We start from the raw sequence: 57,671 nt of genomic DNA on the forward strand, positions 1-57,671 counted from the left end.
AAAATGTTTGTTATTTTTAAAGGCTTCTTTGTTATACCTATTTTTCTTAGAATTTATTTTTAAAAAATGACTTGACTTTAGTTAGCTGGTCTCTGTGCTCTTAATCTCCGTGCTCTTCAGCTCTTGATTTTGCTCTTGCTCTTGCTCTTGTGCTCTCAAAAGCTGGGGGGTGTTATTGCAAAAATAAGCACTAATGGCTTCTCTGATGGATTATACCATTTGTGATTAGTATGAGGTGGGATTCTTATACTATCCCCTGCCTCCATGATTATCTTAGAATCGTCCAAGACAAGTTCTGCCGTTCCTGATATTACAATAGCCACTTCTTCTCCTTCGTGCCCCATAGGGGTATCCGAGGTAGACATATAAGGTTCTAGGGTTAACTGGCAAAATTCAATGGTTCCCGCCAAATCAGGAGTTAAAAGCTCATAAATTACGCCATTAGAGTCCGGCAGATATACACGCCTTCTGTTTTCCGGAGTAACCACCTGGCTTCTAATATCGTCTTCTTCTTCCATGAAAAACTTAAAAAGCGGCACATCTAAAGCATTTGCAATAAGCTTCATCGTATTTATAGAAGGATTTGCAAGCCCTCTTTCTATTTGGCTTAACATAGATGATGTAATGTTTGCCTTTTCAGCAAGTTCCTTTATCGTCATCTTCTTTTCTTTTCTGAATTTTTTTATCCTGCTGTAAAAAGTATTTTCTTCATAGGGTTCTTTCTTCATTTCTGCCTTCCTTCCAGCTATTATTACAGTGTATATTCTAACATGAACATATATTATTTACAAAAAATTTTTGGGACAACAGATTGTTATTATAAAATCAATGCTAAATGAAAGGCTTTTTGTTAATTTTTTTAAATCCTGCTGCTCTACATTATCTTTTCCGAAACGGCTTTTGCCTGCATGAAATGCAGCAAGTAGTCTGCTCCTCCTGCTTTCGAATCGGTGCCTGACATGTTAAAGCCTCCGAAAGGATGACCTCCTACTAAGGCTCCCGTGCATTTGCGGTTAAAATAAAGGTTGCCCACGTTAAAATCCTCGCGTGCCTTGTTTAATTTTTCCCTATCGGCAGCATATACAGAGCCGCTCAAACCGTAGTCCGTATCATTTGCAATATTTAACGCATCATCAAAATCTTCGGCTTTCATTATCGCAAGCACAGGTCCGAATATCTCTTCTTTTGCAATGACCGCATCACTTTTAACGCCTTCAAATATTGTAGGTTCAATAAAATACCCGCCGCCTTCTAAGGCTTTTCCTCCGAGAATAAGTTTTCCCTCGCTTTTTCCGATTTCAATATAGCGGCAAATCTTATTTAGCGCCTTTTCATCTATTACAGGACCCATGTCTGACTCATAATCTTTTGCAGGTCCAACTTTTAGCTTTTCGGCTTTTGCCACAATACGCTCTACCATTTCATCATATACATCTTTATGAATTATCGCTCTGGAGCATGCCGAGCACTTCTGCCCTTGATATCCGAAGGCTGATGTTACAATACCCTCTGCCGCAGCATCCAGATTGGCAGATTTGTCTACTATAATGGCGTTCTTGCCGCCGAGCTCGGCAACAACTCTTTTTATCCGTTTTTGTCCCGGCACTATTTCTGCCGCCAATTTATTTATTCTAAGTCCTACATCCTTTGAACCGGTGAAATTTATAAAGCCTGTCTCGGGACTTGACGTCAGATAATCTCCTACTGAATCTCCCGGCCCCGGCAAAAAATTTATAACGCCATCAGGTAAACCTATCTCCTGCCAAATTTCTGCAAACTTTGCTGCAATTACCGGGGTATTGCTTGCGGGTTTTACGACTACGGTGTTGCCTGCCACAACCCCGCAAACTGTCGTGCCTGTTAAAATTGCAAGGGGAAAGTTCCAGGGGGAAATAACGGCGCCTACGCCTATTGGTATGTAAAAACATTCATTTTCTTCGCCCGGAACTTTGCTTACCGGCATCCCTTTTGCATAATAAAGCATTTGTTTTCCGTAAAACTCCAAAAAATCAATGGCTTCTGCCGTATCTGCATCTGCTTCTTTCCATGTTTTCCCGGCTTCCATGACTATCCATGCAGAAAACTCAAATCTTCTTTCTTTCATGACTTCTGCAGCTTTAAAAAGGTAATTCGCCCTTTCCTCAGGCGGCACACGCTTCCAGCTCTCAAAGGCGCCGGAAGCAGCATCTATCGCCTCTTGTGCCATTTTGCTGTCCGCTTTTGCACACGTTCCTATAACTTCGTCAATATTCGAGGGGTTAATTGAAACAATCCTTTCCGATGCATCCCGCTTTTTGCCCCCTATTATAGCCGGATAATGCCTGCCCATCTGTGCGTTGACTTGATTTAGCGCCTCTTGCATAGCTTTTCTGTTTTCTTGAAGGCTAAAATCAATCAACTTTTGATTTTCAAATTGTAAAAACAAAACATTACCCTCTTTCCTTTGAATTTATTGTATAAATTTTACGTTAGAGCTTAACATAAAGTCCTAACTGTTCAAACCTTTTCTTTATATACTCTAACTTTTCTTCAGAAGGTGCAGTTTGGACAGACATGTTGTATTTCATCCCAAGCCTTGTATATTTTTCGGTTATGTCATGAAAAGGCAGAAGATCGATTTCCTTTATGCCATCTAAAGTCGAAATAAATTCCGCAAGACCTTCTACATTTTCTTGCGTATCGGTTATGCCGGGAATCACCGGAAAACGCAGGATTATATCGCCGCCTCTTCCTGAATCCGCCAGCATCTTGAGATTTTTCTTAATTGGCTCATTGGAAACTCCGGTATAAATAATATGGCTAGGATTGTCTGCCAATTTTAAATCATAAAGAAAAATATCCACGTTTTCTGCGGCGCGCGCAAAAACATCTTCCGGTGCATATCCTGAGGTATCTAACGCAGTATGAATATCCAGTTTCCTGCATTCTTTTAATATATCTGTCAAAAACTCATACTGCACAAGTGGCTCTCCTCCCGAAAAAGTAACCCCGCCTTCTGAGTTGTCATAAAGAAGTACATCTTTTTGTATTTCCGTCATCAGTTCATCTACGGTAACCACTCTGCCGATACAAGTCAATGCGCCTGAGGGACAGCTTTCACAGCATATGCCGCAGCTGCTGCACTTTAAGCGGTCAATATGGTGCTTGCCGAAATCAAAGGAAATCGCATCAAGGGGGCATACATTCACGCATGTCCTGCATCCTATGCATTTATATTCAAAATACATAACTGACTCCGAAAAATACATGCCTTCCGGATTGTGGCACCACCAGCACCTAAGCGGGCATCCTTTAAAAAACACCGTTGTCCTTATACCTGGTCCGTCGTGAACCTCGAATCTTTTTATGTCAAAAATAAACCCGCTATTTGCCATAAAATTCCCTCCGCCGTTTTAACCTTGCTATCTTTTAATTTATCAAAGATTTTTATGTTCTGTCCTTGCAATTATTTCCTCCTGCAGTCCCTTGGGCAGATTTACAAAATAGTCGCTGTAGCCTGCAACTCTTACCATCAGATCCTGAAAGTCTTTCGGGTGCTCTTGGGCTGTTCGCAAAAGCTCTGAACTTACCACATTAAACTGAACATGGTGTCCTCCCATGTTGAAAAAGGTTTTAATAAGGCTTGCGATATTCTTTAAATTTTCCCGACCCTCTAAAAGATCCGGCGTAAGCTTCTGGTTAAGAAGTGCTCCACCGGTCTTATCCCAGTCGCACTTTGTAATAGACCTAAAAACTGCCGCAACGCCTTTTTTGTCTGTGCCCTGGACCGGTGAAATCCCTTCTGAAACAGGAAAACCTGCTTTTCTGCCGTCAGGTGTGGCGCCTGTAACTTTTCCGAAGTAGACATGGGCAGTTGTTGGCAGGAAATAAACTCTCTTTGAGGCTTTCCTAACAGGGGAAGGGGGATAGGACTCTACTATATCAACTACAGTATCCACTATCTCTTTTGCTATCACATCGCTGTAATCCTCATCTTCTCCGTATACCGGCGTCTTATTTAAGATGATTTGTCTCATTATCTCGTATTTTCCCTCAAAGTCTTGCTTTAAAGCATCAAGCATGTCGCTCATAGAGATGGTCTTTTTATCAAATACATGGAACTTAAGGGATGTCAAGCTGTAAGCAAGAGTTCCAAGACCTACTATCTGAAGGTACTGAGTATTGTAGCGGGTACCCCCTGCGTTGTAATCTTTCCCGCGCTTTACGCAGTCCTCTGTCCAAAGGGATAGAAAAGGCACCGGCATATACTTTGCAAAAAGCGCCTCTATAATATCGTTGCCTGCCATTTTTATTTCCATAAAATGCTTTACCTGCTCCAAAAACGCATTCCAAAGTTCTTCGTAGCTTTTAAACGATGAAGGATCGCCGGTCTGGATTCCCAGCATTCGGCCGGTCTTTGGATCTATTCCATTATTTAATGTTATTTCTAAAATCTTAGGAAGATTAAAATAGCCTGTCAGGATATAGGACTCTTTTCCAAAAGATCCTGTTTCTACACATCCGCTGACTCCTGCCGTTCTGGCATCTTCCAATTTCTTGCCTTGTCTTAGCATCTTCACAATGGCACCGTCGAAATTGAAAAACGGCGGCTCGCCAAAACCGGGTCCTACAACTTCGAGGGCCTTCAAGAGAAAATGCCTGGGGTTTTTGTCGCTTACAAGAACAGCGGTATTAGGCTGCAGTGTTCTAACTTCATTAAGGACCTCTAAAACCAGATATGACACATCATTTACACCGTCAGACCCATCTTCTTTTAAGCCGCCGATATTTATTTTTGTAAAATCATTGTATGTGAAGCTTTCCTCCGCAGTAACTCCTACCTTCGGCACTGCAGGTTGATTATTGACTTTTATCCAAAATGCCTCTAAAAGCTCTTTGGCTCTTTCTCTTGTAAGTCTTCCTTCTTCAACATCTTTTTTATAGAAGGGGAAAAGGTGCTGATCGAATCTGCCCGGATTGTAAGAATCCCACGGATTTGTTTCATATACTATGCCTACATGAATAAACCAGTAATGCTGCAGTGCCTCCCAAAAGGTTTCAGGGGCATGGGCTGGAACGCGGCTGCAGATTCTTGCCATTTCTAAAAGTTCCTTTTTTCTTTCAGGATTTTGCTCCTCCTCAACCATCTTTTCCAGTTTTTCTTTATAACGCCGCGCATAAATAAGCATTGCCTCAGCAGCTATGTCCATAGCCTTCAGCTCTTCTATCTTGTCATAATAGTATGGATCGCTGGGTTTTGCTTCTTCAATTTTCTTCTTTATCTCTTCCCTTATATCAAGGAGGCCTGTCTTAAATATCCTCTCGCCGCCGGCAGTGTGTCCCGGAGCTCTCTGCTCCATAAATTCCGTCCATATCCCGGCTTCATAGGCTTTTATCCATTCATCTGAAACACTGCCGAATATTAAGTCTCGCATTGTATTGCCTTGCCATTCTGGTATTATTTCTTCTTCGTACAGCTTGAAAGTCTCATCATCTACCAAATAAGGCATGTTTTCCCGGCTGCTAAGTATTTTAAGATCTTCTATACTGTGGGTGCATATCTCAGGATATGTGGGCACTTCCTGAGGGCCTGTCCCTCTTATGCCTACAATGAGCTGCCCTTCTTCCACCGGTAAACTTGCCCGCTCCATCAAGTATTTAAAAGCCATCGCCCTTTGATGCGGAATCGATTTGCCTTTTGCGGCACCGCTTTTATAAAAATCAGTTATGATTTTTACCCGTTCAGGGGATATTTTTACCTTGCTGTTTACGCTTTCTTCTCGAAGCTTTGCTATCCTCTCGTTTATCGGCTTTACTGCAGATCTTCTTTTTTGGATTTCCTTTTCCAGTGCCGGCCTTCCTAATGAACTATCACTCATAATTCACACCTTCTTTTAAATTTCTTATAGAATAAAAGTTTTCTAAGGTGCATATACTCTGATCCTTTAAAATTAAACCTTATATATCGTTTTACTAACTGTAAATCCGAAAGCTATACCAACTATGCTTTACCCGGAGCGAAAGACTTTTTGGTCTTGACTTTGGCGCAAAATCCTTCTTAACCCTGCAAGAAGGTAACTGACAGCAAATGCCTGAACACTCTTGTGCACTGAAGATTGAATTAAAACAACAAGTATTGCTTTATATAAAGGTTCGTCACATTCGCCAAAACAACTTTCTACATTAAAATCAGTCTTGCCTTCCTTCTAATACAGATAGCAGGATATAAAGTGGTTAGGACTTATCTCTTTAAGTGGCGGCTTTTCCTGCTCGCATACAGGTTTTGCAAACTTGCATCTTGATTTAAACAAACATCCCGGAGGCGGATTTATAGGATTTGAAACATCACCTTCTACTAGAATCCTCTGTCGGCTTCTTTCAAGTTTTGGGTCAGCAATAGGTATTGCAGAAATTAGAGCTTTAGTATACGGATGCAGGGGATTATCATAAAGCTCGCTGCTGTCTGCAAGTTCCACAATATTGCCAAGATACATAACTGCCACCCTGTCTGATAAATGTTTTACCATAATTAAGTTATGGGCTATAAAAAGGTAGGTGAGCCGAAGTTTGTGCTGTAGTGATATAAGCAGATTTACTATTTGTGCCTGAACCGAGGCATCAAGAGCCGAGATAGGCTCATCACATACTATAAAGGTAGGTTCCACTGCCAGTGCCCTGGCAATTCCTATACGCTGTCTTTGTCCCCCTGAAAATTCATGAGGATATCTGTCTGCATGTTCTTTGTTTAAACCTACAAGATTTAGTAATTCATATATTCTTTGAAGTTTTTCTTTGCCCTTATATAAGTTGTGTATATCAATGCCTTCGCCGATTATGTCTTTTACTGTCATTCTAGGATCAAGAGATGCATAAGGGTCTTGAAATATCATCTGAACCTTTTTGGAAAACTCTCTTGCTTCCTGTCCGTTTAATTTGTGGGCATTTTTCCCTTCAAATATAACCTTGCCCCCTGTTGGAGCATATAGTCTTGCAATAGTTTTTCCGGTAGTAGATTTTCCGCAGCCGGATTCGCCAACAAGCCCTAATGTCTCTCCTTCTTTTATGGAAAAACTTACATCATCTACCGCTTTTAATATTTGGTTTGCGCCAACCTTGAAATACTTTTTTAGATTTTTTACTTCAAGCAGGTAATCGTTATTTTCATGCAACTTGTTCACCTCACAGGTTAAAAGACTGCCGCACATTTTTGGCTTTCTCATGCAGCAGCCAGCAGGCACAGTGGTGACCTTCTCCTAAATCCACCGTTTCAGGATACATCTCTTTACAAATTTTCATAGCAAAGGCACACCTGGCTGCAAAGGCGCACCCTGTCGGCGGTGAAAATAAATCCGGCGGCGTGCCTTCAATTGAAGGCAGCTTTTCTTTATTTTTAAGCTCTAAAGTGGGTATTGAGCTTAAAAGCCCCCAAGTATAAGGATGTTGCGGCTTATAGAATACATCGTCTACCACCCCTGACTCTACTATCTTCCCGGCATAAACCACCATCACTCTATCTGCCATGTTTGCCACAACTCCCAAGTCATGGGTAATTAGCATCACTGAGGTATTCATGCTTTTTTGCAGTGATTTTATAAGTTCCAGGATTTGAGCCTGTATAGTAACATCTAAAGCTGTAGTGGGCTCATCTGCAATCAAGAGCTTTGGGGTGCACACAGTTGCTATTGCAATCATAACCCGCTGCCTCATGCCTCCTGAAAGCTCAAAGGGATATTGGCGCATTCTCCTTTTTGGATTTGCTATGCCTACAAAATTTAATATCTCTATAATTCTTTCAGTCATTTGCTTTTTAGTGTAATTTGTATGCTTTTTCAGCACCTCTTCAATTTGTTTTCCAACTGTCATCGTTGGATTAAGATATGTCATGGGGTCCTGGAATATCATTCCGATTTTTGCGCCCCTTATTTTCATCATACTTTTTCTATCAAGCTTTAAAAGGTCAGTGCCGTCAAATAGAATACTGCCGCCTGATATTTCGCCTGGAGGGCAAGGAATAAGACCCATTATGGCTTTTGCAGTAACACTTTTTCCGCATCCCGACTCTCCTACAATCGCAAGACATTCTCCTGTGTCTATGTCAAAGGACATGCCTCTTACAGCATTTATAGTGCCGCCGTAAGTTTTAAAATTTACTTCAAGATTTTTTACATCAAGTAGTTTGTCCATCTTTACCCCCTATTTCGCGGCTCCTAAACTTTTGCCGTCCCGCGCATTTTGGGATCTAAGGCATTCCTAAGCCCGTCGCCAAGTAAATTCAGAGACAGCATTGTTGTGCTGATGAAAAATGAAGGTAGGAATATCTCCCATGGATATGCCATAAATACCTGGGCACCTTCTCTTGCAAGCTGCCCCCAGCTTGTATCCGGCGGTTGAATACCGATACCTATATAGCTTAAAAATGCTTCTGAGAATATGGCTCCCGGAATAGCCATTGTAATATTCGTAATTAAAAGTCCCATCATATTTGGTATAAGGTGGCGCAAAATTATCCTCATGCTGCTTGCGCCAAGGACCTTTGCGGCAAGGACGAATTCCTGATTTTTTAATTGAAGCACCTGACCCCTTACAAATCGCGCGCTTCCAATCCATCCGGTTATTATCATGGCTATTATGAGACTTGCTATGCCGGACTCGCCTCTTACCAATATGACAAGTATTGCAACAATAAGGGACGGTATGCCGTAAAGCACATCTATTATCCTCATTATTATCATATCAAGTTTGCCGCCAAAGTAGCCGGATATGCCGCCTATAATGATGCCGATAAACTGATTGAGCAGTGTTACCGCAAAGCCGATAGTAAGAGACACCCTTGCCCCAAGCCAAACTCTAGCCCAAAGATCTCTGCCGAGAGAATCCGTTCCGAACCAATGTTCTTTGCTGGGCAGTTGATCCGCTATAGCTGAATTTGTCATCCTGTAGTCGGCAGAAGTCATATAAGGTCCTATTATCGCCATAATTATATAAAATATTATTATAGCAAGACCTAACATGGCCACCTTGTTTTTCTTCAGTCTTATCCATGCATCCTGCCAGTAAGAAAGGCTGGGTCTTGTTATTAAATTATAGTTTTCTATATCTTTTCCTACAACAGTGAACATTTCATCGGTTATAATATCCGAACTGTCCATAGTCTACATCACCTTATTTCTCGGATATTCTAATTCTGGGATCTACAAATCCGTATATTATATCAACTACAAAATTTGCCGCAACCAAGAATACACCGTAAAAAACCGTCATTCCTAAAATCATGCTATAGTCCCTGTCGTTTATGCCGGATACATAAAATCTTCCCATGCCCGGTATCGCATATATCTGCTCAATGACAAAGGTGCCGGTGAGTATGCCTGCGGTAATAGGTCCTAAAATGGTCACAATGGGAAGTATGGCATTTCTAATTTCATGCCTTGTGACTATCTCGCAGTCCGAAAGTCCCTTTGCCTTAGCTGTAAGTATATAATCCTCGTTTATTACTTCCAACATGCTAGAACGCATAGTCCTGGTTATAACTGCAAGGGTATTAAGGGACAAGGCGACTACAGGAAGCACTGTATGCCTGAAACTTTCCCATCTTGCTATGGGAAACATGTGCAATTTTAATCCGAAAACATACTGCAGAACCGAACCTGCCACAAAGTCCGGAACAGATACGCCTATTATCGCTATAATGACACAAAAGTAATCAAAAAATCTGCCATTGTTTAAAGCAGCCATTACCCCTAAGAAAAGTCCCAGAACCGTTGCAAGAACCACAGCTCTTATACCAAGGTCGGCAGAAATCGGGAAAGATTGAGCAAGTATTGTATTTACACTGCGGTTGCTGTATTTTAGTGAAAGTCCTAAGTCACCATGCAAAAGATTGTTTAAATACTTTAAGTATTGGACATACCAAGGCTTGTCAAAGCCATGATATTCCATCATGTTTTTTCGTATTTCAGGCGTCATTTTTTCGCTTATAAAAGGGTCTCCCGGCATAAGTCTTACAAGAATAAATACCACAGTTACCAAGACCCATATTGTAAGCAAGGATATAATCAATCTTTGAAGTATATATCTTTTCAAAAATCTGCCCCTCCCTTCTTAAAATTCATGATGTGGGGCATTTTGCAGCACAAGGAAGGCGTGCAATGCCCCACGGTTTAAAGGTTTACTCTTTATTCAAAGTTATTCAAAATATGCATATATAAAGTCTACATCCGAACCCACAAAATACCTTGATATACCTTTAAGGTTTTCTTTTTCAAGATATGCCACCTGTCTGCACTGCAGCGGAACAAAGGGGCATTCCTCTATAAGCAACTTTTCAGCATCCCAGAAATACTGCTGTCTTTTTACAGGATCGGTTTCCACCCTTGCAGCCTCAATCAACCTGTCATATTCAGGATTTTTCCATCCCGTGGAGTTTTGGGTATTGTTGCTTTCAAAAAGCTCGAGATATGTCATCGGGTCATCATAGTCAGGCATCCAGCCGTTGTAAACTGCCTCATATTGACCTGCCACATCGTCTGCAAGCTTTTGTTTGTATGTTACAGGGTTTACTGTTACTGTAATTCCCAGATTCCTTGTCAGCTGATCTTGCAGCACCTCAGCAAGGGGTTTGTCTCCTGCTGCATCGGAAAACTTAAGTTCGAGAGATATATCTTTCGGGTCCTTTATGTTAAGTGCAGCCATTGCTTTATCAAGATGCTCTTTTGCCTTTTCCATGTCTCCGGACAGCGGATAACCATCAATCGGACACTCCTCGGTATACTTGCCTCCTTTTGCTCCTGCTACAAGGGGCAGTACAAGGCGGGAATAGGGCAGATAAAGTCCTTTTGTAGCGGCATTTACATATTCTTCTCTATTCAGTGCATAATTCAATGCTTTTCTAAAGTCCAAATTCGCAAGCCAAGGCCTGTCTTCGGCATTGAGATTAAGTCTTAGCCAATCTACAGCGCCGTTCATCATAAGTTTTACGCTGGGATTATCCTTGTATTTGTCCCAAAGAGTATTTGGCACATACACCCAATCCAGTTCTCCGTTTTCATACATGCTTAAGGCAGTATTAGGATCGGTAATCTGAAGTATGGTCACTTTTTCCAATTTTACAGCATCTTTATTCCAGTAGTCCGGGTTCTTTTTCAGTGTTACATTAGACTCATGCTTCCATTCTTCCAAAATAAATGGACCGTTGTAGACATTGTTAGCAGCTTCAAGAGCAAAATCTTTTCCGTATTTTTCAACTATGTCTTGGCGGGTAGGCATAAAGCACGCAAGACTTAAATAGCCTAAGAAATATGGTGCAGGGTTTGCTATCTTTATTTCCAGTGTTTTTTCATCTATGGCTTTGACTCCTACTTGGCTTGCATCTGTGATTTTTCCTGTATTGTAGGCTTCGCCGTTTACTATCATATATCCGGCAAAAGCATAGGCTGCTCCTGTCTTAGGATCAAGAAGTCTTTTTATTCCGTACTCAAAATCATTTGCTGTAACCGGCTTTCCGTCGCTCCATTTTGCATCCCTTAAATGAAACGTATAGGTCTTTCCATCTTCGGAAATATCCCATGTCTCTGCCATGCCAGGCTGGACTTTACCGTCATGGAGCCTTACTAGGCCTTCAAAAATTGCGTTGGAAACCTCAGTTGACGGCATTGAATTGATAAGCTGCTGGTCAAGGCTGGGTATCTCTGATGACTGAGAAAAGGTTAGTTCTTGCTTTACAGTAGTTGCGTCTCCTGCATTTTCGGTTTTTTCGGTGGTACCGGAGCCGCCGCAGCCGGCAAGCACTGTGCATGCTAAAATGCATGCCGTCAGCAGGGCAAGGATTGATTTAAACTTTTTGCTCATTTTCATACCCCCAATTTAATTTTGTCAGCAAAACCATATTTATACGATAATAAGCTCTTTTGGTGATCGTGTCAAAATTTCACAACCGTCTTTAGTTACTGCTACCATATCTTCAATCCTAACACCTCCCCATCCAGGTATATATATACCAGGCTCCACGGTAATCACATTACCGGCCTCTAAGATATGGGTGCTGTTAGGCGACATGGCTGGGGCTTCATGGATTTCAAGGCCCACGCCGTGACCTATGCCGTACTCGAACATTCCTTCTACGCCTTCAGATATTATCACATCACGAGCAGCTTTATCAATCAGCTTGCATTCTACTCCGGCTCTTACAGCTTTTACTCCTTCTTCCTGAGATCTTTTAACAACATTGTAAATATATCTTTGCCTTTCATCTGCCATTTTCACCGCAACGGTCCTTGTCATATCAGATCTGTAGCCATTGTAGAGAGAACCAATATCCATTGTCACAAAATCCCCTGCCTCAATAGGCTTGTCAGAAGGGATTGCATGGGGTTTTGAGCCATTTTCCCCTGATGCTACTATAAATGAAAAGCCTACGTCGTCAGCTCCTTTTTTCTGCACCAGATATATAAGCTCTCTTTTTACGTCCTTTTCGGTAACTCCCGGCTTTATGTAATTTAGCACTTCATTGAAAGCCTCATCCGTAATCCTTGAGGCTTCTCTCATATAAGAAATCTCGTTTTCATCTTTTACCTGTCGGATTTTCTCCACAAGGCCTACTGTTCCTATTAGCTCTATGCCTTTTAAATTTTCTTTTAACTTATCGTAAAAATCCACTGTGAGTACGTCTTTTTCAAAGCCCAGCTTTTTTATTCCGTATTTTTCACATACCCCGCATGCCGCCTCTGGCAAAGTAGGATGAGGAGCCTTCCACTTTATTACATCAAAACCCTCGCATTCCTGTTCGGCTTGTTCTGTGTATCTTGAATCGGTTATAAGCGCCCGGGCATCCTTTGATACCAAAGCATAAGATTCTGAACCTGTAAATCCGCTGACATAACGGACATTAGCATCCTTTGCCAAAAATATCCCGTCTATATTTTCTTTTTTCATAAGATCAAACAGCTTTTCAAGTCTTTCCTTCATAAAACATTTCTCCCTTCTTGATTTTGATACTTATTATAATTATATTCTTCTCGCTTCTATTTTCAAAAGATCCTATTGCTCCCGTCGCACAAAACAGGATATTTTTATGATACAATAGACTTTAAGTATTCAATAAGAGTAAATCTTTATTTTTGTTGAAAAATCCGCGGTATGCTTACACACAGGACTTTTACCAATTTATTTGTATAGTTTACCCATTCGTGAGGGATAGTAGATGCCATATGAACACAATCTCCCGGATTTAATTGATACTCTTCATCATCAATTAAAATTGTCAGGATTCCCTCTAAAACATATGCAAATTCTTCTCCTTCATGAGTATATGTTGCCACCTTATTTTCCTTTTGATTGGGGAAAAGGGTTATTAACATAGATTCTAAGACTTTTCCGTTGACATCATTTGCAAGCCTGTTATACACCCTGGATTCCTCAACTGAAAAAATCTCTTGCTCATAACTTCGCATTATTAAGTTTTCATGTTTCTGTGGAAGAGTAAAAAAATAGGCAAGATCGGTTTCAAGGGCGCCTGCAATCTTTTCAAGAGCAGTTATAGACACCGCACTTGTTCCTCTTTCAACTTGAGACAAGAAGCTGATTGAAAGGTCCGTCTTCTCACCCAGTTCTTTTAAAGTCAACCCTTTGTTATTGCGCAGTTCTCTTATCTTATTGCCAATATCCTTTCTTTTAATTTTATTCACTCCCTACTTGGAAAATATATCTTAAAATTTTATCGTTTAATTAAAATTCGACATGAATGTAAAAATTCCTCTATTTTTACTATAATTTATTAATATATTTTGTTTTTCAGCTAAAATCATCATAGACTCTCAAATCGTTTCAGTTCAAGCTCTTTGGCAAGAACAGCCTTGACATTGTTTAATCAATTGTTAATTCATTTGCCTTTTGATATAATGAAATAAGACATTTTAGCGTAAGGTGAAGTTAATGAAAGAATACTTAAAATATCCCGGCGAGCACATTGATGACTTATTGTGCGATAACCTAAAAATCATCCAGCAAGACGGGGCATATAAGTTTGCCATCGATTCAGTACTGCTTGCAAATTTTATAAAGGCCGGTAAAAACGACAGGATAATAGATTTGGGAACAGGAAGCGGAGTCATTCCCATACTGCTTTGCGCTAAAACTTGTGCAAAAGAGATAATCGGCATAGAAATAGATGAAGCAGCCTGCAGCAGAGCAAAGAGAAGCATAAAAATGAATGGTCTTGAAGACAGAGCAAAAATCATTTGCGCAGACCTTAAAAAAGCCCCTAAGATATTTGGCAGTGAAAGCTTTACTGTGGTTTCGGCAAACCCTCCGTATATGACCGTAGATGAAGGGAAAATTAGTCCCAACCAAAGTATCGCCATTGCAAGACATGAAATCGCCGCATCGCTGAGAGATGTTGTAAGCACCGCTTCTAACCTTTTAACTTTCGGCGGAAAGTTTTATATGGTTTATAGGACTGTAAGACTTGTTGATGCGATTTGCTTAATGAGAAGCTTTCGGCTTGAACCCAAACTTATGCGCTTTGTGCATCCAAAATTCAGCGAAGGCCCAAATTTATTTCTTGTCATGGCAAAAAAAGGTGCATCTTCAGGATTAAAGATGCTTCCGCCGCTAGTAGTTTATAATGCCGACGGCAGTTATACCGATGAGATAATAAAAATATATTTCGGAAGTCAGTAGGAGAGCAAAATGTCAGATTCAGATAAGGGTGTACTATATCTATGCCCCACTCCAATTGGAAATCTTGATGATATAACATTTAGAGCCTTAAATGTTCTAAAGGAAGTAGACCTTATAGCCGCCGAAGATACCCGGGTTACAATAAAATTATTAAACCACTTTGAAATTAAAACACCGCTTACAAGTTATCATGAACACAATAAAATTTCAAAGGGTCCAAAACTCATTAATATGTTAAATGAAGGCAAAAGCATTGCCCTTGTAACAGATGCCGGCACCCCGGCTCTTTCAGACCCCGGAGAAGATTTGGTTCAAGATGCCATAAAAGAAGGGATTAAAGTTGTTCCTCTTCCCGGAGCAGCAGCGGCTGTATGCGCTTTAGTCGCATCAGGTCTTTCCACAAGGCGCTTTGCTTTTGAAGGCTTTTTGCCTTTAAAACAAAAAGAAAAAAGGGAGTTCCTTACGAAAATCGTGGAAGATGAAAGAACATTGATATTCTACGAAGCACCCCATCGTATAGTAAAAACCCTTAAAACTTTATTTGACATCTTTGGAAACAGAAAAATTGTTATCGCTCGAGAGATGACTAAAATCCATGAAGAATTTATACGAGGCACCATAGGAGAGATTATAGAAAGATTTGAGGCATCTCCTCCTAAAGGCGAAATGGTCTTAGTGGTTGAGGGTTTTACACCTTGCAAAAGCCCATCTGAGAGTGCAAAAGCAGACGAAGATAAGCTAAAAGCTTCCCTTCAATCGATTATTAAAGAAGAAATGTCTAAAGGCTTTACAAAAAACCAAGCCTTAAAGAGAGCGGCAAAACAAGTCGGTGTTTCAAGAAATGAGGCATATGAAATTTTAATAGAAAAATGACAGGCCTTCCATCTTTTATCGATATAAGATAAGCTGCTAAATATTCTAGGATATGATGTAAATCAAAAACCAACACATCAGTATTTATGAAGGAAATACCTGTTTGAACAGCTGGCTTTGCCATGTGATACTTGACAAAGTAGAAAGTCTTTCAAGGTGAATGATCTTTCTTTGAACAGCTTAATATTCTTCATTATTAAGATCTATAGAAAACGTATAATACCGAGTTTGGCAGGTAAATTCACCGAAGTTGGAATTCGCCTGTTTTATAAGTAGCAAGCTCACTTGACACTTTACTAGATAGTATTATAAAATATTATTTAATCACAAAAGTCCTTAAAGCACCTAACGGCGCAGAGGAAAGGTGCGGTACCAAAATTCAAGCATTTGACCAAGAAATCAAGACGGCAAGCAACGACCTTTCGTCCTCTCACGGCGGAAGGTTTTTTATACTTGATAATGTTCTATGTCAAGATATTTTTATAGAAAATCAAAAATCAGCGCAAGCGATGGGAGGAAAGTAAGTGCAAAACCACAGAACCATAGGAATATTCGGAGCAGGATCTATAGCAGTTGCGATGCTAGATGGTATTTTAAGCCAGAATATAATAAATCCTGAAGATATATATGTAACAAACAAGCAAAATGACGAAAAACTTCATGCCCTTAGGGAAAAATATAATGTTCATACAACAAGGGACTATAAGGAAATATTGTCAAATTGCAGATATCTTATAATTGCCGTAAAACCAATAGATATTGATAATCTGCTAAAACAGCTCAAAAATGATATAACTGATAATCACATTATAATTACCCTTGCGGCAGGAGTTGCAACAAGCTATGTAGAAGATGCATTAGGCAAAAAAATACAGGTTATTAGGGCAATGCCCAATACAGCATGCAAAGTAAGAGAATCAGCTACAGCAATAGCCTTAGGGCGATATGCCAAAGAAGAGGCTAGAAATTTTGCAGAGGAAATATTTTCTTCGGTAGGTAAAGTATCTATAGTAGAGGAAGACATGATGGATGCAGTGACAGGGCTTTCAGGCAGCGGTCCCGCCTATGTCTATTTGCTGATGGACGCTTTAATAGAGGCAGGGGTTAAGGCAGGTATCCCTCGTCCGCTTTCTGAAGAGCTTACAGTGCAGACAGTGTATGGAGCGGCAAAAATGGTAGTCGAAACCGGACAGTCCCCTTCTAAACTGCGCAGCGAGGTCACAACGCCTGGTGGCACAACTATGGCAGGGATGAAAGTCTTGGAAAATGCAGACTTTATCGGCCTAATAGTCAAAACAGTTGAAAGCGCTGCCAAAAGATCCGCTGAGATGATGCAAGAACGCAATTCCAAGTGTATAGTCGAGTAAAATTTTAGATACGAAAAAAGAAGAGAACTTTTTTTAGGGATCTCTTCTTTTTAGTATTTAACTGGCTCGCTTAGCTTGACTTATTTTTACTTCGCCTCGGCAGATGCTTCGCTGTCGTCATCTGTAAGGCGAGCGCTCCGCTTTGAAGGATTACCTTCTACAGTGCGTTTCACCAAGGCCTTTTCAATCTTTTTTGCGCAATCTTTACAGATGTTTTTTCCGTCAAAAACAATTAAATCCTCGGCATTGCCGCAGAAAATGCAGGCAGGCAGGTATTTTTTGAGGATTATTTTGTCGGTATCCACATAAATTTCCAGCGGATCCTTGACGGATATTCCCAGAGTCTTTCTCAGCTCTATAGGAATAACAATACGCCCCAGATTGTCGACCTTTCTTACAATTCCTGTAGATTTCATTTACATACGCCCCCTAATTTTATATATAATGATTTACCCTGGACAAAATCATACCAGAAATGACAAAAAAAGTCAATACAGAATTGTAAAATTTTTAAAAACTTAGGCAGGTGTAAAAATGCTTGAGGTAAATACCGATTTGAAGAAAAAATTCGAAGAGACAGCTAGCGCCATGCGATTGCGCTTGGAAAAAAGGCCTTCTCCTTCTTCGCTGCGCTCTATTATAGCAGAAAAGGGCCTGGGAAATTTTGTTATGTGCGAAAGACTTGGGCAAAAAGAGCTTTCGGGTATTACTCAAAAAGGCGGAATTGTAGGGGTGGATGGGTCAACAAACAGCGCGGGAGGACCTTTTCCTTATCTGTTTACCCTCCAACAAGCTCTTGCAAAACTTTGCAGCTCCGGAGAAAACGATCTTCTCGTAACCGATGCATTTTCTCCCCTTATAACAGAAGATGTAGCGAATGAAGAAGAATATCAGGAATTTGTAAAGCGCAATCTTGCCCAGTTAGAGGCAAAAGCGGCGCTTCTGGCATTAGAAAAATTCAAGCCCGCAGTAATTTTGCTGGACGGCTCTCTAGTCCGTTATAAAATTGAGGCCGGAGCTTTGTGGAATAAATTAAAAGAAGAGGCAATAAGTCAAAAAGTCCTGCTGGCAGGTGTTGTAGAAGGTATATCCACCGGTATAATTAGCCAGTGCTTGAAGGATGCCCTGGACATGGACGGATTTCCCGCATCAGATTGGGAAATTTTATTCGGACTTTTGCAGGTTGGAGAAGCATTGGAAATTATGCCAGGCTTATTTAAAGAAGGGTTTCGGACGCTTTTTATGAGGTCATCTCTTGATCCAAAACCTATAGGAATTGACCTTTTAGAAGAACAGCAGGAAGCAATAGGGCTTGTACCGAATCTTGTATTTACGCTAACCCCGAAAGAAAGCAGAGGGATACCTCTTTGGCTTGATATAATTGATAAAAGCGTAAGAATAAGTGATGCAGTAATGGAAGGGTTGCTGCACACTTACCTCGGAGAAGATTATGTAGAATTTATAAAGCCTAAGCGAGAAAAACGGGAGATGTAGGAGGAATATTATGGCAAATATGCAGGTAGTTGGGCTTACAACGCCACAAGAGGTGTATGCAGCATCAAGAGACAGAAAGTTTCGGATAAATGAGCTGCTGGTTATAGAGGATCCTTATCAAGGAAACCTTATAGGCGAAGTGGTTGAAAGCAATTCTTACAACAGGTTTATTCCCCTTTCCATAGGCAATGGCATTCACGACGCCGATGTTATAGAATCCTTAAAGCATCTAGGGTATTCAATAAACGAAGATGAAATAAACATTGCAAAAGTCAAGCTTATTTCAGAAGCTAATTTTCCGGTAGTAACAGGATGTAAAGCTCGCCTTCCTATATTCGACGAGGTCAGGAGTCATCTTTTAAAAGGCGCGCGCGAAGACGGACTTTTGATAGGTGAAATCAAAAATACCGAAGAAACTGCCGAGACCATGGAGGAAGACCTTCGCGGCCTTTGCGAAATGTTTTCTAATGGCAAGGTTTACAAGACGCGAAACGTGCCGTTTTTCTTGGATCTCAGGTCATTTCAACAGTATCCCCATATCGGAGTTTTCGGCGGGTCGGGTTCCGGCAAATCTTTCGGTCTTAGGGTTATTATGGAAGAAGTAATGAAGCATCGATTTCCGGCCTTAATCTTGGATCCGCATTATGAAATGGAATTTTCGGAAAGCCAAGAAAACGGCTTAGAAAAACGGGATTTTAAAGATGTATTTAAAAAATTTCAGATAGGCGAAGATATCGGCGTAGAATTTTTAAATTTATCAAGAGGAGATTTGATGGCATTGCTTTCAGCCGTATCTCCTTTAACAGAGGCCATGTCAAGTGCTGTGCAAGAGCTTCATTTAAGGGGCGATACATATTTAAGTTTTTCAAATCGCCTTGAGCTTTTGGGCGAAGCGTTAGAGATGGGACGATCCCGCATTGAGCAGGCACTAAAACAGGATATGGAACCTATGGAGCAAGAAAAATATATTAAGATGCGTCAGCTCTTTGAAAAGTACCAAAATACCCCTCTGCCTTCTGTGCAGGGTATCATATGGCGGCTGAGACGATTATATAGTTCCGGTCTTTTCAGCCATGATATAAAGCCGGTAAAAGAGACAATGATGCAGGGGAAACTTGCAGTAATTCAGGGACCTATATGGCTTCTGCAGGTATTTTCCACTTACCTGCTTTCTAACATTTACCACCAGCGCAGAGATTATAAGGATGGCGAGCTAAAAGGCCAGCCATCAGGGGAATATTTTCCGCCCTTCATAATCGCAACCGATGAGGCTCATAATTTTGCGCCAAAAGGAAAAGATACTGCCACAAAAGGAATAATTACAGAAATTGCCCAGGAAGGAAGAAAATACGGCGTATTTTTAATACTCGCCACGCAGCGGCCTACGCTTCTTGATGAAACCGTCACAGCGCAGCTTAATACAAAAATCATATTTCGCACTGTGCGTGCCTCTGATATCGGCACTATTTCCGAAGAAACCGATATAAAGGTTGAGGAAGCTAGAAGGCTGCCTTATCTGCCTTCAGGAGATGCTTTTGTTTCATCACCGCTTTTTGGAAGAACCGTTGCGATACGCGTTCGTTTTCCTCATACTCGAAGCCCCCATACCCAAAATCCACTAGATGAAATAAAGTTTTATCGCGAAACTTCCGAAGATAATCTGTTCGATGCCATAAAACCGCATCTTCCCATATATGCTGCAAATTTTGCCAAAGCTGTAGAGGAAATCAATGCAGCTGCCGGTGCAAACTACGAAGTAAGGACCCTAAAGGCAGCGCTGGATGAACTTGTAGCAAAGGGAAAGCTCAAAAAACAAGCAAGCCCTCTGGGAGATATTTTTATCGAGCCCTGAATAAAAAATGCCAGAACCCAACGGCAGAGCACTCTCTTAGAGATATTATCGAGCCTTGAAGCATTGAGCATAAATTGTTGCCCTAAGCGATAACGTAATTAGAATATCATCATTAAAACGTTAATACTGCCAGAAAAAACCTTATTTTAAGTAATAATATCGCCGAAAAATGTCATCATGAGCGCAAGCGAAGAATCTTCGATGATAAGTCTTAAGATTCTTCATTTCCCTTCACTCCGAATTGCAAAGTATCTGAAGGCTTTTCTAAAGTAAAATTAAGGACCTTCCGGAAGATAACTTATAATCTTCAGGAAGGTCCTTTAGATTTTAAAAATGACCCTTGCTCGCAATTTCCATAGCCTATATATAATCTTATTACCTGTTAAGTAAACGGCTTAGCATTGAAATACCCGGTCTCATAATTATAGGCCGCAAGCTTTAGTCCGCCTGACAGGCTCTATTCCAAAATATAAAGGCGTTTCAAATACCGGATTTAGGCTGCTGTAGATGCAGAATCACTGTTTCTTGTCACCATAGAAACAACTATAATAAGAATGGCTGAGACAGCAAGAGCAATAAGTATCTTATATGTGCCAAGAGAGTTGATTTGTGACAAAACAGCGCCTGTAATCATGCCTACTCTTGCTCCCCAGGGAGTCACTTTACTGTTTCGCTTTCCGGGCTGGAATGGATCTTCCGGCCGCTCTTTCCACAGCAGGCCTACAACAAGCAGCGGCACCAAACCGCCTCCGGCCATAGAATAAGCCCTTGAAAACAGATCCAAAATTGAAGGGGAATAAATAGATACAACAGCTGCTATTATACCTACTATAACCGTCAAGACTCTGACAATAAAAATCATTTCCTTATCTGTAAGATCAGGTTTAAATACTGCTATAATATCATTAGTCATTAAAACCGTAGCAGAGTTCAGGTTGGAGTCTGCCGAGGACATGCCTGCCGCCATTATGCACAAGAATATGCCCACAGCCACAATAGTAGGCACCATGTTCATCATAAACCAGGGCATTGGCTGTTCTCCGGTAAGATTAGGATTTACGGTATAGATTATCATACCGACTATAGCAGTAAGCATAACGAATATAATTGCAATTGTTCCGCTGGCAAGCAGGCCATTGCGGGCAGTCTTTGAATCCTTTGCAGCAAAGCAGCTTTGCCAATACATCTGAGCTGCTAAGATGCCGACACAGCCTGTTACGAAATTAGCCAAGGCCACACCATAATTTGCACCACTTAGGCTCCACATCTCAGGTCTTCCCATTGCAGTAAGACGCGCCCCAATTTCAGCAAAACTGAAATTTACAATCTTGAATGCCTCAAAATAGAACATTCCGCCAAATACGATAACCATCAGTCCAAGCACAAAATCCATCCAAACAAGGGAATAGTAGCCGCCTAGCGTTGTGTATACGATATAGATGGCGGTAAATAAGAATACTATTGGCACAGGATTGGCTCCTGTTATAACTTGGAATATCGTTCCAAATCCCTTAGCTTGCCCACCTGTCCAAGCTATCATTATACTGCAGGCAAGTATTGCACCAATAACACGCGTTACCTTATCTTTTACGACTAGATCATCAATCATTTCAATAAATGTACTGTAAGTATATCTTCCAGCAAAACCTGCAAACACCAGAGCAAAGATTATCTTGGAACCCTGCTCGCCAAGTATAAAAAACAACCATGGCAAGCCGTTTGCGTAACCCTTTGCCGCATGACCCACAAAGTTGCCTACACCCATAATATTTGCAAATTCAGTAAAAAATATGAGGAATAGGGGCAAACTGCCGCCTGCAATCGAATAGTCGGCAAAACTGGCGCTGGCTTTGTGGCTGACTTTAAATCCGATCCACAGGAAAAAGGCTCCCAGGACTACTGTTGCAATCCAGAGTATTGTGCCAAGATTCATTACAATTCCTCCCGTTTTTTAATTTTTAACCCCAGTAAATAGAAATAAGATCCTATTAATGATAGTTTGCTTTTTTACAGCTTAGTGAAGCTGTAACTGCTTATTGGCTGCTATTGCTGTGTAATTTGCTCTTGCTTGGATGTAATAGAATGAATAAAGACGGTCCGTGATTTCAATTTTGCACTAAATTAAAACCTTGAAACTAGCAGCTCTTATCAAAATTTTTTTGAATTTCTACCTCCTTTTTTCACTAAATTCCATGCTTTAAAGAACCTCGTAAAAGTCTAAAAGCCTTTTTTCATATTGCCACTACTGCAATTACCGATTTATAAAATTATTATGTATAAAAAATAATAGATTAAGCTGACAACGCTTATAAAATCAGGCAGCTTCAGCTCAACTGCCGCATCTTTCGCCAATCAATTTTAATAAATAGTCAATATGTCTGATTATCGAAGAACTTTCATATTATATAGATGCGGTTTCTTTTTGGAATATTTGCAAATTCATCTTCCTTTGTAAAAGTATTAAAACTTACCGCTTTTGCGTAAAAGCAGGCAGCAATACACGTATTGCTTTATGCCCGAAACAAGTACTGCCACCTGCTAAAATTATGTGCTGTTTATTCAATTTTACCCAGCTTTTTCAGCTCACTTTTCAAAAGAGCAACCGTCTTTTCGTCAGCTTCGCACAAAGGAAGGCGCAAACCACCTACAGGTATGCCGATTAGGTTTAGTGCAGCTTTTACCGGTATAGGATTTGTAATGACAAAAAGAGCCTTAAACAAATCAAACAGCTTTAGATGAATTTCCTCTGCTTCTTTTGTCTTTCCTTCCTTAAAGCTTGTTATCATCTGCTTTATCTCACTACCTACCACATGGGATGCTACGCTTATAACGCCTTGGCCGCCCAGTGCCAGCATAGGCAGTGTCATGCTGTCATCTCCGCTGTAAATTTCAAGATTAGGTGCGAGCAGCCTGGTTTTGCTGGTCTTTTCCAGATTACCTACTGCATCTTTTACTGCAACTATATTTTTAATCTCTGCAAGACGCGCCAATGTTTCAGGCTCTATTGTGACTGCCGTTCGGCCCGGTATGTTGTAAGGCACAACAGGAATATCCACTGCATCGGCAATAGCTTTAAAATGTCTGTAAAGGCCTTCTTGTGTCGGCTTATTGTAATAAGGGGATACTACTAAAAGGCAATCTACTCCCACCTTCTCGGCTTCTTGTGAAAACTCCACGCTATGAATCGTAGAATTACTGCCTGTGCCTGCCATAATCTTTGCTCTTTTACCGGCAATTTCTTTGCATGCTCTAAAAAGATCTAGTTTTTCTGCATCCGAAAGTGTAGGTGATTCCCCTGTAGTTCCTGCCACCAAAAGAGTGTCGCTTCCTGTTGCAATAAGATGCTCAATTAATTTTTCCAAAGCATTATAATCTATACTCAAATCCTTATCAAAAGGTGTGACCATTGCAGTTATGACTTGTCCAAAAATCATTTACATCGTCCTCCTTAAATCTTTCTATTGAAAGTTGCTTCATGTCTATATCTATAGTTGTACTACCCTCAGTGATAACATCACACATCAATCTGCCGGTAATTGCCGAAAGTGCTATCCCGTCTCCTTCATGTCCTGCCGCCATATAAAACCCTTTCAAATTCGGAACTGGTCCAAGGATAGGAAGGCCGTCAGGTGTATAAGGTCTAAGACCGGAAAAACTATGTATAATACTGACGTCTTTTAAAGCAGGAACCAGATTTGATGCATGTTTTAATATCTCCCTGAGAGCAGCATGGGTGGTTCTTCTATCATAGCCCACAAATTCTCTTGTTCCGCCTATCAGCAGATTGCCATTTTCAGTTTGACCCAAGGAAAGCCCTATACCAAGTCGGGCGCTTTCGCCTTGACCCAGAAGCTCCGGATTAAACTTTGCCGTAATATATCTTGCACAGTTTATATCACCGTGAACTAATGGTGCTACAGCCTCACTTACTATTATTTGACCTCGTCTGGGCACTATCGGAACTTTTATTCCTGCCATGTTTCCGATAAAGGGAGCATACACTCCGCAAGCATTGACTACCGTATGCGTTGCAATATCGCCTTTATCAGTTACAACGCCTTCTACTCTGCCGTCTTTAACCTTTATGTCTTTTACCTCGGTTGCAAGCATTGCTTTTGCGCCGTATCTTTTTGCGCTGCGGAAAAATCCAAGTGAAAGGTATATAGGGTTTACTTCACAATCCATCGCGCTGTAAGTTGAGCCTATTATATCTTTTGAAAAGGCCGGCTGTCTCTGCCTTGCTTCGTCTTTCCCGATTAAACTTACTGAAAGGCCATAGCTGTTTTGCCTTTCTACAAATTCTTTCATTATCTCCCATTGCTCTTCGGTATAAATTACAATCATACCACCGGCATTTTTAAACTCTATATCTATATCCATATCTTTTTGCAAATCAGGAAAAAGTTTTACACTTTCAAGGGCCATCTTAAGATGAAGCCCCGGGTTTTTTGACTGTAAAAGCACTGCCTTGTCACATGCTCCTGATGTACCCGATGCCACATCATTTTTTTCTAGCAGTATGACAGATACACCTTTTTTTGCAAGATGATATGCTATAGAGCATCCAATAACACCGCCGCCAATCACTACTACATCTGCCTCGTGCATAAGCTTCCCCTTTCCAAATGTATCTTAAGCATATAAGATACCCTTGCCGTTATTTATATTCCATAAAATAATATATATGCAAATAATATGCCAACAAAACCCTTTGATATTTCAGGCTTTTTCAATTTATTTTTATAATTATTATAAGTTTTAATGAAGTCTCCTGCTAAAATCTTCGAAAAGTATCAACAAAATTGCGCCATTCTAAAATATAGAATATATATTCTAATTCTTAGAGATAATATCTTATTTTTAGAACCTACCTTTTATTTTCCTATCATTTTTTAAATCTTAGCTTGAAATTTGTTTTATTTACCTTCGTAAAGTGCACCGGTTAAGCAATGTAAGATTATGAAAATTTTCAAGTCTAGGTTAAAAATTTAAGCCTCGATATTATATTTTTTTATTTTGTTATAAAGTGTGGCAAGGGAAATCTTTAAGGCTTTGGCGGCCTTTTGTTTGCCTTTTACGCTTGAGCCGTATTCTTCAAGAGCCTTTTTTATCATCCTGCACTCCATTTCTTCTATAGGCATTAGGCCATTTTTTTCGGGGTCCTTTCTCTTGATTTGATTAAAATACGGAAATAGTAAATCTTCAGTTATCCACTCTCCCTCCACCATTAAAATTGTCCTTTCAAAAATATTTCTAAGCTCTCTTACATTACCGGGCCACTGGTATGAAAGCAGTAGATCCTGGGCTTTATTTGTCAAGCCTTTGACATTTTTATAAAACTTGCGGTTAAATTCCTTTATATATGTTTCCGCAAGGGCTATAATATCTTCTTTTCTCTCCCGCAGAGGCGGTATATTTATGTTGATTACATTCAATCTAAAATAAAGGTCCTCTCGGAATCTTCCAACACGGATAAGTTCTAATAGATTCTGATTGGTGGCAGCTATAATGCGCACATCAATTTTTATGGGTTTTGTGCCGCCGACCCTCTCTATTTCCTGTTCTTGAATCACGCGTAAAAGTTTTGCCTGAAGCAGTGGGCTCATATCTCCTATCTCGTCGAGGAAAATGGTGCCACCGTTTGCAAGTTCAAATTTTCCAAGCTTAAGCTTGGCCGCACCGGTAAAGGCTCCGGCTTCGTGTCCGAAAAGTTCGCTCTCCAAAAGTTCTGCCGGAATTGCAGCACAGTTTATCTTTATCATCGGCTTTAGGCTCCGGGTACTTCCGCTGTGAAGGGCATTTGCAAAAAGTTCTTTTCCTGTGCCGCTTTCCCCTGTTATCAATACTGTAGAATCCTCTTTTGCAGCTTTTTTTGCCATGTTTATCACATCCTGCATCACGGGGCTTCTTGCGACAATATCATCAAAGGTGCCTTTCACTTCATTCATTTTCTTTATTTCGTCTTTAAGACCATCAATCATGCTAGAGGACTTTTTAAGTTCTTTTGTAAGCCGAATAACTTCACTTATATCTTGAAACACAACTACTGCCCCGGTCATCTCACCGTTTACTATCACAGGAGCCGCATTTGAGATTACCTGAGCATTAGATCCTACTGCCCTATTAGGCTTACCCATACAAGGCTTTCCCGTCCTGAGCACTTCTACCAGTGCCCCGTCCTGGGAAACATCAAATACATTGCAGCCTATACGCTCATTTGCCGGAATTCCGGTTATGCGGGTGTAACCCTCATTTACATATTGAATTATGCCGTTTTTGTCTACAAGCTGAATACCCACTTGAGCTGAGTTTAGTATTATGGCAAGCTGTTCCTTTGTCTCCTTTATTTTTAAAAGTTCCTCCCTATCTTTTATTAAGGTAAGCATAATATTGGCAGTCCTGCCATCTACTAAAGCGGTAGAATCAGGAATAAGCCGGCGGATATTAATAGCTGCATCCTTGTCTCCGGTTACTTCAAATATCACATCAAAGGTTTTGCTTCTCAGCATACTCTCAGCACTTTCAAAACATTCGATGCCCTTTTTTATTGCAAGCTTCAAGCCGGGGGCCTCATGGTTTATATCAGCAATCCCCTCGATTTTTATGTTGTCAAAATCTGATAGTGTCTCTATAAGGGCAGAACCCCCTTTTCCTGCCCCCACTATTCCCACTGATAATTCCAGCATGTTTTTCACCTTATTCAAAAAAATTTTACAAATTAACTTCCATCTCTAAAATAAACAAAAACCCACTGTATTAAACAGTAGGGTTTGGTGAAATCATCTTCTGTCCCTGTTTCCACCGGCCAGAATTATAAGCCGTAAAAGCTGCATTATGGCTGTAAGCGTAGCCGCAACATAAGTTAGCGCCGCTGCACCAAGCACCGCTTTTACAGGACCTACTTCACTTCTGTCGATAAATCCTTCTCTTTCCAAAACTGCTACTGCTCTATTGCTAGCATTGTATTCTACCGGCAGTGTTACAAGTTGAAAAAGCACTGCTAGAGAAAATAGCAATATTCCCAGTGTAAGCAAGAAATCAGCTTGAAACAAGAGGCCTATAAAAAACAGCGGAATTGCCAGCTGTGAGCCAATGCCTGCTGCAGGAACAATGGCATTTCGAATCGCAAGAGGCGTATACCCCACATCATGCTGAATCGCATGTCCACATTCGTGTGCGGCAACTCCAATGGCTGCCAGAGAGTGGCCATTATAGACATCTGTTGAAAGTTTTAACACCTTTTGTCGCGGATCATAATAGTCGGTAAGCCTGCCGCCCTGCACCTGAACACTTACATCATAAATTCCACTTCTTCTAAGTATCTCAGTGGCAACTTCAGCTCCTGTCATCCCGCATCTTGCCGGAACCCTCAAATACTTTTCAAAAGTAGTTGAAACCTTTGTCTGGGCATATATGGCAAGAAGCATGGCAGGTATAAGCAAAACCATCGTGTAATCCCAATAAAAAAACATAATATCCCTCCTTTGCGGGGAAACATCTTGTAAAAATTATTTAAAAACTTTATTAATAATATATATGCAGCAGCCTTCTTTGTCAAGAAATCACTTCTACTGCGTCCACTTCTTCCACAGGAAATTCCATGGCTTCTTTAGCATCATCCAGTTGCACTTTCACAGAGCCTTTTGTTTTATAGACACCTATTACCTTGCCTTCGCCGGCAGGTGTTATTACTTTGTCTCCCACATTAGGATACTTTATCTGGGTGTTTTCATAAGTCTCACTTTCAAATTTCAAGCAGCACATAAGCCTGCCGCACAGTCCTGAAATCTTAACCGGATTTAAAGAAAGATTCTGCTGTTTTGCCATCTTAATAGATACCGGGTCGAACTCGCCTAAAAACGTCGAACAGCAAATGCATCTGCCGCAAGGGCCAATACCACCCAGCATTTTAGCCTCGTCTCTGACACCAATTTGTCTAAGTTCTATTCTCGTATGAAATACAGATGCAAGATCTTTTACCAACTCGCGAAAGTCTATGCGCCCGTCTGCCGTAAAATAGAAAATAAGTTTGCTTCTGTCAAAAGTATACTCCACATCTACAAGTTTCATATCAAGCCCATGCTTTTCTATCTTTTCAACAGCAATACGGCCAGCCTCCTGGGCTTTTTCTATATTTTCGCAAATTACGGCTATATCTTCATCAGTAGCCTTTCTCATTACATCCTTAAGAGGTGCTACTATGTTTTCTTCATCCACATCTTTAGGCCCTGAAACTACTTCTCCGTCTTCAACGCCTCGGCTTGTCTCTACTATAACCTTATCGCCTACAGTAAGATCGAGAGCCCCGGGATTGAAGTAGTATACTTTTCCGGCCTTCTTAAATCTAACACCTACTACTGTTACCAAATCAAAATCCCTCCTCAAGGCTCATCAATAAATTATAACAGATTAGATTTTTGTTGCCTTTGTATTTTGCGGCCTTCAATTGTTTTAGCACAGTCTCAATACCCATAATTATTGATTTTTCATAAGACATCAAGGCATATTTTTCAATCATTTGTCTTAAATCGTCATTTATAAGCACCGCATCAGCATCTGCCTTTATAATTAGCATATCTCTTAAAAACGAAATTATAAGTTCTAATATCTCGTCGATTTTTTCATCTATATCGGCAAGTTCTTTTGCCTTTAGAAAAATATTTATATCTTTCGGTTTTTCAATTACACTGCCCAAAATTTCGATAATCTTCTGCCTGTTTTCATCAGAAAGACGCATTGTATAATCGTTTTTTGAAAAATCTTCAACCCGGCATCTGGATATAACTGTGGGAATTAATTGTTTAAGATTATTTGTAAGCAAAATGATAACACTATCCGAAGTGGGCTCTTCTAATGTTTTAAGCAGAGCGTTTTGAGCTTCTCGGGTAATAGTATCCGCATTGTGAAAAATGTAAACTTTAGCTTTCCCCTCTATGGGTTTTTCTGCAATTTCCAGTATCGCCTTTCTTATTTGATCGATTTTAACTGAGACTCCATCGGGAAATATTTGAACAACGTCCGGATGTATGCCCTGCTCTATTTGTTTGCACGCACTGCAGGATAAGCATGGTGCAAAATCAGCGTTCTGGCAGTTTACCGCTTGGGCAAGATTTAAAGCATGCCGGGATGTTTCTTCTTCGCTGCCTAAAAAAATATAAGCATGGGATATGTTTTTCAATATACCACCTCAAACATATATATCGACAAGTAATCCGCATATTTCATCAACTAATGCGATTACTTTTAATGAGTCTTTATTTTCTGAAAGCAGTTCATCGGCCAGCTCCAACAGTTTTTGATTTATTATTTTTACAACTGAAAGAGCTTTTATTCTACCATTGCGGTCGCGAAAGCGTTCTTCTTTAAAACAAAGGCCGCCCGAAATGCACATATTTAAAAATTGGGCTATTCTGTCTTTAAATTCCTTAAGAGATGCCAGTGTCATGTTTTCGCAAACTGTGCGCCCTAATTTTGTTATAATATCCAGCTCAATTTCTGCCTGATTTTTTAACTGCGCTTTTGAGGCTTTACTAAGTTCCTCGTAAAAAATGGAGCTTTCGTGTTTTTTTGTTACTAAAAGTTCCCTCGGAAGTCCAAAATCTACAGGCAGATTTACTTTCATACCTTTACAAACCTTTCAACATCTAGAATAAATAAAGTTGCGCCTCCCACTGTTACCTCTACCGGATATGGAACATAAGCATCAGCAGGACCTGCAGGCAGTGGTGTGACTATTTTTTTTCTGGGCTTGCAGGTTTTTTCTATTATGCCAAGAAGCTCCTCGACTCTTTCATCTTCAACACCAATCATTAGCGTAGTGTTGCCGCTTCTTAAAAAACCACCGGTACTGGCAAGTCTCGTCAGGCCGAATTTTTTTCGACTCAACGCTTCCATTAGTCGGCCAGCGTCATTGTCCTGGATTACAGCCATTATAAGTTTCATTTATATCGCTCCTTCGAGATACTGCCTAATTTGTCTTTATTATACCTGATTTTTCAATCTCGAACAATAGATTTTCAAATACTTCTTCCGGTTTTGCCGATGCGTCAACTATTTTTACCCTTTTAGGATACATATCCTGCACCTTCAAAAATCCTTCTCTTACCTTTTTATGGAATTCAAGGCTTTCGCTTTCAAGCCTGTCTTTCTTAAACTGCATACGCAGAAATGCCTGTTGTGGGTCTATGTCGAGAATTATAGTTAAATCCGGCCATGTATCTTTTAAAAACCAGCTGTTGATATTTGCAATTTCTGTTATTCCAAGCCCCCTTGCCCATCCCTGATAAGCAAGGCTGGAATCTACAAATCTGTCGCATATAACAATAAAACCCTCTTGTAATGCAGGTTCAATTACCTTTTTTACAAGCTGTGCCCGAGATGCGGCATATATAAGAGCTTCGGCCTCCGGCACAGGACTTTCTCCTTCTGTTGAAAGCAAAACCTCTCTAAGCCTTTCTCCAAGGAGAGTGCCTCCGGGTTCCCGGGCTGTCAGCACCTTATAGCCTATTGTTTTTAAATGCTCACTCAGTTTTTTTACTTGGGTGCTCTTCCCTGCTCCGTCAGGACCTTCAATTGTTATAAATTTACCTTTCATAAAATTCCCCTCTTACCCATTTACGTAAACTACCCGGCATTGAAATAACGAGCTTCGTAATTCTAGGCCGCAAGATTTAGCCCGCCTGACCTATCATTACCGGCTTGCCCAATGCCCTACCGGTCGCTCTTTTCTTTGTATATAGGTTTAAGATACTTTATCGCTTTTCATCTCCCCATTGAAACAGGGGGATTCCCGGCAAGTTTCCTAAAAGTCAGTTACTACCTGGATAAATTTTTCAGATGTCACTCCTTGGCAGTATCCCCCGGAATTTAAAATTTCATTTATCATTTCTATGTGTTCTTTTTCAATGATTTCCCCCGGCATAACCAGCGGCGCTCCCGGCGGGTACGGAACCAGCGGCCTTTTAGACACAGAGCCTGCAGAGTCCTTGAGCGGCACGCTTTTTGCCGGAAGCTTGAAGGCTTTTTTCGGCTCTAATGCAACTTTCGGAAGGTCTTTTATCCAAACACAAGGCTTCACCTTATTTTTCAAAGGCTTAAAATGCGAAAGGACTGCTAACAATCCCTTTATATCTTCTAAAGTATTGGAAAATGTTATTAAGAAATAAACATTACATAAATCCGCATATTCCGCATATATAGAAAAATCTTCTCTGAGAGCTTTTTCGATATCATATCCCGTATAACCTGCGCAGGATACATTTACCATAAGGTGCAGAGGATCTTGACTGCTTATCCCGTACTTGCCTAAGATTTCTTGGCCCGGTGCATAAAATACCGTGGAATTGTTGATTTCGTATCTTGCTTTTTGGGCAAGCTCTACAGCTTTTTCTATATATGCGTTTCCATTTTCTTCTATAAGCTCCCTTGTCCCATCAAGGGACGCCATTAAAATATACGAAGGGCTGGATGTTGTTACAATATGCAAAAAATCTTCCAGCCTCTCCTTATCTATTCGATTCCCTTTTATGTGAAGCCAGGCGCTTTGGGTAAGGGATGTCAGCATCTTGTGGGGGCTTTGCACCCATGCATCTGCAAATTTGCCGGCACTTTGAGGAACTTTTTTGCTAAATCCGAAGTGGGGACCTTGGGCCTCGTCTGCAAGAAGCGTTGTGCCTCTTTCCTTTGCGATTTCTGCAATCCTTGCAATATCAGGGCAAAAACCTTGATATACAGGATTTGTAACAAGGATCGCCTTGATATCGGGATTTTCTATAAGCTTATTTGTTATGGCGCATGGCTCAACCTGAGCATATACTCCTAGTTCTTCACATCTTTCCGGCATTATATAAGCAGCAGATGCTCCGGTTAAAATCAGCCCGGAAAGCACAGATTTATGGCTTGTCCTGGGAATTAAGATTTTGTCTTTTTCGCTAAGTGCTCCCGCCATCATGGAGATTATCCCTGAAGTTGCACCATTTACAAGAAAATAGGAGGTATCTGCCCCATAAAGAGCGCTAAGTTTTTCCTGGGCTTCTTTTATAGGGCCTTCCGGCTGGGCAAAATCATCCAGTCCCGGTATTTCTGTTACATCCCAGCCAAATAAATTCTCCTTAATGTCACAAAATACTCCTCTAGGACATCTTCCTTTATGGCCTGGCATGTGAAACCTTAAGGAATCCTTTTTTTCATATTCTTTTAAAGCTTGTATAAGAGGCGTTTTACTAAATTTATTTATTTCCTGCTTCTCCAAGTCCTCATATCCTTTAATCTTCGCTTACCACTGCAAGAGATGCTACAATATCATCATTTTCCAGTTTTATAAGAGTAACGCCCATGGTGTTTCGGCTCATCTTGGATATGTCTGAAGCCAAAATCCGTATCATTATACCGGAATTCGTACACAGCATTATTTCATCGGTTTCTTTAATAACACGTAAACCCACAAGGTGGCCGGTTTTCTCGGTGATTTTCTGGATAATGACACCTTTTCCGCCTCTTGCCTGACGTCTGAATTCTTTCTCATTAATGCGTTTACCAAAACCTTTTTCGGTAACAACTAGTACATCATGACCCTCTATAACAATATCCATAGATACAACCTTGTCCTTACCTTGAAGGCTTATACCCTTTACGCCTTGAGCAGTCCGACCTGTGGCGCTTACGTCATCTACTGAAAATCGTATGCTTTTTCCGTTGTAGGTGCCTAAAATAAGTTCTTCGTTTTTATCTACAAGGCGCACGCCTATAAGCGAATCATCGTCTCTTAAAGTTATAGCTATCAGCCCAACGTTTCGGGATGTATCATACTCTGAAAGCAGAGTCTTTTTTACAATGCCGTTTTTGGTGGCGAAAATCAAATATTTTGCATCGCTAAAATCTTTTATGGGAATCATGGCATTGACTCTCTCGTCAGGCTTAAGTGGCAAGATATTCACTATAGCAGTGCCTTTTGCGGTACGGCCGGATTCCGGAATTTCATATGCTTTAAGCCTGTATACATTACCCTTGTCTGTAAAAAATAATACAACATGGTGCGTGGTGCAGACAAATATATTTTCTACAAAATCTTCTTCTCTTGTGGTAATTCCCGTTATGCCCCGTCCGCCTCGTCGCTGACTGCGATAAGTAGAAAGGGGCAGGCGTTTTACATATCCAAAATGAGTAGAGGTTATGACTATGTCTTCTTCGGCAATTAAATCCTCAATATCTAAATCTCCCTCATCGTGGGTTATGTGAGTTCTTCGCTCATCGCCGTATTTTTCCTTTATTTGCATCAGCTCATCTTTTATAATCGAAAGAACCATTTGTTCATCTGCTAGTATCTTTTTGTAGTGCTCAATTTTTATCAGCAGATCATTGTATTCCTCGTCAATTTTATCTCTTTCAAGAGCCGTAAGACGCTTTAGCCTCATATCAAGTATGACCTGGGCTTGTTTTTCGGTAAGCCCGAATCTGGAAATTAGGGCTTTCATTGCCTCTGCATCATCTTTTGAACCTCTAATAATCGGAATTATTTCATCTATATTATCAAGAGCTATCTTTAATCCTTCTAAGATGTGGGTTCTTTCCTCGGCTCTATTTAAATCGAATCTGGTTCTTCTAACTATTACTTCTTTCTGGTGTTCCAGGTAATAGTAAATCATCTCCCGAAGATTTAGCACTCTGGGTTTGTTATCAACTAAAGCCAGCATTATAGCTCCGAAAGTGCTTTGCATCTGAGTGTGCTTATAAAGCTGGTTTAAGATTACATTGGGATTTGCGTCCCGTTTAAGATCCATTACGACGCGGATGCCGTTGCGGTCGCTTTCATCTCTAAGATCTGAGATGCCTTCTATCTTTTTGTCTCTGACAAGTTCTGCAATTTTCTCTACCATCCGCGCCTTGTTTACCATATAAGGTATTTCAGTTACTACAATGCGGTGCCTGGATGCATCCATTGCTTCAATAGTAGCTTTAGCTCTCATTACAACAGAGCCTCTGCCGGTTGTGTACATATCCCTTATGCCGCTGTACCCCTTTATAATGCCTCCGGTTGGAAAATCAGGCCCTTTTATAACCTCCATAAGTTCTTCTACTGTAACATCAGGATTGTCAATCATCATAATAACACCGTCTATAACCTCGCCAAGGTTATGAGGCGGTATATTTGTAGCCATTCCCACTGCAATTCCGGAAGAACCGTTTACTAAAAGATTCGGAAATCGAGCAGGCAAGACACTGGGCTCTTTTAAAGATTCATCATAGTTTGGAATAAAGTCCACAGTATCCTTGTTTAAATCAGAAAGCATCTCTAATGCAAGCCTTGTCATTCTAGCCTCGGTGTACCTCATGGCGGCAGGCGGATCTCCGTCTATCGAGCCAAAGTTTCCGTGGCCGTCTACCAATAAATATCTGGTAGAAAAGTCCTGGGCAAGGCGCACCATTGCATCATATATTGCCGCATCTCCATGGGGATGGTAATTGCCCATAACTTCTCCAACTATCGTTGCGGATTTCCTATGAGGCTTATCCGGTGTAAGAGAGAGCTGACTCATGGCATATAAAATTCTGCGATGAATCGGTTTTAAGCCATCTCTTACATCAGGCAAAGCCCGGCCTACGATGACGCTCATAGAATAATCGATATAAGATTTTTTCATTTCTTCTTCAATTTTAACCGGAACAACTTTTCCTGTTTTTTCAGCCATTTAGCTCCCTCCTATATATCAAGATTCTGAACTTCTGCAGCATGTTCGAATATAAACTGCCGTCTAGGTTCTACCCTGTCGCCCATAAGAATTGTGAATATTTCATCAGCCTCTACCGCATCTTCCAGTGTCACCTTTAATATTGTGCGCTTTTCTGGATTCATAGTGGTATCCCAAAGCTGTTCCGCTGTCATTTCGCCAAGACCTTTAAATCGCTTGATTTCCGCTCTTCCCCTTGCATCTCCAAGACTTTCAAGTATTTTGGAAAGCTCATAGTCGTCAAAGGCATAATAATCCTTTTTGCCAAGCACCACTCTGTAAAGAGGGGGCTGAGCAATATATACTTTGCCCTCTTCTATTAGAGGCTGCATATATCTGTAAAAGAATGTAAGCAGTAATGTGCGAATATGAGCACCGTCCACATCTGCATCTGCCATCAAGATTACTTTATGATAGCGCAGTTTTTCTATATCAAACTCATCGCCGATGCCGGTACCCAAAGCTGTAATCATAGCACGAATTTCTTCGTTGTTTAATATTTTATCAAGCCTGGCCTTTTCTACATTTAAAATCTTTCCTCGAAGAGGAAGTATTGCCTGAGTATTAGGATCTCGCCCCTGCTTTGCCGAGCCGCCGGCTGAATCTCCTTCTACAATGTACAATTCACAAAGCCTCGGGTCTCTTTCCCTGCAGTCTGCAAGTTTTCCGGGCAGGGCAGTATGTTCTAAGGCGCTTTTTCGCCGCGTAAGCTCTCTTGCCTTTCTGGCTGCCTCTCGCGCTCTTGCAGCGCCTAGAGCTTTTTCAGCTATAATTTTTGCTATAGATGGGTTTTCCTCTAAAAATCGAGACATGCCTTCCCCTACTATAGAATCAACAAGGCTGCGCACTTCACTATTACCTAGCTTTGTCTTTGTCTGACCTTCAAACTGCGGATTTGGAAGTTTTACGCTAATTACTGCCGTAAGACCCTCTCTTACATCTTCACCGGAAAGGTTCGCATCCTGCTCTTTTAGCATATTTGTTTTTCTCATATAGTCGTTCATTGTGCGGGTTAAAGCGGTACGAAAGCCGATAAGATGGGTACCGCCTTCTTGGGTGTTTATATTATTTGCAAAGCTTAACACGGTTTCGATATAAGAATTGTTATACTGAAGCGCAACTTCTACTTCAATATCGTCGCGAACAGCCCTCATATATATTGGCTCTTCGTGAAGCACTTCTTTTGTCCTGTTCAGGTATTTAACAAAAGATACAATGCCGCCTTCGTAGTGAAAAACATTGGTTTTACCTGTGCGTTCATCTATTAATTCGATTTTGATTCCCCGAGTCAAGAACGCCTGCTCTCTTAAACGCTGTGTTAGTATGTCATAGGAAAAATTGATTTCTTCGAAAATCTCATCATCCGGCATAAATGTTATCTTAGTGCCTGTTTTGTCGGTATCGCCTTTTCTTATAACATCTGTGACAGCTTTACCTCGTTCATATCTTTGATAAAATATGCCGCCATCTCTTTTTACTTCGACCTCCATCCATGAAGAAAGGGCATTTACCACTGAAACGCCCACACCATGAAGACCGCCTGATACCTTGTAGCCGCTGTTGTGAAACTTTCCGCCGGCATGCAGCATTGTAAGCGCTACCTCCATGGCGGATTTTCCAACTTTTGGCTGAATTTTGACAGGAATTCCTCTGCCGTCATCTTCCACTGTAACTGAATTGTCTTGATGTATTATAACGGTTATATTTTGGCAGTATCCTGCCAGCGCTTCATCTATGCTGTTGTCTACCACTTCATATACCAGATGGTGCAGACCGCGGCTGTCGGTAGACCCTATATACATACCCGGTCTTAGCCTTACATGTTCTATACCTTCCAATACTTCTATTTTATTTTCATCATATTCGTTTTTTTTATCCAAACTTACAACCTCCAACACCTACTTGAGATTCTTTATAAAATCCGCCCTTTTCGAAAGCGTAGTGGCGGAAATAGGTGAAAATAGTACTTTATTGTCCATAATAACTGCAGTTTTCTTGCTGTCTGCTTCATTGCAGAACAAATCCTTGTTTTCTCTGACAAATCCTTCTTCTTTTGCGATTTGCAAAAATGAAGATGTATCTTTGGCACAAAGCGCACTTTTATCAAGAATCATTATAACATCCTTTGTTAAAACTACTTCATCGCCGCCTATGTGGATAAACAATGTTTCTCCTCCTTTTTCAGCTTATTTTCTGCATCTTTTATCATAAGTTTTGTAAAAGCATTTCTTAATTCATTATCGCAAATAGTTTTACTTACCTCGTCTATTGTTTCTAAAATATCTTTTGGAATTAAGACGGTATTCTTATTACCGCTTTGTTTTAAACCTTCATCAATTCTTTCCGAATTTTTTATATCTCTTATTAAAAACTTAATATCTTTTAAGAGCGGATAAGGCAAACTTGCGTTAATTTTATTGATAAGCTCAAGTTTTAACAGATAAAGCTGGTGCATCCATACAGAGTTTTCAACACCTACAAAAAGTATGTCATTTTGTATATATAAAGGCCTGGAGACGGCCGAAATTTTCTTTCCCACAATACCGCCGTAGGAGGCGATTATCTGAGCTTGTAAAACTTTCTTGTCTATATGGGATTTTTTGAGCAAGCCAATTAATATATTTTCAATTTTTTCCATCTTGCTCACCTATCCTACCATTGTTTATTAAATAAAGTGATGCCTTTTTCAGGATATTGTCAGGTATAAATTTTAGATCTGTTGTTGTTATAAATACCTGACTTTTTTCATCATCTAGTATAAGCTTTCTGTGCCCTTCATCAAGTTCAGACATCACATCATCTAAAAGTAATATGGGAAATTCGCCTTTTTCGGTACTAAGCAGGCTTCTTTGGGCAAATTTTAAGCACAAGGTTATAAGTCTTTGTTGTCCTTGAGATGCAAAATACTTAGCATCCCTGCCATTTATAAGAAATTCTATATCATCCCTATGGGGTCCTAAAGATGTAAAGCTTCTCCCTATGTCCTTTTTTCTGTTTTCTATAAGTTTTTTACTGTAATCTTTTTTAATTAAAGAAAGATTAGTGAAGTCAATTTCGCTTTTGTATTTTATATCAAGGTGGCTTTTAAGGGGACTGAAGCTTTTAAAGTAATCTTTGGCCTTTTGTGATATCTTTGAAAGCATACTTATTCTTTCGCTTATAACCCTAAAACCAAACTCTATAAGTTGGTTGTCCCATGGATCTAATGTTTTTATAAGTTCAGGTTTTACCTTTATACTTTTAAGCAACATATTTCTCTCAGCCAGCACCCGCTGATAGTCCTGTAGATATTTATAAAACGTAGGCCTAAATTGACAGACTATATTATCTATGAATCTGCGCCTAAGTCCCGGCTCCCCTTTTATCAAATCCACATCATCCGGCGAAAAATATACCGCACTTATATCAGGGCAAAGATCTGACCGCTTGTTTTTCTTGTTTTCTCCTTCTTTAACCTCTTTTTTTCTATCCCGATAAAAAGTTACTTGTCTTGTAATAGGCCCGGTATTTGTTTTAAATTCACCTTTTATAAAAGCTAGTGGCCTTTCGTATTTTATAAGTTCAGATTCCTTAAAAGCTCTTGCCGCTCTTAATTCCGATATAAAATATATAGCCTCCAGCAAATTCGTCTTCCCTTGAGCGTTATCACCATAAAAGATATTGATTCCATTGTTAAATTTTGTATTCAGCTCGGAAAAGTTTCGAAAATCATATAACCTTAAATTATAAAGATACACGTCATTACCTCCGGCACACCTGCAGCTTTAAGCCGTCAACCTCTATTATATCAGAAACTTTAAGTTTTCGTGAGCGGTGGGTTTCAATTTGTCCGTTTACTTTCACCCTGCCTTCGTTTATCACAAGTTTCGCTTCGCCGCCGGTTGAGAAAACTCCCGCCCATTTTAAAAATTTATCAAGCTCTATTGTGTCGGTATTAATAAAAACCTCTTTTTCCTTCGTCATAATTTCTCACCCTTTAACCTCACAGGTAAAATAAAGTTCTTATGATGTTTATTTTCTACCGGTGTAATTATACAAGGACCTGCTTCATCAGAAAACTCTAATCTTATCTCAGGCTCTGATATAGATTTTAAAGCATCAAGGAAAAATCCGGCATTAAAGGCTATAAGCATTTCCTGTCCCTTTGTGCTGCAAGCAACCTTTTCTGAAATACGGCCTGACTCAGCTTCTGCTTGAACCTCAATTATTCCCTCTGCTATATTAAATTTTATTAAGTTTCCGGCACTGCTTTCTCTTGCAATAATGCCGGCTTTTTCCACTGCAAGACGAAGTTTATTTGCATCAACCTTTACAACTAATTTCGGTTCAATATTCATAATCATCTTATAGTCTATAAAATCTCCATCAAGCACTCTAGATGTAATCACAAAGTTTTCTGTTGCAAATTCTACACTGCCTGCACTATAGCAAAATTCAAAAGAAGATTCATCTTCGTCTTTAAAAATCCTTGAAATTTCAAGGAGTGTATAACCCGGAACTATCACTTTAAAATCCTCTGCCAAATCATCAAGTTCAACATAACTCCATGCTATTCTAAAACCATCTAAGGCTACCATATTCAAAATATTATCTTTACAATCTACAAGAACACCTGTAAGTTGGGGCCTTGAGGAAAATTCATCAGCTCTTGCATATATTGTTTTTCGTATCATGTCTTTAAAAATACCTTGTTTTAATTTAATGGTTTTAAGGGAGTTTTTTTTGGAAATTTCAGGAAAATCCATTACATTAAAGCAAGGCAGTACCATATTAAAACCGCTAGACTTTATATTAGCGCTATTTTCATTACAGTCAAATTCTATTATATCCTCATCTATTCTGCGAATAATATTTGATAAAATCTTAGATTCTATTACAGTGTTTCCTTTTTCCTTCACCAAAAGACCGGTATCTTCGCCGTAAATTTTGTATTCTATACCCATTTCAAGATTTGTAGCCGTAAGAAATAAACTATCTTCCGTTGCTAAAAATTTTATTCCTGCAAGGGTTGGCATAGGTGTTTTTGAAGGCACAAACTTTTCTACTATAGAGATTGCTGAAACAAGCTCATTTTTATTAATTATAAATTTCATTTAAACCTCCAAAAAATCTTTATATATATAAATATACTAAAACTAATAATATATATAAAAATAGTAGTAATAGTAGTAGGGGCTGTGGATATGTGGATAAATTATGTTAATAAGTGCTGTCCTTGAATTTTTGCTGTGGATAACCTGTTGACAATGGGTATAACTTTATCCACAGTATCAACAGCAACCCTTAATAACTTAAAATTATCCACATACCATCAACAACTTGTCCCGAACCTTTCCACAGCTTATCAACTGTATAATATTTTCTTTTTTATACTTTCAATTGCATTTAATAATTGTATATCTTGCTGCATGTCAGATGTTATTTTATCTCTTGCGTGTATTACTGTTGTGTGGTCCCTGCCTCCAAATTCTTCTCCGATTTTTGGAAGGGAAAGGTCTGTAAGTTCGCAGCACAAATACATAGCTACCTGCCTTGCAAAAGCTAAATCCTTAGTTCTTTTCTTTGATTTAAAATCTTCAGGGTTTATGGAAAAATAATTCCCAACCTCTTTTACGATTTGCACCGATGTGACCTGCTTCGGCTTTCCGTTGGGAATTAAATCTTTAAGCACTTGTTCTGCAAGCTGCATGTCTATAGGACAATTAGTAAGAGATGAATAAGCTACTACTCGTATCAGCGCCCCCTCGAGCTCACGAATATTTGTTTCGATTTTTGTGGCTATAAAGTTTATTACATCATCCGGAACTATAAGGTTTTCCATCATAGCCTTTTTTTGTAAAATTGCAATACGCGTTTCAAAATCCGGCGGCTGAATATCAGTTATAAGCCCCCACTCAAATCTTGATCTTAGACGTTCTTCAAGAGTAGGGATTTCTTTTGGGGGGCGGTCACTGGATATCACAAGCTGCTTATTAGCGTCATGTAAAGCATTGAATGTGTGGAAAAACTCTTCTTGTGTCCTTTCTTTTCCGGCAATAAATTGAATATCGTCGATTAAAAGCACATCGATTGTCCTATACTTATTCCTAAATTCTACATTTTTGTCATCGCGGATAGAATTTATCAATTCATTTGTAAATTTTTCCGATGAAAGATAGACGACTTTGCAGTTAGGATCCCGCTGAAGTATATAATGACCGATAGCGTGCATCAGATGAGTCTTACCAAGACCCACTCCTCCGTATATAAAGAAAGGGTTATAAGCCTTTGCCGGTGACTCCGCCACTGCTTGAGAGGCAGCGTGGGCGAAACGATTGCTGTTACCTACTACAAAAGTATCAAATGTGTATTTTTGGTTAAGGGAAGGCGTTAAATCGTCTGAAAAAGCTTTAACTTCTGATGTATCATCAGATATAGGCAGGTTTTCCTGCACAAGTTCCGAATCAAAACCTGTAGGATTTATTCTTACTTCTACACTGGTATTTTGTTTTAAAACTGAGTTGAAAATATCTTTTATAAGGTTTAAATAACGCCTTTCTATAACAGACTTTATAAAATCATTCGGCACTTCTATAACAGCCCGCCCGTCGTCTAGCGTCGCAAGCCTTGAAGGCTTTAAGACCGTATTAAAAGACATATCGTTATTTAGTTCATTGCTCAAGATTTTCAAGATGTGTTGCCATAATTGCAAAGGGTCTACTTGACCAGACATAAAAAAACCTCCTCGAAAAGCGAAGAAAATAATTTATAAATTTAAAAGAGACCAATTTAATAATATCAAAATTAGCTCTCTCATTCAATAAACGAAAAATATAAACCCTGATAGCAATTTCAGGGCAGAATTTCTTGACAGACAATTATATTATAAGTTATAATCGTGATAACTAAAAGTAGCTGTGCAAGAATAATTTTTATGGTTTTTATAATAATTAATATTTACATAAAATATCGGAGGTGGACAGATGAAACGGACATATCAGCCCAATCGCAGATACAGGAAAAAGACTCATGGGTTTAGAGCACGCATGCTTAAAAAGAGCGGTCGCAATGTTATTAAAAGAAGAAGATTAAAGGGCAGGAAGGCACTTACCGCCTAAGTAAAGAAAAAGTTTCAGCGGCCTATTTTAAGGTCGCTCGATCTTAAATATTTGAAAATATAATATTTTCTATTTGGAGGATTTTAATTTTTTGAAAAAAGCCTTAAGATTGACGAAAAATTTAGAATTCATTAATGTGTATAAATCGGGAAGGCGAATAAGCAGCCCATTTTTTGTCATGTACATTAAAAAAAACGATTTAGGTTATTCCCGATTAGGGGTTTCAGTGTCTAAAAAAGTTGGGAAAAGTGTGGTAAGAAATAAAATAAAACGACAAATTAAGGAAATTATAAGGAAAAATTACGACTTTATAAACAGCGGCTGGGATATAGTGTTTTCAGTAAAACCTGCTGCGGTGCAACTTAACTACGCCCAGATAGAAAAGGAGATTATAAGTCTATTAAAAAGAGGTCGTATATACAATGATAAAAAAGCTTTTAATTTGGTCAATATTGTTTTATAAAAAGTTTATTTCTCCTTTAAAACCTAGAACCTGCAGATTTTATCCCACTTGTTCTGATTATGCTATTCTTGCTATTGAAAAATACGGAGTAGTCGTAGGTGGCTTTAAAGCAATAAAGAGAATTTTAAGGTGCCACCCTTTCAACCCGGGCGGGTACGACCCCGTTTAAATATAAATTACAAACTCAACAACTGCCAAAAGATTTACTAAAAAACAGGAGGAACGGCTAGATGGCCTTTTTTGAAAGTTTAATAAAACAGTTGATGGACGTTATTTGTGCCTATACTAACAGCTACGGTATTGCCATTATATTACTTACAGTATTGATAAAACTAGTGCTTTTGCCATTCAGCTTCATGCAAATTAATTCAATGAAGAAGATGCAGGAAATAGCGCCGATTCAACAAAAACTACAGCAGAAGTACAAAAATGATAAAGAAAAACTAAATGAAGAGATAATGAAACTATATCAGGAAAATAAGGTAAACCCATTCGGCGGTTGCCTGCCACTTTTAATTCAGCTGCCGATTATACTTGCGCTATTTAGAGTATTCCAGTCGTATGATTTTGCAGGAGCAAGCTTTTTATGGATACCGAACCTGAGCAAGCCTGATCCAACTTATATACTCCCGATACTTGCAGCAGTTACAACATATATACAGACAAAAGTGTCAACACCGCCGGGAACAAGCAATCAGCAAACTGCGTCAATGAATATAGTAATGCCGCTTATGATAGGATGGTTTTCAATAAAATTTGCGGCGGGCCTTGCACTTTATTGGGTGGTCAGCAATGTGGTCCAAATAATACAACAGTTAATATTTATGCGTCCACAACCTATTGCTAAGGAGGACATAAAAGTAGATGAAAGTCTTAGAAAAGCAGGCAAGAACAGTAGATGAGGCTGTACAGCTGGCTTTAGAGGAACTTGGGGTAAGCCGTGATGAAGTAGAAGTAGAGGTAATCGATGAAGGCAATAAGGGAATTTTAAGTTTCCTTTCCAAACCGGCCAAAGTGAAAGTTACCGTAAAGCCAAAACCCGAAGAGGTAGCTGTAGGTTTTTTAAACGGTCTTTTACATTTTATTGACAAAAACGCCAAAGTTAAATGCTTACCGGAAGATGAGATTTTAAAACTCGAAATCGAAAGCGAAGATGCAGGCATACTGATAGGAAAGCGCGGCAGCACATTAGATGCTCTTCAATATTTAACCTCTCTTGTCGTAAATAAGAATTGCGAAGAATTTGTGCGCATTGTGCTGGATGCGGAAAATTACAGGGAAAAACGGGAAGACACATTGGAACATTTAGCTCTTAAAATAGCAGATAAAGTTAAGGAAACTAAAAAAAGCATTATGTTAGAACCTATGTATCCCAATGAGCGGCGCATCATTCATACCACTTTGCAAAAAGACCGTAAGATTGTAACAAAAAGTGTAGGAAAAGAGCCCTACAGAAGAGTAATTATTTCATTAAAATAAAAACTGATTTTGCACAAGAGCCCCGAGCATAAAGCTTTGGGGCTTATTTAAAGTGAGGTCGAATCTGATGTTAAAAGACAATTGTGAAACTATTGCGGCGATTTCTACCCCCATGGGTGAAGGCGGTATTGGAATTGTCAGGATGTCAGGGCCTAAGTCTCTTGACATTGCCCAAAAGATTTTTAGACCGAAGGTGAAAAGGCCCTTTTGCGATTTAAAAAACAGAACGCTTTATCTTGGAAATATAATTGATTCGAAAGGCGAAATAATTGACGAGGTGCTCCTTGCTATTTTCAAGGCGCCTTATACTTATACCAGAGAAGATATGGTGGAAATCAACTGCCATGGCGGACTTGCATCGCAAAAGCGCATCCTTTCATGTATTTTGGATATGGGCGCAAGGCTTGCGGAGCCCGGAGAATTTACAAAAAGAGCATTTTTAAACGGCAGAATAGATCTTTCTCAAGCCGAAGCAGTAATAGACATAATACGAGCCAAAACCGACAGAGCACTGGCTGCGGCAAACAGGAAGCTTAAAGGAGATTTTTCTAAAAAGATAGAACAAGTAAGGTCAAGATTATTAGACGTTATGGCACATATTGAAGCGAATATAGATTTTCCCGAAGAAGACATACCGGAAGCAGATCCTGTTTATATAAAGGGCGAAATCACAGAAGCACTTAATATTACAGAAGAACTTATAAATAACATAGGTGCCGGACGGATACTCAATGAAGGCTTGTCTACTTTAATACTTGGAAATACAAATGTGGGCAAGTCCTCTCTTTTAAACGCCCTTTTACAAGAAGAACGGGCGATTGTTACAGATATACCGGGGACTACCAGAGATATTATTGAAGAATATATCGATATTTGCGGCATACCGATAAGAATTATAGATACAGCTGGAATCAGACAGACAGCTGATGAGGTAGAACAGATAGGCATAAGTCGCGCCATGAAATACCTGGAAGAAGCAGAACTGGTACTTCTCATAATCGATATTTCGAGAAAATTAACCGAAGATGATTTAAATCTTATAAACCTTATAAAAGATAAGACTGTAATTGTTGTTATAAATAAAGTAGATCTTCCTGCTGCTGTAGATGATGAAGAAATAAAAGCCCTTCTTTCCGAGGCAAGGTTTGTAAAGATATCGGCGCTAAAGCAGGAAGGTATAGAAGAACTAAAAAATACAATTTATGAAGTAATCAGCGATAAGATGGGATTTATTTCAGATGAAGGCATAATTACTGCCGACGAAAGACAGCGGAGGGTTTTAGACGAGAGCCGAAAGTTTTTAGAAGGAGCTCTTGCCGCAATAGATAGAGGTATGCCTATTGAAATGGTGGAGATTGACATACGAGACGCATGGGAGAAACTCGGCGAAATTACAGGAGATACAATAAGTGATGAGATTATAAATACAATATTTCAAAAATTTTGCATCGGCAAATGAAGGTGGAAATATGGAATATAAAGTTGGAAAGTATGATGTGGCAGTAGTAGGACTGGGGCATGCAGGCTGCGAAGCTGCGTTGGCTACAGCGCGGATGGGTCTTAAAACAGTAGCTTTTGCGATTAATTTAGACAGCATAGCCCTTATGGCATGCAACCCATCAATTGGAGGACCGGGAAAAGGCAATCTAGTCAGAGAAATTGACGCTTTAGGCGGTCAAATGGCAATTAATACAGATAAAACCTTTATACAGGTGCGGATGCTAAACACCAAGAAAGGTCCTGCAGTCCGGGCGCTGCGGGCTCAATTGGATAAAAGAGCTTATTCTGCTGCCATGAAATATACCGTTGAATCCCAGGAAAATCTTGATATTGTCCAGGAAGAGGTTGTAAAGATTTTAGTTGAAGGCGAAAGGGTTCGAGGCGTAGTAACGAAGACCGGCGGCATATATGAAGCAAATGCTATAATACTGACAACGGGAGTGTATCTTAGAGGAAGAATAGTAATAGGAGATCTTAGTTACAGCAGTGGTCCCAGTGGCCTTTTTCCTGCAAACGAGCTTTCAAAGTCCTTGGAAGAGCTGGGACTTGAACTTGGCAGATTTAAAACAGGCACACCTCCCAGAATACACAAAGATTCGGTGGATTTTTCAAAAATGATAATGCAGCCCGGAGATGAAACAATCATACCTTTTTCTTATTCATCGGGCAAGATACAGCGAGAACAGGTTCCCTGCTGGCTTACCTACACGAACGAGATAACACACAAGATAATATCTGACAATCTTTACAGAGCGCCCCTTTATACCGGCGAGATAAAAGGAACAGGTCCCAGATATTGTCCCAGCATAGAAGTTAAAATAGTAAACTTTAAAGACAAAATGAGTCACCAGATATTCATAGAGCCTGAAGGGCTAAATACAAAGGAAATGTATGTGCAAGGCCTTTCTACAAGCTTGCCGGCAGATGTGCAAATAGAGATGACCCATTCCGTAAAAGGATTAGAAAATGCCAAGATTATGAGATTTGGCTATGCTATTGAGTATGATTACGTAAATCCCACCCAATTGAAACCGACTTTAGAAACAAAGTCCATAAGCGGACTTTTTCTGGCAGGCCAGATAAACGGCACATCAGGGTATGAAGAGGCAGCAGCTCAGGGACTTATAGCGGGTATCAATGCTGCTTTGAAACTAAAAGAAAAAGAACCCCTTATTTTAAGCCGTTCAGATGCATATATTGGAGTTTTAATAGACGATCTTGTGACAAAGGGAGTTACAGAACCATACCGCATACTAACCTCTCGCGCGGAATACAGGCTGCTTTTGCGCCAGGATAATGCAGATCTTCGATTAACTGAGATAGGCCATTCGATAGGTCTTGTAAGCGATGAGCGGTATAAGAAATTTATAGAGCGGAAAAACCAAATCGATGAAGAAATAAAGCGCCTAAGGTCGATTAAAATTACGCCTACAGAAAAGACAAATGAAATCTTAAATGAGCTGGGCACCTCTAGCCTTAATTCTCCTACCACATTAGAAGAGTTATTAAAAAGACCGGAACTGAATTATGAAAAACTTAAGATTTTCGATCAAGAAAGAAAAGAACTGCCTGCTGACATTGTAGAAGAAGTTGAAATTTCTACTATATACGAAGGCTATATACGAAGACAAATGGCGCAAGCGGCGCAGTTTAAAAAAATGGAAAACAAAAAAATCCCTGAGGATATTGATTATGATGAAGTCTACGGCTTAAGTTTTGAAGCAAGGGAAAAACTTAAAAAATTTAGACCTATTTCTATCGGCCAGGCATCCCGTATACCTGGAGTAAACCCCGCTGATATAAATGTACTTTTAATACATCTTGAGACAAGAAAGAGGAAAAATATTAATGGCTGATTTTAAGGAAATACTAAGATATGAAGCACAAAAAAGCAGTATACCGTTGGAGCCTGACGAAATCCAACAACTTGATACATTTCGATGCCTTCTTCTTGAAAAAAACAAATATATTAATTTGACAAATATAACAGAAGACGAAGATTTCGCAAGAAAGCACATCATAGATTCACTTATTATAACTAAACACGTAAGCATACCTTATGGGGCTAAAGTTGCCGATATTGGAACAGGCGCAGGCATACCCGGTCTTATACTGAAATTTTACAGGCCGGATATAAAGCTTTTATTAGTAGAATCAATAAGAAAAAAAACAGATTTCCTTGAAGATGTTGTAAAGAAAATGAATATTTCAGATGTACATGTTGTAAATAAGCGGGCAGAGGAAGCAGGACATAATGCAATATATAGAGAAAAATATGATATAGTAACAGCTAGAGCGGTGTCTTCCTTAAATACACTTGTAGAAATATGTCTGCCCTTTGCAAAAATTGGCGGAGTGTTTCTCGCCTTAAAAGGCACAGAACCTGAAGAGGAAATAGATGCCGCACAAAATGCTATTAATATATTAGGCGGGAAACTTACTGCATATCACAAATACAGCTTAGACGGGATTTCATACCGAAGCCTTCTAGTGATTTCAAAGGTAAAAAATTCTCCTGAAAAATACCCCCGAAGCCCCGCAGCAATAAAGAAGAAGCCTTTGTAACTATAAGCCGCAAAAAGGCCTTACGCTATTTAAAACATATACACAGATATTAAGAGGCGCAACAGGGATATGAGAATAGATAAAGGTTTTAAATGTTAGGGAAATGTTAGGGAGGGAGCTTGTGTGTTTGGAATTTCAAAGCCCCATTTAGGTGTTGTAAATATTTCACTAGATGCCATACGGCCTAACTCGCGTCAACCCAGAAAAGAGTTTGACGAAGAATCACTGGATGAGCTTGCAAATTCTATAAAAAATTATGGTATTTTACAGCCCATCGTAGTGCGCCGCACAGGCCGAAACGAGTATGAACTAATTGCCGGAGAGCGCCGTTGGAGAGCATGCCAACGAGCGGGTCTTAAAGAAGTGCCGGCAATAATAAAAGATACAAAAGATGCTGATACTGGGATTCTTGCTTTAATAGAAAATATACAGCGGGAGGATCTGAATTTTTTAGAAGAAGCAGAAGGATACAAACAGCTTATTCAAGAATGCGGCATAACACAGGAGGAACTGGCTGAAAAACTTGGTAAGAGCCAGTCTGCCATCGCAAATAAACTAAGAGTGCTTAAACTTTCCCCACAGATTATTGAAATTATTTCCCGGGAAAAGTTAAGTGAGCGGCATGCCCGAGCCCTTCTAAAATTACCTGATGAAAATTTGCAGCTTCAGGTCTTAAACAAAATCGTGTCAGAAAATCTAACTGTAAGGCAGACAGAAGAAATGATAGAAACTGTCCTCGGAAAGCTTGCTGCGTCTGAAAGGGGCAAAGAAAGAACTCATCCCAAAGAAAAGAGCTTTAAGATAGCGATAAAAGATGTGAGAATTTTTGTAAATTCAGTAAGAAAACTTGTAAAAACAGTTAAAGATGCAGGGATAACAGCTGATTACAGCGAAGTAGACAAAGGAGAGTATATTGAGCTTACTGTAAAACTGCCTAAAAACAAGATTTAATTTTCTTCCCCTTGCAAAGGGCCTACAACAGAAATTGCTTTTTTGAAAAGCGCAGACTGTACATCGGGATATACCAAATTTTCAGGCTGCTGTGTAAAAAATCCTATTTCTTCAACTTCCGAATCGTTTATAGGGGAAAGCTCATAGATTTTTGCATAAAACAGGCGGCCATAGCCTATGTGGTCATCAGATGTTACCATATAGTCACAAAGAGGCTTTATCTCATATTTTACTGCGCCGGTCTCCTCGCGAAGCTCTCGAGATGCCGTGACATTTATATGCTCATCTTTTTCTCTATGCCCTGCCGGCATTTCCCATCCGCCTCTTCCCTTGTTTTTTACGAATACTATCTTGCCTTTGTAAACTGCGAATATTACGGCTATTTCCATTAAATCCTCAGGCACCTTCTCCTTTGGAAATGAACATATATCCATAAAATCACCCTTTAGATTTCAATAAGTAAAATTCTTTTATTATGATTTTTCCCCGCAAAAAAATTAGCCTATTTTCCTAAATTGTGATTAGAGATATTTAACTGCCATCCACCAGCTATTTTAACTAAAATGCAAGCGGTAAACCTTAAGCCTTTTCTTAAGACTGCTTTTAATATTTGCAAGGTTATTAAGATTTGAAAAATGTCGACATTATCAAACCAAAGGACAATTTATTGATTGCTTTTTGGAAGATAAGCTTAATTTCCTAAAAACGGCGGCGATTTATATATAATAATGTCTATCCTACGATTTTTACTCCTATTTACTTCATTGATATTAGGATAAAGCGGATGATATTCACCATAACCTAATGCTATAATACGATGGGGATCGATTCCCTCCTTTTCTACAAGAAAACGTACAACAGTTGTTGCCCGGATCACCGAAAGCTCCCAATTAGACGGAAATTGCTCTGTAGAGATTTTCAAATCATCAGTGGAGCCGGCCACACCAATGTAGTTGGGGACTTTATGAAGATAGTTTGCTACTTCTTTTAAAGCCGGTATAGCCTCAGGCCTTAAATCGGCCTTGCCTTTGTCAAATAATACCGACCCTGTAAAACTTATATTCAACCCTTCCTCACTGAGGAAAAACGAAACCTTTCCGCTCAAATCATTGTTGTTTGCATAATTTGTCAAATCATTTGCAATTTGCTCCAAACTATCTTCCGTGGTTTTGCCTGCCAGCTCAGTTCCGCCTTCTGCGCCAGGTATTAATCCACCACTTTGCATACCTATGTAATTTGTGCCTCCTAAAGCTTGGCCCATAGATTTTGAAAGCGACTGATATTTTGCGGTATCTATTTGTGACATGGCATACATTACTATAAAAAAGGCCATTAGAAGTGTTATCATATCAGAGTATGTTAGCAACCACCGCAATCCTCCTGAATTGTCATGGCCTCCGCCTTCCCCTTCTTCGTTATCTTCGTCATCATAGTTACGTTTTGCTTTTGACACTGTCAGTCACTCCCTTGTGCCGAAACAATAGTTTCCCTATCTCTGGCTTGTGCCATATCCTCAGAAAGTGCCATACTCTTTAGTTGTTCCTCGATTAATTTTGGACTTTTTCCCTCGGCAATTGCTATAAGTCCTTCTAAAATTATTTCATCAGCTAATTTTTGCTGCTTTGCAAGCCTATTTAATTTCCCACTTAAAGGCAGCCAAAATAAATTCGCAATTCCTATGCCGTAAAATGTAGCAAGAAAAGCTACCGCAATCGAAGCTGCAAGTTCATCTGTGTTTGAAATATTTCCCAGCACATGCACAAGCCCCATAACCGTTCCGATTATGCCCATGGTGGGAGAGTAACCGCCAGCCGTTCCCATTATTTCTGCCCCCAGCCTCTCATGGCGCTGCCTTTTTGCGATTTCTGAGGATAAAATAAGTTCCATATAGTCAGTTTCCACAGCATCACTGACCAACATTAGGCCATGGGCAATAAATTTGTTGGAAGATGCGGAAGCTTTAGATTCCAATGAAAGCAATCCTTCCTTTCTCGCGATTTCGGCATATCTAACTATTTCATCGATAATATTATTAAAATTAGGTTCAGAATTTTTAAATGCTTTTACTAAAAATGACGGAAGTTGCATTATTTCTTTCATAGAGTAAGATATCATAGTGCTTCCGATAGTGCCGCCTATAATAAGAATGAATGCTGAAATATTCAACAAGGCAGCAAGAGAACCTCCGGTTATTATTTCTGAAAAAAGCAGTGAGAATATTGCAAGTAACAAACCTAACAGTGAAGCTAAATCCATTTTATATGCACTTCCTCAAAACAGCATATTTTACTCGCCGTAAATACCAAAAACTTAGTGGAAGTATTTTACTATTAAAGAAATTACTTTAAAATTGTACTTAAATTATACAATATTGAATTACAATATAGCAATATCTGTAAAATATATTGTTTTTGAAAGTGAGGTTTGTCAGCTTTAAATTTTACATAAAGTAAAATACTTATAGGATATCTTTAAAATAAAACAGCATAAAATATTCTTTTTTGATACAATATAATTATCAGAAATACCTATCACTTATAGGATAAATATAAACTTATAAAAAGCGGAGGCTTTCATGGAATTAATTCGGCCTCTGTGAATCGGCCTCGACAAGTAAATATATTTCAGCTATCATTTTAGTTAAGGAAAGTTTTTATAAGAAGCAAAACATTTTTGGAGGACAACCTTTTAGCTATTTAAAGAATTTAAGTTATTTACCGGACTTTTTATCTTTAATTTTAAGACTTCAATAGAGCTGCTGCTCTAAAAACTTTTAACTAAAAATCTTTATCCGAAATTTTATAATCCTAAATAATTGTCGCCTTAGAAAGCGTGACATTTAGAAACGCAATATATATAAGTTTTGAAAGGAGGGCAGAAACAACAGGCGCAACAGTGCTTGCTGTTTCAATAACCATGGCAAGAGTTATAGCCGTAGCAAATCAAAAAGGCGGGGTAGGCAAGACCACAACTTCCATAAATCTTGCCGCGTGTTTAGGCGTGCTTGGGGAAAAAGTGCTGCTAATTGACATCGATCCTCAGGGAAATAGTACCAGCGGTGTGGGCATTGACAAAATGATGATTAAAAAAACCATATACAATGTCTTAGTAAATGAAGAACCCATAGAAGAAAATATAATCGAAACCGAGTATGAAAATCTATATATATTGCCTTCGAATATCCAATTGGCGGGAGCTGAAGTGGAACTGGTGCCTGCGATTTCAAGGGAACACAAATTGAAAAACGCCATTGAGGGCATCCGCGATAAATATGATTTTATAATAATCGATTGTCCACCTTCCTTAGGACTTCTTACTTTAAATGCCCTGACAGCTGCTGATACTGTTCTTGTTCCGATTCAATGTGAATATTACGCTTTAGAAGGCTTAGGACAGCTCCTTAGCACGATCTCGCTTGTACAAAAATATCTCAACAAGAGCATTGAAGTGGAAGGCGTGCTTCTTACCATGTTTGATGCTAGGACTAATTTGTCAATGCAGGTGGTTGAGGAAGTCAAAAAGCATTTTAAAAGCAAGGTCTATAAGACTATTATTCCCCGTAACGTCCGATTAAGTGAGGCTCCAAGCCATGGAAAACCAATCATAAGCTATGATTCAAAATCCAAAGGATCAGAGGTTTACATGGAGCTTGCAAAGGAGGTTTTAGGTATTGAATAAGCATGGATTAGGTAGAGGCCTTGATGCGCTGATTCCTACTGAACAAGAAGGAATAGAAACCATACAAGAGATAAATATAGATGAGATCGTTGTAAACAATAAACAACCGCGAAAAGATTTTGATGAAGAAAAGCTAGAGGAGCTGGCTGCTTCCATGGAGCAGCATGGCGTCTTACAGCCGGTGATTCTGAGAAAAGTAGGTAGAGGCTATGAGTTAGTAGCCGGTGAGCGCAGGTGGAGAGCAGCAGCAAAAGCCGGAATAAAAAAGATTCCTGCGGTTGTAAAAGAACTTTCAGATGGGGATGTACTTGAAATAGCTCTTATTGAAAATTTGCAGCGTGAGGACTTAAACCCTATTGAGGAGGCTTCGGCCTATAAGCAGCTTATGGATGAGTTTGGACTTACACAGGAAGAACTTGCAAAACGAGTCGGCAAAAGCAGGTCACAAATTGCAAATACGTTGCGGCTACTGAATCTTGAAGAAGAAATTTTGAAATTTATATTTGAAGGCAAACTTACTGCAGGCCATGCGCGAGCCCTTCTTTCGATTGAAGACAAAAAATTGCGCTATGGGCTTGCGAAAAAAATAAGTAATGAGGGACTATCGGTTCGCCAAGCAGAGCAACTTGCACAAAATTTGCTGCAGAAGAAAGAGAAGAAAAGTTCTCGCCAAACAACTATAAGCCCCATTATGTCAGATATCGCAGAAAAACTGCAGCAAAGTCTCGGCACGAAAGTTCGGATAAGAGGCAGTGAAAAACGGGGCAAGATAGAGATAGAGTTTTACTCTAGCGAGGAACTCGAAAGAATACTTGAAGTTATAGCAGAACAATAACTGTTTATCTGAAATGACTCCGAGCGTCCAAAAGGAATAAATTTTTGGGACATTTGGGTGTAAGACTGCTTTGATTTGCAATTCAATCTTATATGTGCTAATGTAATTTTAAGGTTTTTGAGTCTCTAGAATTGAAAAAACTTAAAATGTTTCACGTGAAACATTTTCGAAAAACTAATCATAATTGCTGGATTTGGAGCAGTTGGCAGCAATATAAATCTATGTAAAACTCGGTCCTACGGTTTTTAAAATAAGGAATTTAAGGGGGCTGCACTGAGCCCCCCACGTTCTTTTATAGAGTTTTTTCTGTTATATCCATACTTGAAAATCAAGCTACATATTAAAGTGTAGGCCGCCAAAAAGTATAGAACTTATTATAAGCAACCTAAAAGCCTGCCAATAAGTGAGCTCTTTTAGATTAAAGACTTGAGGCATCGTGATATTCCAAAGCCACTGGAAAATCTTTACTACTGCAAAAAACAAGATAACAACCGCAAAAACAGAGAAAAGCAAAAAAGCAGTATTTGGAAAGTAAAAACCTTTATGAATCAAAATTACACCTTCTTCCTTATGGTTTTGTACATTTTAGCATAAAAGCTGTTTACATGCGATGATAGATTGAAATATTTTAAAAAATGATGATAAAATGCCTAATCAAAGCAAGGTCTTTACGGTAGACGCAGCTAGTGATAAAATTGAAAAAACAAAGACATCAAGGGGCGAAAACATTGCTTGGCACTATCGTAAATGTTCTTACAATTATTTTAGGCACACTGCTTGGAACAGCGCTTAAAAACAGATTTGATGAAAAAATTAAAAATACCGTTATGCAAGGATTGAGCCTTACAGTAATGGTCATAGGGATTTCAATGGCGGTAAAGACTGAAAACATGTTAGTGCTTACACTTAGTGTGGTTATAGGCGGGATTATCGGTGAACTGTTGAAAATAGAAGAAAGGCTTGATGGTTTGGGAAGAAAGCTCGAAGCTCAGTTTACAGATGAAAGTGGCAGCTTTACCCGTGCCTTTGTAACAGCGAGCCTGATGTACTGTGTAGGAGCCATGGCGGTTTTAGGCTCTATTCAAAGCGGCCTTAACCAAAATTATGATATCCTCTTTGTAAAATCTCTACTTGACGGCACAACAGCCATCGTTTTTTCATCTACAATGGGAATCGGTGTGGCTTTTTCAGCGATACCTGTGCTCCTTTATCAAGGGGCAATTACTCTGGCGGCTTCATCTGTAAAAGACCTTTTAACTGCTTCGGTTATTACCGAAATGTCAGCTGCAGGGGGCCTTCTGATCTTTGGCATAGGAATTAATATGCTAAATACTAAAGTTACAATCAAAGTGGGTAATCTGCTGCCGGCTATATTTGCGGCAATCCCACTTGCGATAATCCTTGCCGGTCTGTCTTGAATATCTTAATAAACCTTATGGAGGAATATTAGGTGGCAATAGAAAATTACATTAATAGTTTGAACGAAATTTTTGAAAAAAATTCAGGAAGCATCCTCCTGCTTGTCACAATTGGGCTTGGTATTTTACTTATAATTACAATAAGATCTAATATGAAGCTCTCAAAGACTATGAAAATGTATAAAACTCTTATGGAAGGGACAAAGGGCGAAAATCTTGAAAGCTTGTTAATACGTCAGGCGCGGCGCACAGATGACATCAGCAGTGAAATAGCAGACATGAAGCGAGCCATGGCAAAGATGGCAGAAGAAAACCGTGAAATGATAAAGAAAGTCGCCTGGAAACGATATAATGCCTTTTCCGATATGGGAAGCGATCTGAGCTTTTCACTGGCATTACTAAATGACAGAAATTGCGGTGTAATAATTACAAGCATTTACGGAAGGGATGAAAATCGGATTTACCTAAAACCTGTAAACTCCGGAAAAAGCAGTTATACCCTTTCTCCGGAAGAAGAGGAAGTAATTATGCGAGCCCTCTCAAATAAAAATATGTAATATTTTTAGAAGGACTTTTGAAAGCTGTGGCGAATAATAAATTTGTGTACATAAAAATTGTTAGGGGGATTAGGCGGTGATTATTCAGAGTGAAGGATGAAAAAGAGAAATTCACGATGATGGTAATTCCCCACTCGGGTAAGGCCACATTTGCGATTTCAGTATCCCTTAAGACCTTGAAAATTGCAGGTGGATTACTTGCTGCAATATTTCTTATCTCGATGATTTTTGCAACAAATATTTACATATCTCGCAACAAATTTAAAAATAAGGCTGAAGAACTTTCGGCTGTGGCAAAGGACTATAACGCCCTTCAAAATCAGCTGGAATTTTTTATGAAGAAAACAAGTGATCTAGAAGAAAAAATGGCACAAATAGAAAAGCTAGACGCGGATTTAAGGGATTTGCTGGCAAATGATCCTGTTTTAAAAAACAGTGCCACAATTCAAAGCAGCAAGACCGCTACGAAAAGAACGACCCTCCCAAGCCGCGGCAGCATAGACAGAGAAAGATTCATAAATAAGCTAGAAGTATTGGAAGAAAAGATTCCAGAAGAAGAACAAAGTTTAAAAGAGCTAAAGGATGCAGTTATTCAGCGAATCGATCTGATAGCACATACCCCTACAATATATCCGGTGCAAGGTGAGATAACATCTGATTTTGGCTACCGCAGATCACCTTTTGGAACTCGGCAGGAATTTCATGATGGAGTAGATATAGGTGCATCCTATGGTACAACAGTTGTAGCAACAGCTGACGGAATGGTAACTTTCACAGGTTATCAGGCGGGATATGGGAGAACGGTTACTATAAGCCATGGTTATGGCCTTGAAACCTCATACTGCCATAATTCGAGCATACTCGTAAAGGCGGGACAGCAAGTAAAAAAAGGTCAGGCGATCGCAAAAGTGGGAAATTCCGGAAGAAGCACAGGTCCGCATCTTCATTATATGGTAAAACTTAATGGACAGCTCCAAGATCCAAAAAATTATCTAGAGTGAGGAGGAATTACGTGTTTGGAAAAAAAGATGAACCCATAATAACAAATTCAGATAAAATAGATACGATTTTAGGGAAAAATGCTAAATTTACAGGCACAATAAAAGCCTCAGGCCTTATGCGCATAGAAGGCCAATTTGATGGCGATATGGAATGCGATGGAGACTTGATTGTAGGAGAAGGCGCAAAAGTTACTGCAAATGTTAAGGCAAGAAATGCCATAGTTGCAGGGGCATATGAGGGAAATATTTGCTTGGACGGCAAGTTGGAACTTAAAAATACAGGTAAACTAACAGGGGACGTAAAGGCAGCTGGCCTACTTGTTGAAGATGGAGCTTTTTTTAACGGAAAATGTGAAATGAAAGGCGAGACACAAAAAAGTGAGCCGATTCCTATTAAAAAGAATAAAAGTGCAGAAACGTCAAACCCAACTTAAAGTTGGGTTTTGCTTTGTATAAGGTGGGAGATACTTGAAAACATTGTTTATAATCAACCCTGTTGCAGGAAGAAAGAGAAGCGCCAAAGTATGGAAGGATATAAGGCCTTATATAAATTTTCCATACGAATATGAATTTACACAGGGATGCGGCGATGCAACACAAATTGCAAAACATGCCAAAAAACTAGGCTATGAGGTTATAGTTACAGTTGGAGGAGACGGCACAATATCAGAAGTTGTAAACGGCATTGCAGGAAGTGATATAAGGCTTGGAATAATTCCTGCAGGAACCGGCAACGATTTTGGAAAGACACTTAAGATACCTGAAAATCCGCGCTATGCCCTTGAAATCATTGAAGAGGGAAAAAATCTTGCTTTTACAGATTTGGGAAAGTTTCAGGATGGTTACTTTATCAATATAGCAGGAGCTGGTTTTGATGCAGAAGTTGCTAATATGACAAATTCAAATCTAAAATTTTTAAACGGAACCTTAGCCTACGTGACAAGTCTTGTCTGGAATCTTGCGCGCTATAGTCCCTGCAACGCTGTGATCACAGTTGACGGGAAAAAATACTTTCGCAAGCCCTGGCTTGTACTTGCCGCAAATGCACGCTACTTCGGAGGAGGCATGATGATAAACCCAGACGGTATAATAAATGACGGATTGCTCGATGTGTGCATTATAAATGATATGAGTAGAGCTGAAATCTTGCGGTTCCTACC

General features: G+C 39.6%; 55 protein-coding genes (1 of these 55 running past the window's edge). 21 read left to right on the plus strand and 34 right to left on the minus strand.

Annotation, left to right across the window (positions count from 1 at the left end; all coding sequences use genetic code 11):
* Nucleotides 1-155: 155 nt before the first annotated feature.
* The 11 genes from BUE08_RS10415 to BUE08_RS10465 all read right to left on the minus strand — a co-directional run bounded on the left by BUE08_RS10415 (nucleotide 156) and on the right by BUE08_RS10465 (nucleotide 13,661).
* Nucleotides 156-728 (minus strand): helix-turn-helix domain-containing protein, encoded by a 573-nt coding sequence (locus tag BUE08_RS10415; protein WP_059032019.1) that lies wholly within the window; start codon nucleotides 726-728, stop codon nucleotides 156-158.
* A gap of 146 nt (nucleotides 729-874) precedes the next feature.
* Complete coding sequence (gene pruA / locus BUE08_RS10420; protein WP_213950516.1) at nucleotides 875-2,425, minus strand: L-glutamate gamma-semialdehyde dehydrogenase; 1,551 nt, start codon at nucleotides 2,423-2,425, stop codon at nucleotides 875-877.
* A 43-nt stretch (nucleotides 2,426-2,468) separates the two neighbouring features.
* The gene (locus BUE08_RS10425) at nucleotides 2,469-3,374 is read right to left on the minus strand and encodes a glycyl-radical enzyme activating protein (RefSeq protein WP_286680902.1); all 906 of its coding nucleotides are present in this window, start codon (nucleotides 3,372-3,374) and stop codon (nucleotides 2,469-2,471) included.
* A 42-nt stretch (nucleotides 3,375-3,416) separates the two neighbouring features.
* Nucleotides 3,417-5,858: a trans-4-hydroxy-L-proline dehydratase gene (gene hypD, locus BUE08_RS10430; RefSeq protein WP_286680903.1), complete on the minus strand. Its 2,442-nt coding sequence runs from the start codon at nucleotides 5,856-5,858 to the stop codon at nucleotides 3,417-3,419.
* A 327-nt stretch (nucleotides 5,859-6,185) separates the two neighbouring features.
* Nucleotides 6,186-7,184, minus strand: a complete 999-nt coding sequence (locus tag BUE08_RS10435) for an ABC transporter ATP-binding protein (protein WP_059032323.1) — start codon at nucleotides 7,182-7,184, stop codon at nucleotides 6,186-6,188.
* A complete protein-coding gene (locus tag BUE08_RS10440; protein ID WP_059032026.1) occupies nucleotides 7,159-8,163 on the minus strand; it encodes an ABC transporter ATP-binding protein in 1,005 nt (334 codons plus the stop codon). The genes BUE08_RS10435 and BUE08_RS10440 overlap by 26 nt, the downstream gene beginning before the upstream one ends.
* 23 nt (nucleotides 8,164-8,186) lie before the next feature.
* On the minus strand, nucleotides 8,187-9,128 hold the full coding sequence (locus tag BUE08_RS10445; protein WP_013777179.1) for an ABC transporter permease: 942 nt from the start codon (nucleotides 9,126-9,128) through the stop codon (nucleotides 8,187-8,189).
* A 13-nt stretch (nucleotides 9,129-9,141) separates the two neighbouring features.
* Nucleotides 9,142-10,062, minus strand: a complete 921-nt coding sequence (locus BUE08_RS10450; protein WP_059032028.1) for an ABC transporter permease — start codon at nucleotides 10,060-10,062, stop codon at nucleotides 9,142-9,144.
* Nucleotides 10,063-10,164: 102 nt separating this feature from the next.
* Nucleotides 10,165-11,826: a peptide ABC transporter substrate-binding protein gene (locus tag BUE08_RS10455; RefSeq protein WP_286680904.1), complete on the minus strand. Its 1,662-nt coding sequence runs from the start codon at nucleotides 11,824-11,826 to the stop codon at nucleotides 10,165-10,167.
* A 39-nt stretch (nucleotides 11,827-11,865) separates the two neighbouring features.
* Nucleotides 11,866-12,942, minus strand: a complete 1,077-nt coding sequence (locus tag BUE08_RS10460; RefSeq protein ID WP_286680905.1) for a M24 family metallopeptidase — start codon at nucleotides 12,940-12,942, stop codon at nucleotides 11,866-11,868.
* A gap of 146 nt (nucleotides 12,943-13,088) precedes the next feature.
* The gene (locus tag BUE08_RS10465) at nucleotides 13,089-13,661 is read right to left on the minus strand and encodes a helix-turn-helix domain-containing protein (protein ID WP_059032034.1); all 573 of its coding nucleotides are present in this window, start codon (nucleotides 13,659-13,661) and stop codon (nucleotides 13,089-13,091) included.
* A 247-nt stretch (nucleotides 13,662-13,908) separates the two neighbouring features.
* Here BUE08_RS10465 and BUE08_RS10470 point away from each other — a divergent pair, with 247 nt between their 5' ends.
* The 3 genes from BUE08_RS10470 (at nucleotide 13,909) to proC (ending at nucleotide 16,895) form a co-directional block, all read left to right on the plus strand.
* On the plus strand, nucleotides 13,909-14,655 hold the full coding sequence (locus BUE08_RS10470) for a tRNA1(Val) (adenine(37)-N6)-methyltransferase (RefSeq protein WP_059032037.1): 747 nt from the start codon (nucleotides 13,909-13,911) through the stop codon (nucleotides 14,653-14,655).
* A gap of 9 nt (nucleotides 14,656-14,664) precedes the next feature.
* Entirely contained in the window at nucleotides 14,665-15,528 is an 864-nt protein-coding gene (rsmI, locus tag BUE08_RS10475) for a 16S rRNA (cytidine(1402)-2'-O)-methyltransferase (protein WP_286680906.1), read from the plus strand.
* A 524-nt stretch (nucleotides 15,529-16,052) separates the two neighbouring features.
* Complete coding sequence (gene proC, locus BUE08_RS10480; RefSeq protein ID WP_213997510.1) at nucleotides 16,053-16,895, plus strand: pyrroline-5-carboxylate reductase; 843 nt, start codon at nucleotides 16,053-16,055, stop codon at nucleotides 16,893-16,895.
* 86 nt (nucleotides 16,896-16,981) lie between these two features.
* Here proC and BUE08_RS10485 read toward each other — a convergent pair whose 3' ends face one another.
* The gene (locus BUE08_RS10485; RefSeq protein WP_083497644.1) at nucleotides 16,982-17,311 is read right to left on the minus strand and encodes an AbrB/MazE/SpoVT family DNA-binding domain-containing protein; all 330 of its coding nucleotides are present in this window, start codon (nucleotides 17,309-17,311) and stop codon (nucleotides 16,982-16,984) included.
* Nucleotides 17,312-17,429: 118 nt separating this feature from the next.
* On the opposite strand from BUE08_RS10485, the gene BUE08_RS10490 reads away from it, so the two are divergent.
* Both BUE08_RS10490 and BUE08_RS10495 read left to right on the plus strand, forming a co-directional pair.
* On the plus strand, nucleotides 17,430-18,389 hold the full coding sequence (locus tag BUE08_RS10490; protein WP_286680907.1) for a DNA double-strand break repair nuclease NurA: 960 nt from the start codon (nucleotides 17,430-17,432) through the stop codon (nucleotides 18,387-18,389).
* Nucleotides 18,390-18,408: 19 nt separating this feature from the next.
* Nucleotides 18,409-20,241, plus strand: coding sequence for an ATP-binding protein (locus tag BUE08_RS10495; RefSeq protein ID WP_213950578.1), 1,833 nt, complete (start codon nucleotides 18,409-18,411; stop codon nucleotides 20,239-20,241).
* 493 nt (nucleotides 20,242-20,734) lie between these two features.
* Here the strand turns inward: BUE08_RS10495 and BUE08_RS10500 are convergent, their stop codons facing one another.
* From BUE08_RS10500 to dnaA, 19 genes are all read right to left on the minus strand, one after another.
* Nucleotides 20,735-22,174: a sodium:solute symporter family protein gene (locus BUE08_RS10500; protein WP_213996681.1), complete on the minus strand. Its 1,440-nt coding sequence runs from the start codon at nucleotides 22,172-22,174 to the stop codon at nucleotides 20,735-20,737.
* A 622-nt stretch (nucleotides 22,175-22,796) separates the two neighbouring features.
* The gene (gene dapA, locus BUE08_RS10505; RefSeq protein ID WP_059032047.1) at nucleotides 22,797-23,675 is read right to left on the minus strand and encodes a 4-hydroxy-tetrahydrodipicolinate synthase; all 879 of its coding nucleotides are present in this window, start codon (nucleotides 23,673-23,675) and stop codon (nucleotides 22,797-22,799) included.
* Nucleotides 23,632-24,849, minus strand: coding sequence for an NAD(P)/FAD-dependent oxidoreductase (locus BUE08_RS10510; protein ID WP_286680908.1), 1,218 nt, complete (start codon nucleotides 24,847-24,849; stop codon nucleotides 23,632-23,634). The genes dapA and BUE08_RS10510 overlap by 44 nt, the downstream gene beginning before the upstream one ends.
* A 380-nt stretch (nucleotides 24,850-25,229) precedes the next feature.
* Nucleotides 25,230-26,927 (minus strand): sigma 54-interacting transcriptional regulator, encoded by a 1,698-nt coding sequence (locus BUE08_RS10515; RefSeq protein ID WP_286680909.1) that lies wholly within the window; start codon nucleotides 26,925-26,927, stop codon nucleotides 25,230-25,232.
* Nucleotides 26,928-27,020: 93 nt separating this feature from the next.
* The gene (locus tag BUE08_RS10520) at nucleotides 27,021-27,713 is read right to left on the minus strand and encodes a zinc metallopeptidase (RefSeq protein ID WP_286680910.1); all 693 of its coding nucleotides are present in this window, start codon (nucleotides 27,711-27,713) and stop codon (nucleotides 27,021-27,023) included.
* A gap of 82 nt (nucleotides 27,714-27,795) precedes the next feature.
* The gene (locus BUE08_RS10525) at nucleotides 27,796-28,608 is read right to left on the minus strand and encodes a PSP1 domain-containing protein (RefSeq protein WP_213950507.1); all 813 of its coding nucleotides are present in this window, start codon (nucleotides 28,606-28,608) and stop codon (nucleotides 27,796-27,798) included.
* A 1-nt stretch (nucleotide 28,609) separates the two neighbouring features.
* A complete protein-coding gene (locus BUE08_RS10530; protein ID WP_059032057.1) occupies nucleotides 28,610-29,419 on the minus strand; it encodes a DNA polymerase III subunit in 810 nt (269 codons plus the stop codon).
* Between the two features lie 9 nt (nucleotides 29,420-29,428).
* Nucleotides 29,429-29,863 (minus strand): YaaR family protein, encoded by a 435-nt coding sequence (locus BUE08_RS10535; RefSeq protein ID WP_059032059.1) that lies wholly within the window; start codon nucleotides 29,861-29,863, stop codon nucleotides 29,429-29,431.
* Entirely contained in the window at nucleotides 29,860-30,183 is a 324-nt protein-coding gene (darA, locus tag BUE08_RS10540; RefSeq protein ID WP_059032061.1) for a cyclic di-AMP receptor DarA, read from the minus strand. Before darA ends, BUE08_RS10535 begins: the two co-directional genes overlap by 4 nt.
* Nucleotides 30,184-30,208: 25 nt before the next feature.
* Nucleotides 30,209-30,835, minus strand: coding sequence for a dTMP kinase (gene tmk / locus BUE08_RS10545; protein WP_213950505.1), 627 nt, complete (start codon nucleotides 30,833-30,835; stop codon nucleotides 30,209-30,211).
* Between the two features lie 207 nt (nucleotides 30,836-31,042).
* A complete protein-coding gene (locus BUE08_RS10550; RefSeq protein ID WP_286680911.1) occupies nucleotides 31,043-32,491 on the minus strand; it encodes an aminotransferase class I/II-fold pyridoxal phosphate-dependent enzyme in 1,449 nt (482 codons plus the stop codon).
* A 13-nt stretch (nucleotides 32,492-32,504) separates the two neighbouring features.
* Nucleotides 32,505-34,928: a DNA gyrase subunit A gene (gyrA, locus tag BUE08_RS10555; RefSeq protein WP_286680912.1), complete on the minus strand. Its 2,424-nt coding sequence runs from the start codon at nucleotides 34,926-34,928 to the stop codon at nucleotides 32,505-32,507.
* 11 nt (nucleotides 34,929-34,939) lie between these two features.
* The gene (gene gyrB, locus BUE08_RS10560; protein WP_059032069.1) at nucleotides 34,940-36,847 is read right to left on the minus strand and encodes a DNA topoisomerase (ATP-hydrolyzing) subunit B; all 1,908 of its coding nucleotides are present in this window, start codon (nucleotides 36,845-36,847) and stop codon (nucleotides 34,940-34,942) included.
* A gap of 18 nt (nucleotides 36,848-36,865) precedes the next feature.
* The gene (gene remB, locus BUE08_RS10565; RefSeq protein ID WP_059032071.1) at nucleotides 36,866-37,132 is read right to left on the minus strand and encodes an extracellular matrix regulator RemB; all 267 of its coding nucleotides are present in this window, start codon (nucleotides 37,130-37,132) and stop codon (nucleotides 36,866-36,868) included.
* Nucleotides 37,117-37,605, minus strand: coding sequence for a DciA family protein (locus tag BUE08_RS10570; protein WP_213950503.1), 489 nt, complete (start codon nucleotides 37,603-37,605; stop codon nucleotides 37,117-37,119). Before BUE08_RS10570 ends, remB begins: the two co-directional genes overlap by 16 nt.
* Nucleotides 37,592-38,704, minus strand: coding sequence for a DNA replication/repair protein RecF (recF, locus tag BUE08_RS10575; protein ID WP_286680913.1), 1,113 nt, complete (start codon nucleotides 38,702-38,704; stop codon nucleotides 37,592-37,594). Before recF ends, BUE08_RS10570 begins: the two co-directional genes overlap by 14 nt.
* Nucleotides 38,705-38,708: 4 nt before the next feature.
* Nucleotides 38,709-38,930, minus strand: a complete 222-nt coding sequence (locus BUE08_RS10580; RefSeq protein ID WP_059032076.1) for an RNA-binding S4 domain-containing protein — start codon at nucleotides 38,928-38,930, stop codon at nucleotides 38,709-38,711.
* Nucleotides 38,927-40,060: a DNA polymerase III subunit beta gene (gene dnaN, locus BUE08_RS10585; protein WP_286680914.1), complete on the minus strand. Its 1,134-nt coding sequence runs from the start codon at nucleotides 40,058-40,060 to the stop codon at nucleotides 38,927-38,929. The genes BUE08_RS10580 and dnaN overlap by 4 nt, the downstream gene beginning before the upstream one ends.
* A gap of 251 nt (nucleotides 40,061-40,311) precedes the next feature.
* On the minus strand, nucleotides 40,312-41,679 hold the full coding sequence (gene dnaA / locus BUE08_RS10590) for a chromosomal replication initiator protein DnaA (protein WP_059032079.1): 1,368 nt from the start codon (nucleotides 41,677-41,679) through the stop codon (nucleotides 40,312-40,314).
* 250 nt (nucleotides 41,680-41,929) lie between these two features.
* Here dnaA and rpmH point away from each other — a divergent pair, with 250 nt between their 5' ends.
* The 9 genes from rpmH to noc all read left to right on the plus strand — a co-directional run bounded on the left by rpmH (nucleotide 41,930) and on the right by noc (nucleotide 49,022).
* Complete coding sequence (gene rpmH, locus BUE08_RS10595) at nucleotides 41,930-42,064, plus strand: 50S ribosomal protein L34 (RefSeq protein WP_059032081.1); 135 nt, start codon at nucleotides 41,930-41,932, stop codon at nucleotides 42,062-42,064.
* Nucleotides 42,065-42,155: 91 nt separating this feature from the next.
* On the plus strand, nucleotides 42,156-42,527 hold the full coding sequence (gene rnpA, locus BUE08_RS10600) for a ribonuclease P protein component (RefSeq protein WP_059032083.1): 372 nt from the start codon (nucleotides 42,156-42,158) through the stop codon (nucleotides 42,525-42,527).
* Entirely contained in the window at nucleotides 42,487-42,696 is a 210-nt protein-coding gene (gene yidD, locus BUE08_RS10605) for a membrane protein insertion efficiency factor YidD (protein ID WP_114272595.1), read from the plus strand. The genes rnpA and yidD overlap by 41 nt, the downstream gene beginning before the upstream one ends.
* A 61-nt stretch (nucleotides 42,697-42,757) precedes the next feature.
* Nucleotides 42,758-43,429 (plus strand): YidC/Oxa1 family membrane protein insertase, encoded by a 672-nt coding sequence (locus BUE08_RS10610; RefSeq protein WP_059032085.1) that lies wholly within the window; start codon nucleotides 42,758-42,760, stop codon nucleotides 43,427-43,429.
* Nucleotides 43,392-44,006 carry an RNA-binding cell elongation regulator Jag/EloR gene (gene jag, locus BUE08_RS10615; RefSeq protein WP_213950502.1) on the plus strand — a complete coding sequence of 205 codons (615 nt, stop codon included), beginning with the start codon at nucleotides 43,392-43,394 and terminating at the stop codon, nucleotides 44,004-44,006. The genes BUE08_RS10610 and jag overlap by 38 nt, the downstream gene beginning before the upstream one ends.
* 67 nt (nucleotides 44,007-44,073) lie before the next feature.
* Nucleotides 44,074-45,465, plus strand: a complete 1,392-nt coding sequence (gene mnmE / locus BUE08_RS10620) for a tRNA uridine-5-carboxymethylaminomethyl(34) synthesis GTPase MnmE (RefSeq protein WP_213997418.1) — start codon at nucleotides 44,074-44,076, stop codon at nucleotides 45,463-45,465.
* A 10-nt stretch (nucleotides 45,466-45,475) separates the two neighbouring features.
* Nucleotides 45,476-47,362: a tRNA uridine-5-carboxymethylaminomethyl(34) synthesis enzyme MnmG gene (mnmG, locus tag BUE08_RS10625; protein WP_286680915.1), complete on the plus strand. Its 1,887-nt coding sequence runs from the start codon at nucleotides 45,476-45,478 to the stop codon at nucleotides 47,360-47,362.
* Nucleotides 47,355-48,071, plus strand: a complete 717-nt coding sequence (gene rsmG, locus BUE08_RS10630) for a 16S rRNA (guanine(527)-N(7))-methyltransferase RsmG (RefSeq protein WP_286680916.1) — start codon at nucleotides 47,355-47,357, stop codon at nucleotides 48,069-48,071. Before mnmG ends, rsmG begins: the two co-directional genes overlap by 8 nt.
* Nucleotides 48,072-48,194: 123 nt before the next feature.
* Nucleotides 48,195-49,022 (plus strand): nucleoid occlusion protein, encoded by an 828-nt coding sequence (gene noc, locus BUE08_RS10635; RefSeq protein WP_286680917.1) that lies wholly within the window; start codon nucleotides 48,195-48,197, stop codon nucleotides 49,020-49,022.
* Here the strand turns inward: noc and BUE08_RS10640 are convergent.
* From BUE08_RS10640 to BUE08_RS10650, 3 genes are all read right to left on the minus strand, one after another.
* On the minus strand, nucleotides 49,019-49,456 hold the full coding sequence (locus tag BUE08_RS10640) for an NUDIX hydrolase (RefSeq protein WP_273039745.1): 438 nt from the start codon (nucleotides 49,454-49,456) through the stop codon (nucleotides 49,019-49,021). The genes noc and BUE08_RS10640 overlap by 4 nt on opposite strands.
* Nucleotides 49,457-49,713: 257 nt before the next feature.
* A complete protein-coding gene (locus tag BUE08_RS10645) occupies nucleotides 49,714-50,475 on the minus strand; it encodes a flagellar motor protein MotB (RefSeq protein ID WP_286680918.1) in 762 nt (253 codons plus the stop codon).
* Between the two features lie 2 nt (nucleotides 50,476-50,477).
* Nucleotides 50,478-51,278: a motility protein A gene (locus BUE08_RS10650; protein ID WP_059032102.1), complete on the minus strand. Its 801-nt coding sequence runs from the start codon at nucleotides 51,276-51,278 to the stop codon at nucleotides 50,478-50,480.
* Nucleotides 51,279-51,938: 660 nt separating this feature from the next.
* Between BUE08_RS10650 and BUE08_RS10655 the strand changes: the two genes are divergently transcribed.
* From BUE08_RS10655 to BUE08_RS10685, 7 genes are all read left to right on the plus strand, one after another.
* Nucleotides 51,939-52,700, plus strand: a complete 762-nt coding sequence (locus tag BUE08_RS10655) for a ParA family protein (RefSeq protein ID WP_059032330.1) — start codon at nucleotides 51,939-51,941, stop codon at nucleotides 52,698-52,700.
* Nucleotides 52,693-53,535: a ParB/RepB/Spo0J family partition protein gene (locus BUE08_RS10660; RefSeq protein WP_059032104.1), complete on the plus strand. Its 843-nt coding sequence runs from the start codon at nucleotides 52,693-52,695 to the stop codon at nucleotides 53,533-53,535. The genes BUE08_RS10655 and BUE08_RS10660 overlap by 8 nt, the downstream gene beginning before the upstream one ends.
* A gap of 728 nt (nucleotides 53,536-54,263) precedes the next feature.
* Nucleotides 54,264-54,953: a DUF554 domain-containing protein gene (locus tag BUE08_RS10665; RefSeq protein WP_353682121.1), complete on the plus strand. Its 690-nt coding sequence runs from the start codon at nucleotides 54,264-54,266 to the stop codon at nucleotides 54,951-54,953.
* Nucleotides 54,954-54,985: 32 nt separating this feature from the next.
* The gene (locus BUE08_RS10670; RefSeq protein ID WP_286680920.1) at nucleotides 54,986-55,510 is read left to right on the plus strand and encodes a DUF4446 family protein; all 525 of its coding nucleotides are present in this window, start codon (nucleotides 54,986-54,988) and stop codon (nucleotides 55,508-55,510) included.
* A gap of 89 nt (nucleotides 55,511-55,599) precedes the next feature.
* A complete protein-coding gene (locus BUE08_RS10675; RefSeq protein WP_059032110.1) occupies nucleotides 55,600-56,511 on the plus strand; it encodes a M23 family metallopeptidase in 912 nt (303 codons plus the stop codon).
* Between the two features lie 11 nt (nucleotides 56,512-56,522).
* Nucleotides 56,523-56,945 (plus strand): bactofilin family protein, encoded by a 423-nt coding sequence (locus tag BUE08_RS10680; RefSeq protein ID WP_059032112.1) that lies wholly within the window; start codon nucleotides 56,523-56,525, stop codon nucleotides 56,943-56,945.
* Nucleotides 56,946-56,979: 34 nt separating this feature from the next.
* Nucleotides 56,980-57,671, plus strand: partial view of a diacylglycerol/lipid kinase family protein gene (locus BUE08_RS10685; protein WP_286680921.1) — the 5' portion only. It continues 184 nt past the right edge of the window; the window shows 692 of its 876 coding nt (coding positions 1-692); it begins with the start codon at nucleotides 56,980-56,982; its stop codon lies off the right edge, out of view.

This window comes from Tepidanaerobacter sp. EBM-49 (genome assembly GCF_001896645.1).
GTDB lineage: Bacteria > Bacillota > Thermosediminibacteria > Thermosediminibacterales > Tepidanaerobacteraceae > Tepidanaerobacter > Tepidanaerobacter syntrophicus.

What these genes read in the sequence shown, in the direction of transcription:
- BUE08_RS10435 (WP_059032323.1), bottom strand. Translation starts at nt 7,184, where the DNA reads ATGTGCGGCAGTCTTTTAACCTGTGAGGTGAACAAGTTGCATGAAAAT.
- BUE08_RS10415 (WP_059032019.1), bottom strand. Translation starts at nt 728, where the DNA reads ATGAAGAAAGAACCCTATGAAGAAAATACTTTTTACAGCAGGATAAAA.
- BUE08_RS10500 (WP_213996681.1), bottom strand. Translation starts at nt 22,174, where the DNA reads ATGAATCTTGGCACAATACTCTGGATTGCAACAGTAGTCCTGGGAGCC.
- BUE08_RS10655 (WP_059032330.1), top strand. Translation starts at nt 51,939, where the DNA reads ATGGCAAGAGTTATAGCCGTAGCAAATCAAAAAGGCGGGGTAGGCAAG.
- BUE08_RS10445 (WP_013777179.1), bottom strand. Translation starts at nt 9,128, where the DNA reads ATGGACAGTTCGGATATTATAACCGATGAAATGTTCACTGTTGTAGGA.
- BUE08_RS10490 (WP_286680907.1), top strand. Translation starts at nt 17,430, where the DNA reads ATGCTTGAGGTAAATACCGATTTGAAGAAAAAATTCGAAGAGACAGCT.
- rpmH (WP_059032081.1), top strand. Translation starts at nt 41,930, where the DNA reads ATGAAACGGACATATCAGCCCAATCGCAGATACAGGAAAAAGACTCAT.
- mnmE (WP_213997418.1), top strand. Translation starts at nt 44,074, where the DNA reads ATGTTAAAAGACAATTGTGAAACTATTGCGGCGATTTCTACCCCCATG.
- BUE08_RS10510 (WP_286680908.1), bottom strand. Translation starts at nt 24,849, where the DNA reads ATGCACGAGGCAGATGTAGTAGTGATTGGCGGCGGTGTTATTGGATGC.
- hypD (WP_286680903.1), bottom strand. Translation starts at nt 5,858, where the DNA reads ATGAGTGATAGTTCATTAGGAAGGCCGGCACTGGAAAAGGAAATCCAA.
- BUE08_RS10535 (WP_059032059.1), bottom strand. Translation starts at nt 29,863, where the DNA reads ATGAAAGTAAATCTGCCTGTAGATTTTGGACTTCCGAGGGAACTTTTA.
- dapA (WP_059032047.1), bottom strand. Translation starts at nt 23,675, where the DNA reads ATGATTTTTGGACAAGTCATAACTGCAATGGTCACACCTTTTGATAAG.
- yidD (WP_114272595.1), top strand. Translation starts at nt 42,487, where the DNA reads ATGATAAAAAAGCTTTTAATTTGGTCAATATTGTTTTATAAAAAGTTT.
- BUE08_RS10650 (WP_059032102.1), bottom strand. Translation starts at nt 51,278, where the DNA reads ATGGATTTAGCTTCACTGTTAGGTTTGTTACTTGCAATATTCTCACTG.
- jag (WP_213950502.1), top strand. Translation starts at nt 43,392, where the DNA reads ATGAAAGTCTTAGAAAAGCAGGCAAGAACAGTAGATGAGGCTGTACAG.
- BUE08_RS10485 (WP_083497644.1), bottom strand. Translation starts at nt 17,311, where the DNA reads ATGAAATCTACAGGAATTGTAAGAAAGGTCGACAATCTGGGGCGTATT.
- BUE08_RS10495 (WP_213950578.1), top strand. Translation starts at nt 18,409, where the DNA reads ATGCAGGTAGTTGGGCTTACAACGCCACAAGAGGTGTATGCAGCATCA.
- BUE08_RS10515 (WP_286680909.1), bottom strand. Translation starts at nt 26,927, where the DNA reads ATGCTGGAATTATCAGTGGGAATAGTGGGGGCAGGAAAAGGGGGTTCT.
- BUE08_RS10460 (WP_286680905.1), bottom strand. Translation starts at nt 12,942, where the DNA reads ATGAAGGAAAGACTTGAAAAGCTGTTTGATCTTATGAAAAAAGAAAAT.
- BUE08_RS10470 (WP_059032037.1), top strand. Translation starts at nt 13,909, where the DNA reads ATGAAAGAATACTTAAAATATCCCGGCGAGCACATTGATGACTTATTG.
- BUE08_RS10580 (WP_059032076.1), bottom strand. Translation starts at nt 38,930, where the DNA reads ATGACGAAGGAAAAAGAGGTTTTTATTAATACCGACACAATAGAGCTT.
- mnmG (WP_286680915.1), top strand. Translation starts at nt 45,476, where the DNA reads ATGGAATATAAAGTTGGAAAGTATGATGTGGCAGTAGTAGGACTGGGG.
- darA (WP_059032061.1), bottom strand. Translation starts at nt 30,183, where the DNA reads ATGAAACTTATAATGGCTGTAATCCAGGACAATGACGCTGGCCGACTA.
- dnaN (WP_286680914.1), bottom strand. Translation starts at nt 40,060, where the DNA reads ATGAAATTTATAATTAATAAAAATGAGCTTGTTTCAGCAATCTCTATA.
- BUE08_RS10610 (WP_059032085.1), top strand. Translation starts at nt 42,758, where the DNA reads ATGGCCTTTTTTGAAAGTTTAATAAAACAGTTGATGGACGTTATTTGT.
- gyrA (WP_286680912.1), bottom strand. Translation starts at nt 34,928, where the DNA reads ATGGCTGAAAAAACAGGAAAAGTTGTTCCGGTTAAAATTGAAGAAGAA.
- BUE08_RS10640 (WP_273039745.1), bottom strand. Translation starts at nt 49,456, where the DNA reads ATGGATATATGTTCATTTCCAAAGGAGAAGGTGCCTGAGGATTTAATG.
- BUE08_RS10440 (WP_059032026.1), bottom strand. Translation starts at nt 8,163, where the DNA reads ATGGACAAACTACTTGATGTAAAAAATCTTGAAGTAAATTTTAAAACT.
- BUE08_RS10520 (WP_286680910.1), bottom strand. Translation starts at nt 27,713, where the DNA reads ATGTTTTTTTATTGGGATTACACGATGGTTTTGCTTATACCTGCCATG.
- tmk (WP_213950505.1), bottom strand. Translation starts at nt 30,835, where the DNA reads ATGAAAGGTAAATTTATAACAATTGAAGGTCCTGACGGAGCAGGGAAG.
- dnaA (WP_059032079.1), bottom strand. Translation starts at nt 41,679, where the DNA reads ATGTCTGGTCAAGTAGACCCTTTGCAATTATGGCAACACATCTTGAAA.
- BUE08_RS10425 (WP_286680902.1), bottom strand. Translation starts at nt 3,374, where the DNA reads ATGGCAAATAGCGGGTTTATTTTTGACATAAAAAGATTCGAGGTTCAC.
- BUE08_RS10455 (WP_286680904.1), bottom strand. Translation starts at nt 11,826, where the DNA reads ATGAGCAAAAAGTTTAAATCAATCCTTGCCCTGCTGACGGCATGCATT.
- rsmG (WP_286680916.1), top strand. Translation starts at nt 47,355, where the DNA reads ATGGCTGATTTTAAGGAAATACTAAGATATGAAGCACAAAAAAGCAGT.
- rsmI (WP_286680906.1), top strand. Translation starts at nt 14,665, where the DNA reads ATGTCAGATTCAGATAAGGGTGTACTATATCTATGCCCCACTCCAATT.
- BUE08_RS10570 (WP_213950503.1), bottom strand. Translation starts at nt 37,605, where the DNA reads ATGGAAAAAATTGAAAATATATTAATTGGCTTGCTCAAAAAATCCCAT.